This window comes from Afipia sp. OHSU_II-C1, from assembly GCF_000497575.1.
Taxonomy (GTDB): domain Bacteria; phylum Pseudomonadota; class Alphaproteobacteria; order Rhizobiales; family Xanthobacteraceae; genus Afipia.
This window is the reverse complement of the sequence record NZ_APJI01000013.1, coordinates 401,276-457,259: the sequence shown is the minus strand read 5'-3', so window position 1 is coordinate 457,259 and position 55,984 is coordinate 401,276. Positions and strand designations below refer to the sequence as shown.

The following is a 55,984-nucleotide window of genomic DNA, read 5'->3' as shown; positions in this document are numbered from 1 at the left end:
AGACACTCGAAGATCGCGTTCGCAAAATTATCGGTGACGAGACACTGAGCGCCGCCGCAAAAGATGAGGCGCTTTCGAATCTCATAGACATACGAATCGATCAGTTCGGGAATTTCATCTTCGTGCGCAAAGGCGCACCGCTCGACGCCAGAGACCTGACGTCCTTCGACCGGGTCAATGTCACCGAACTCAGGGATCGCAAGCGTCCTGCAAAGAGGACGCGGTTTCTCAACAAACTGAACTCGCCCTACAAGGGTCCGATCATCCTGGCGGAAGGAGATTCCTGGTTCGAGTATCCATGGCCCAACATCCCGGACCTGATCGACCGCGCCGGAGACAAATACGCGGTTCTGAGTCTGGCAAGGGCCGGAGACACCTGGAGCGACATCCTCGATCAGGACAGCAATGTGGGCCTCCCGAAAAGATATCCGGACGGAACATTGATGGGCCTCTTTCACATACTGAATGAGGCGACCCCGAAGCCCTTCCAATACGTGATGATCAGCGCGGGAGGTAACGACCTCATCGGCAACCTGAAAGACTGCGTTTATGATTTCGACCCGAACCGTCCCGGAGACGAGTACATCAGGCACAAAGGGGACATCGAGAGACCGGGATTCGACGACGTATTAGGCGCGGCCATCCACCGTTACCGCGAAGCGACCAGCAAGGTGGTGGCCGGTGGCAGGCCAGTTATCCTGCATACCTACGACTATCCAAATCCGAAACTGAACGGCCAGTACATCGGCTACCAGCTCAAAAAATTTCACAAGATCGAAGGCGAAGGGCTGATGAGGCAAATCCTCAACCAGATGATCGACCTGTTTTACTGCGGGCTGAAGCAGATCGCAGATGCGTCGAACGGGAAGATTCATTTGATCGATTTCCGCAACACGATCGGAACGGACGATTACGTCGCGGGCCCGGACGACAGCCTCTGGAACGACGAAATGCACGGCAACTGGGCCGGGTTCGAAAAACTCTGGAAGAAGATGGACAGTGAGCTGACGCCGATCTTCGCCAAGGCATGACGCAGCAGCCGCAAGAGCGGCAAGGTTTTCTAACCGGAGCCAGCACCATGCCCTCCTCCGAAATCGATGCCATCCGCGCGCTGCTGACGGCGAAGGCCCGGCCGGTCGGCTGGGCCGCACGCCGCGAGCGGCTGGACGAGATCGGTTCGGTGTGGCCAGTGGCCGACGACATCACCCTGACAAGCGTCGATCTCGGCGGCGTGCCCGGCGAATGGTCGCTGGCGCCCGGCAGCGATGCCTCGCGCGTGCTGATATTCTTCCACGGCGGCGGCTACTGCTCCGGCTCGATCAAAAGCCACCGCCGCATGGTGACCGAGGCCGGACGCGCGGCGCGCATGAGAACCCTCGCGGTCGGCTATCGCCTTGCGCCGGAGCATCCGTTCCCCGCGGCGCTGGATGATGCGATGACGACGTGGCGATACCTGCGCAGGCAGGCCTATTTGCCGTCGCAAATCGCCATCGGCGGCGACAGCGCAGGCGGCAATCTCACCGCCGTACTCATCAACACGCTGCGCCAACAGAGCGAACACCCGGCCTGTGCATGGCTCACCTCGCCCTGGACCGACCTCACCATGTCAGGCAAGTCGCTCGCGACCAAGGATGCGGTCGATCCGATCATCCACAAGGGCTATCTCGGCGAACTCGCCGACGCGTTCGTGCCATCGGGAATCGCCCGCAACGATCCGCGCATCTCGCCGCTGTTCGCGGATTTACGGGGTTTCCCGCCGACGCTGGTTCAGGTCGGTTCGCACGAAACGCTGCTCGACGATGCAGTGCGCCTTGCGGCGGCGCTGGGCGCGGCCGATGTCGACGTGACGCTGGAAGTGTGGCCGGAGATGATCCACGCCTGGCCGCTGTGGAACGCGCATCTCGAACCCGGCCGCCGCGCGCTGGCGCAAGCCGGCGCGTTTATCCGCCGTCACATGTGACGGTCCTCGCGCGCCGATTGCGCTACGGCGTTTTTTGCCCGCGCAGGGCCCAGCGCACCAGCCCCCATGCGCTGCCGCCCGTCACCATGCCGACGACATAGATAATCAGGGCATGCACCGCCATCGGCGCACTGAACCTGATGCCGAGGAAGGACACCGTGACGCTCTGAAGATTCTGAAATGCAAAGATCAGGGTTCCCGCGACAAGAACAACAATCACAGCTGTGTTTAACCAGCGCATGGTTCGCCCCGCTTGAAATGAACTTGCTTGAAACTACCCCAAGTCGACCCCAAGTCGAACCGGCTGCAACCGGCCCGCCAAATTTAATCAAATCCCTACTTCTGCAACACCACGTTGGCCGCGCCCTTCTCGACCATATCGATGACCAGCAGCTTCACCGGCTCCGTGCCCTTGTTGGCGCCGAAATGCCACTGGCCGACGGCCTCCACAATGAAGTCGCCGGTCTTGAAGATCTCGGTCTTGCCGGTGTCGAGGTTGGTGACCTCGATGGTCCCCGCCTGCACATAACCGTAGCGCGGAAACGGATGCTTGTGCTTCGGCAGCACCGCGCCCGGCGGAATCTCATAGGTCGAGACGATGACCTGCGCGTCCTTCTGCGGCAGCACGATCGGCTGGCCGCTCGATGTCGTGGTGGCGGACATCACCGGCTTCACCACGACCTTGCTCGCCGCAGGTTGCGTGTCGGCATACAGCGGCGATGCGGCCAGCAGCAGGCCGAGCGCGAACGTGAGGGACTTCATCGGGGATTCCTTATGTCGCGGCGCGCTCACTCATACACCATCACGCCGTCATCGACCTTGCCGAGACGCAGCGTCACAATGTCCAGCGCGTAGTTCTGATAAAGCTTCCACGGCCGCTTCGAGCCCTGCTTGGGCATCTTCGCCACCGCGCGCTGCACATAGCCCGAGGTGAAATCGAGCCAGTTCTCGCGCTGCACCTCGGGATCGGTGTTGCGCGGCGTGCACTGTTTGTAGCCGTTCTTGTCCATGTAATTGATCAGGCGGCAGACATACTCGCAGGTGAGATCGCACTTCAGCGTCCACGAGGCGTTGGTGTAGCCGAACGATGAGGCCAGGTTCGGCACGTCGGAATACATCATGCCCTTGTAGTTCAGGGTCTGCGCGAAATCGACCGCACGGCCATCGACGCTGACCTGCATGCCACCGAGCAGCTGAAGATTGAGTCCCGTCGCGGTGACGATCAGGTCGGCTTCAAGTTCGCTGCCATCCGACAGACGAATGCCGTTCGGCGTGAAGGTGTCGATGGTGTTGGTCACCACCGAGGAACGGCCCTCCTTGATCGACTTGAACAGGTCGCCATCCGGCACGAGACACAGCCGCTGCTGCCAGGGATTGTAGCGGGGGGTGAAATGAGTGGCGATGTCGTAATCCGCACCGAGCGCATGGCGCACGCCGCCGAGGATGAGTTGCTTGGCACGCTCCGGCTTGCGGCGGCAGAGCTGGAAGAAATACATGCCCCACAGCACATTGCGCCAGCGGATCGCATGATAGGCGAGCTTGGCCGGCAGCTTCGCGCGCAGCTTGTTGGCGAGCGCGTCCTCGGCGGGCCGCGCCACCACATAGGTCGGCGAACGCTGCAGCATGGTGACGTGGGTAGCGGTCTTGGCCATTTCCGGCACCAGCGTCACGGCGGTGGCGCCCGAGCCGATCACCACCACGCGCTTGCCCGCGTAGTCGATGTCGCTGGTCCACTTCTGCGGATGCACGATGCGGCCCTTGAACTGGTCCGCGCCGGGGAATTCCGGCGAGTAGCCGCCCTCGTAAGAGTAGTAGCCGCTGCACATAAACAAGAAGCCGCAGGTGAAGCGCACGATCTCGCGCGCCTCGCCCCGCTCCGCCTCCACCGTCCAGCGCGAGTCCGCCGAGGACCACGACGCGCTCTTGACCTGATGGCTGAAACGGATCTTTCCGTCGATGCCGTTCTCGCGCGCGGTCTCACGCACGTAATCCAGAATGTGCGGGCCGTCGGCGATGGCCTTGGGCTGGGTCCACGGCTTGAACGAATAGCCGAGCGTATACATGTCGCTGTCGGAGCGGATGCCGGGATAACGAAACAGATCCCAGGTGCCGCCGATGGCCTCGCGGCCCTCGAGGATCGCGTAGCTCTTGCCGGGGCAATTCTGCTGCAGGTGATAGCCCGCGCCGATGCCCGAGAGGCCCGCGCCGACGATCAGCACATCGAAGTGTTCTGTCTTGATATTGGTCTTGTCGAGCATTTCGGTCTCCCTGACCGAGATTTGCGCGCAGGTGAATTGGAAATGCAAGCCGCCATGACCGGTTATCTGTACGTCGATCTTGCCAGTAGGATTTTTATCCTACATCAAGATCAACGAATGCAACGCGGTCGTTAAATGAGCGGATTGAAAGAGGTTCTCTGCTGGCGGCAGGCGATGGCCAGGCGGGCTGCATGTATTTCCGGTTATCCTCTTCCGCCGCTTAACTTCTGAGGACGTCCCATGATTGTCGCCGAAAGAACACTGACATTGAACCAATCCGGCAAAGATGTGCCGGTCGCTGTTCGTATTTTCCTGCCGTCAAAGGATGACAACGCTTGGGGTTGTCGCTGGGAAATTCAGTGGCCAGACCGGCTCAGAACGAGCGAAATCTTCGGGTATGATTCCGCGCAGGCGCTTTTGCATGCGTTCCAGTCGGTTGGATCGGAATTGTACGCAAGCGATGCCCACACGTCCGGAAGCCTGCGATGGACGGACCAGGGTTCCGGCTATGGTTTCCCCGTGCCTGGAATTATTCGTGATCGCTTGACCGGTGACGACGCAGAATATTTCTGACCTTCCTCCGCGCCCAGACAGCAAAAAGCCCCATCATTTCTGACGGGGCCTCGTGGGCCGATTCTAACATTCGCACCATATTGCGGCGGGCTTCCTTGCGAATGTTGGAATCAAAGGCCCACCGGCAGATATATTTCTAGTGGAGCTTTGGATTTGACATTCGCTTTGGGAAGCAGTCGCAAAAATGGAGCGAATGTCAAATCCGCTCCACTCGTGACGTCCGTTTCATTACATCCGTGAAACGGGCGAAAAGCTGGCTGCTGCAACCAGTACATCCGTGGATGCAGCGCCTGGCTCTTTTTCTTGTTCAGGCTTGCGCGACAACCGGTGTCCGGCTGCCGCGATCGGCCTTACAGAATCTGTAGGTTTTCTGCGCTGGTCTTGCCGCGCATCTTGTCAACCTTGGCTTCGTACGAAACCTTCTGTCCTTCGGCGAGGCCGGTCAGGCCAGCACGCTCGACAGCGCTGATGTGAACGAACACATCGGTGCCGCCATCGTTCGGCTGAATGAAACCAAAGCCCTTTTGGCCGTTGAACCACTTCACAGTACCAGTCGTCATAACAAACAATCCTTAGAGGCGCGTACATGCGCAGTCCCGCACGACGTCGCGCGGAGCATAATCCAATCTAGCGATGTCTTAGGGTAAGGAGCCGAAGGGGACCGAAAAGGTCCAAAGGGCGCTTTAACAAAAGCTGTGCCGCAGGTCGAATGCGAGGCTTGTAGCAGTTGCCGGCCTTAAAGCAACAACTCAATTGTGTTCGCGCGGCGGCGCAGGCGTTTAAGCGAGCAATGCCAGAGGCTTGGGCGCTGAAAATAACCCGCAGGTACTGCGGCATTTCCAGCTTAACGTGGGGAATGAGCTTTGAAGCTCTCCAGGATTCACTTTAACCAGCGCGGCAACCACGCCGTCCTGTCACTGCGCCGCGCCCGCAGGCCTGCGCGACGCCGCGTGGGTCCGGCTTCGCCGGCCCGAATGACAGGCTCCAGCTGGGACCCATTGATCGCTAACGTAGCGATGTCGCGTCATCCTGAGGTGTGAGCCGCGCATAGCGCGCGAACCTCGAAGGATGCGCGGTTGTCTGCTGCCGTCGTCCTTCGAGGCTCGCAAGTGCTCACCTCTGGACGACGCTGACATGGTGTTCGATAACTATGGGTCCCCGCGTTCGCGGGGACGACACCGAACCTGAGTACGATTTTACAGATTCGCAATTAACTATCGCTGCAACGGTCGTATTTTTGTTTGGCCTTGAGTCCCTACATAGAGTTGATGCAGCGGTTCATTCAGATCGTCCAAATCATCTGGGCTGTCGTGCTCGTCATTTTGGCCGGCACCATCGGGGCAGTCGTCGGGTATGGCAATGGCGGCTGGATTGGAGGCGTGTGCCTAGGTGCAGCAGGCATTTTCATCGGCGCTGCTATAGGCGCCGTCGGAGTAGCAAACGGATTGTCATTCGTGCTGCAAATGCTCAGAATTTTCTAAGCGGAAACGCCAATACAAAGTACCGATTTCTTTTCACACCCTTACACCACCGCGTTGCTCGGCGTCGGGCGATCATGGATCTGCTGGCCGAACAGCGAGCCGACGAGTTCGACCACGGTGCGCGCGGTGAGGCCGCGGTTGTCCAGAAACGGATTAAGCTCGACCAGATCGAGCGAGCGCACCAGCCCTGAATCCTGCAGCATCTCCATGACGAGATGCGCCTCGCGATAGGTCGCCCCGCCCGAGACGGTGGTGCCGACGCCGGGGGCCGACACCGGATCGAGGAAATCCACATCCAGGCTGACATGGAGGACACCGCTGCGCGCCCTCACCCGCTCGATGAATTCGCGCATCAAGACGCTGACGCCGAATTCGTCGATCCGGCGCATGTCGGCGATCCAGACATCGCGCTGCCCGAGCAATTCCTTTTCCTTCTTGTCCACCGAGCGCAGGCCGAACAGGCCAAGCTGGCGCGGCGCGATGGAGGATCGCTCGCTCTGCGGCAGCAGATCGTCCAGTCCAGGCTCGCCGCACAGGAACGCGCCGGACATGCCGTGCATGTTGCCGGTGATCGTGGTCGCGGGCGTGTTGTAATCGGCATGGGCATCGAGCCAGAGCACGAACAGCTCGCGCTTCTGCGCGTGCCAGTGCCGCGCGACGCCGCTCACCGAACCCATCGACAGCGAATGATCGCCGCCGAGAAATACCGGAATCGCGCCGGACTTCGCCATGGCGTAGGCACGCCTTGAGGTCTCGCCGATCCAGGCCTTGATCTCGCGGTAGTGCTTCGCGTTCGGCGGCGGCGCTTCATCGCTGAACGAGAGTTCGCGCGGCGCGATGTCGCCGTGATCCTCGACCTTGAAATCGAGACTCTCCAAAAGCTGTGCGATGCCCGCCGTGCGCAGCGCCGCCGGGCCCATCAGCGCGCCCTTCTGCGACGCGCCGACTTCGATCGGCACGCCAAGCAGCGAGACTGTCGTCGGATAGTCGTTTGATCTGGCGGTCACGAGCAACCTCGCATCAGCGAATGAACCGGAAACCTGCGCATCTTATCGGGATTCGCCCCGTGCGATATGCGCATGCCGGATTGTGCGGGCGGGAACATAACAGCTTCGTGACCGTTGCCGTTCTTTATGAGGAGGACAAGATGGCTGAAGGTGGAAGTGGTGGAATTGGAATATTGGGCGTGATCGTGGGTGCCATAATTGTTGTCGGCATCGGTTTCTTTTTCCTGCAGGGCGGAATGAAGGGCAAAAGCTCCGGGCCCAGCGTGACCATTACGGCGCCCGCAGCGCCCGGCAGCAAATAGCAAAAAAGCCCCGGAACAATCCGGGGCTTTTCTGTTTTCCGTCATTCCGGGGCGCGCGCATCGCAAGCGAATCCGGAATCCAGACGTTCTTTTCCAACCCATCGAGATTCCGGATCGGCCTGCTTCGCAGACCGTCCGGAATGACAGGTGGTTTTCAGTAGCGGTAGTGATCGCTCTTGTACGGGCCTTCCTGCTTCACGCCGATGTAGTCGGCCTGATCCTTGCGCAGCTCGGTGAGCTTGACGCCGATCTTGGCAAGGTGGAGCCGCGCGACCTTCTCGTCGAGCGACTTCGGCAGCACATAAACTTCCTTCTTGTACTTGCCGTCCTTGTTGTTGGCGAACAGTTCGATCTGCGCCAGCGTCTGGTTGGTGAACGACGCCGACATCACGAAGGACGGATGGCCCATCGCGTTGCCGAGGTTCACGAGGCGGCCTTCCGACAGCATGATGATGCGGTGGCCGTCCGGGAACGCGATTTCATCGACCTGCGGCTTGATGTTGGTCCACTTCAGGTTCTTCAGCGAGGCGATCTGGATCTCGTTGTCGAAGTGGCCGATGTTGCAGACGATGGCGCGGTCCTTCATCGCGCGCATGTGCTCAAGGGTGATGATGTCCTTGTTGCCGGTCGCGGTGACGAAGATGTCGGCCTGCGGCGCGGCGTCTTCCATCGTGGTGACCTGATAGCCTTCCATCGCCGCCTGCAATGCGCAGATCGGATCGATCTCGGAGACCATCACGCGGCAGCCGGCCTGGCGCAGCGACGCCGCCGAGCCCTTGCCGACGTCGCCGAAGCCCGCAACCATCGCGACCTTGCCCGACATCATCACGTCGGTGCCGCGGCGGATGCCGTCCACCAGCGATTCACGGCAGCCGTAAAGGTTGTCGAACTTCGACTTGGTGACCGAGTCGTTGACGTTGATGGCGGGCCACAGCAGCGTGCCGGCCTTCTGCATGTCGTACAGGCGATGCACGCCCGTGGTGGTCTCTTCCGAGACGCCCTTGATGCTGTCGGCGATCGCCCTGAAGTAGCCCTTCGGCTTCTCCTTGAGCTGCTTCTTGAGCAGCGCGAAGAACACTTCCTCTTCCTCGGAGCCAGGCTTGTCCAGGAACGCGGTATCGCCGTTCTCGGCGCGCAGGCCGAGATGGACGTACATGGTGGCGTCGCCGCCGTCATCGAGGATCATGTTCGGGTGACCGCCGCCGTGCCAGTCGAACAGCTTGGCGGTGTAGTCCCAGTAATCCTTCAGCGTCTCACCCTTGACCGCGAACACCGGAATGCCGGCGGCAGCAATCGCGGCCGCGGCGTGGTCCTGCGTCGAATAGATGTTGCAGGAGACCCAGCGGATGTCGGCGCCCAATGCTTTGAGGGTTTCGATCAGCACGCCGGTCTGGATGGTCATGTGCAGCGAGCCCGCGATGCGCGCGCCCTTCAAAGGCTGCTTCGGGCCGTACTCTTCGCGCGTCGCCATCAGGCCGGGCATTTCGGTTTCGGCGAGCGAGAGTTCCTTGCGGCCGAAATCGGCGAGGCCGATGTCGGCGACGATGTAATCGGTGAAGCCTGCGGGGGCTTTCGCGGTGGCGGTGGTCATGTTGGTTCTATCCTTTGAGTTGCGGCTCTACTCCCTCCCCCTTGTGGGGAGGGTGGCGCATTGAGAGCGAAGCGAGCAATGCGTCGGGTGGGGGAACATTCAGAATGCCATTCACGACACTCCCACCCCGGCCTCCGCTTCGCTCGGCCGACCCTCCCCAAAAGGGGGAGGGAAATAATTGGCATCACACCGCGCGCTTCAGCGCATCGGCGAGATCGGTCTTTTCCCACGAGAAGCCGCCGTCGGCGTCCGGCGTGCGGCCGAAGTGGCCGTAGGCGGACGTGCGTGCGTAGATCGGCTTGTTGAGGTCGAGGTGCTTGCGGATGCCGCGCGGGGTGAGGTCCATCGACTCGGCAACAGCCTTCTCGATCTTGTCGTCGGAGACCTTACCGGTGCCGTGGGTGTCGATGTAGATCGACAGCGGACGCGCAACGCCGATGGCGTAGGCGAGCTGCAGCGTGCACTTGTCGGCGAGACCGGCTGCGACAACGTTCTTGGCGACATAGCGCGCGGCATAAGCCGCCGAGCGGTCGACCTTGGTGGAATCCTTGCCGGAGAACGCGCCGCCGCCGTGCGGAGCCGCACCGCCGTAGGTGTCGACAATGATCTTGCGGCCCGTGAGGCCCGCGTCACCATCGGGACCGCCGATGTAGAACTTGCCGGTCGGGTTGATGTGCCAGATGGTCTTGCCGTTGATCCAGCCTTCCGGCAGCGCCTTGCGGACATACGGCTCGACGCGCTCGCGCACCTGGTTCGAGGTCATGTCCTCGACGAGATGCTGATGCGACACGACGATCTCGCGCACGCCCACCGGCTTGCCGTTTTCGTACTGCACGGTGACCTGGCTCTTGGAGTCCGGGCCGAGCACCTTCTCGACGCCCGAGTGACGGGCTTCCGAGATCAGGCGCAGGATCTTGTGCGCGTAGTGGATCGGCGCCGGCATCAGTTCAGGCGTTTCGTTGGTGGCGTAACCGAACATGATGCCCTGGTCGCCCGCGCCCTCTTCCTTGTTGGTGCCGGGCTGAAGTGCGTCGACGCCCTGCGCGATGTCGGCCGACTGCGGATGCAGCAGGATTTCGATATCGCAGGTCTTCCAGTGGAAGCCTTCCTGCTCGTAACCGATGTCCTTGATCGCGGCGCGCACGGTCGCCTCAATCTGCTCGTTGGTGACGGTGGCCGGGCCGCGCGTCTCGCCGGCGATCACGACCTTGTTGGTGGTGGCGAGCGTTTCACATGCGGCGCGGATCGCCCACGGATCGATGCCGGCCTTGGGGCCCTCACGGAAAAACAGATCGACGATTTCGTCCGAGATCCGGTCGCAGACCTTGTCCGGATGACCTTCGGAAACCGATTCACTGGTGAACAGATAAGACGCGCGCATCAACAATCCCTTTCAGATGGGCCGCGATCGGCCCGTTTGGATTTTCAACAAATTTTTATCAATCGCGACGCCGTGAGATGACGTAGGATTCATCGTAGAACCAGAGCCCGTTGTGCTTGCGCAGAACCTCTCTGGTGGCGTCGAGATAACGTCCGCTTTGCGTGACTTCGTCCAGGCGGTCGTCTTCGACCTGAGCGACATACACCGCCGCGTTCCATGCTGCAAAGGCCGTCGAAGTCCCGATCGGCCCTGTCACTTCGTTGGGCAACGCCTCCATATCGTACCGGAAAATGGAGCGGTTATCCGCATAAGCGTTAAAGTTGAGATCGCGCCCGGCCGATCCCAGTTCGTATTTCACCGCACGCAGCAACTCATGGCGGCTGACGGCGAAAGGATTTTCTCCGGGCCACACCGACTGCACGATCTCCATTCCGGGATCGTGACCGTAGGAGTGAATCCCGATCAGGCGGCCACCTGCGCGCAGCGCGCGCGCCAGTGGCGCCACAATCTTCTTGGCGCGGAAATTGAGCGACGATCTGGCGCGATAAGGCTGCGAGGCGATCACCAGATCGAAATTGGCTTCGACCCGCCCTGCCCGTGGGATCATGGCGTCAAGCAGGAACCGGTGGTCCTCACGATAGATCACCAGCGCGATCGGCCGCTCATAGACCGGCATGCCGGAACGCGAACTGACGGCGGCGCGCCAGTTTTCTTCCAGAAACGGCTGCAAATCGGCGATTTGCGTCTCGAACTCGCCGGAGGACGAGCCGCGCAGCGCGACTTCGCGCCAGATCATCGCCGCCGCAGCGGTCGGCGATTTCGGCGCCAGCCATGGCGCTTCGGCGTAATTCATGTTGGTCAGGACGAAAACGGTGGCCGGATGCTCGAACAGGCGGTCCGGCACCTTGTTCAGGGTCAGCCGCACGTCCTCGAGGCTGATTTCCTTGCCGGCGATATAGAACGGCATGTTCGGGAACCGGCTGTGCATGGAGCGCATCACCCGCGCCAGCACCGTCCCGTCGCCCACGCCTGCGTCGAAAACACGCAAGGCGGGCGGCCGTGGATGGATACTCCCCAACTCCAGCGCCACCCGGTCGGCGATCACCCGCTTTTCGGAGCAGGTGTGGACGAACAGCAGGTACTTCTGCCGGTTTTCGAAAAAACGGAAGTTGCCGGTGGGATCGCGCTTCTCGATCGGAGGTTCCGGCACGCTCACCACCGGAACGCCGTCCCCAAGAAAAGCTCTAATCCGCTCCAAAGTATCGACCGTAATGCGCTTGCCCTCGCGCAGCCGGTGCACCAGCTTGCCGTCGTTTACCGCGCGGCGGCCGAACGTCGATTCCGCCATCCCCGCCTGACGGCAGTATTCGGAGATCTGGGCCAGGAGCTGGTCGTTTTTCATCAGACCGGTGGGCAGGGTTCGGGTGGGCCGAAATTTGTGGGCAGAGCGATTTCGTGCCGAGCTTCCTACCACCATCTGCCCACGATTGAAACCTGGCGGGCCTGCAAATTTGACTGCCCCACGGTTTTATTCGCTAGAGATGCGCGGAAACTCCTCGACCCTCCCGCCCCTGAATCAAACTCCCGGATCGATCGCGCCATGCAACGGACCACCCTCATCAAAGGCGCGTATCTGATTTCCATGACCGAGCACACCGATGCTCGCGGGCGGCTGTCGCTCCTTGAGTATCCCTCAAGCCTGCCGTTCGTCGCCAAGCGGATCTTCACGCTCACCGAATGTCCGGCGGACACCGTGCGCGCCGAGCATTCGAATCCCGCCGATCAGGTGATCGCGGTGTCGAGCGGCGCGGTTCACGTCGAACTCGATAACGGTCACGACACGGCAGAGCACCGGCTGGACCCATCCGGCAAGGCGCTCTGGATCCGCGCCGGCGTATGGCTTCGCCTGCGCCGCTTCGAGCCGCAAACAGTGGTGCTCATTCTGTCTCCGATCGAATACAATGCCAGCGCCCAGTTCGATGGGCCGCAACCTGACAAGATCGTCGAGCCGGAATGATACCTCAGGCTGCTCCAGCATCACGGATCGCGCGTTATCGAAGCGCCGTCGATGCGGCGATTGCCTCCGTCATCGAAAGTCAAAGCTATATCCTCGGATCGGCAGTCGCGAACTTCGAGGCAAGCTTCGCCGCCTATATCGGAGCGGCGCACTGCGTCGGCGTCAATTCCGGAACGGACGCGCTCGCGCTCAGCCTGCGCGCGCTGGGGATCGGCAGCGGCGACGAGGTCATCACCACAGCGCTGACGGCACCGGCGACGGCGCAGGCGATTCTGCAATGCGGAGCAACACCGCGCTTTGCGGATGTGGACAGCCGCACGCGCTGCATCGACCCGGCCGCAGTTGAATCTGCCATCACGCCGCGCACTGCGGCCATCGTTCCGGTGCATCTGTTCGGCATGCCATGTGACATGCAGGCGCTCATGACCATCGCCGAACGCCACAAGCTCGCCGTTGTCGAGGATTGCGCGCAGGCCCACGGCGCGTCCATCGGATCGCGGCGCGTGGGCACCTTCGGTCATGCCGCCGCATTCTCTTATTATCCAACCAAGAACCTCGGCGGCATCGGCGATGGCGGCGCGGTTCTGACCAGCGACGCGAGTCTGGCCCAGCGGATCAGGCGCATGCGCAACTACGATCTCGGTGAAGACCGCATTGCCCGCTCCGTCGGCTTCAACTCGCGTCTCGACGACATGCAGGCCGCGATACTCTCTGCGCTGCTGCCCCATCTCGACGAGGGAAACAGCGAGCGCCGCGCCATCGCCGAGCGCTACCGCGAGCTGTTAGGGGCATCGGATCTGGAACTGCCGCCACAGAATGAAGGCTGCATTTATCATCAATTTGCCGTCGGCCATGAAAACCGGGATGGCCTTCGGCTCCATCTCACGCGCGCCGGCATCCAGACGAATATCCATTACTCTCCCTGCCTGCACAGGCACGAGGCATTTTCGTCCAAAATCACTGAGTCATTTCCCGTGGCGGAACATCTTGCCGGATCGTTGCTGAGCCTTCCGGTGCAGCCCGAGACGACAGCAGGTTCACTGCCCTATATTGCCGAATCCATCCTGGAGTTCATTCGCACGTGACGCGTATCGTCCTTTTCGGCACTGGGTCCCCCGTCGTCGCGGACGTCGAGGAAAGCCTTCATCGTGCCGGTACGATAATTGCGGCCGGCATCAGCAACCGGCCGGCACCTTCCCAACTGTCAAACGGCATACCCGTCACCGAGGCCGACAAGGTTTCCGCCGAACTGCTTTCTCTCCCCTATCTCGTGCCGCTCTTCTCTCCCGGCAACCGGAGAACCGCATTTGAAGAAGCCGCAAGGCTGGGATTGAAGACACCCTTCACGCTGATCGATCCGACCGCGATCCTGCCGCGCGCCCTGGAATTGGGAGATGGAAGCTACGTCAATGCGGGATGCGTCGTGGGAAGCCGCGTGCGTGTCGGAGCGTTCGGCTTTCTCAACCGCGGCGCCCTCATCGGCCATGATCTGGAGGCCGGTACGTTTGTGTCGATCGGACCCGGCGCCGTCATTGGCGGAAACGTGACCCTCGCATCCGGCGTGCTGATCGGCGCGGGCGCAGTCGTTCTGCCGAAAATCGTTATCGGTGAAAATGCCGTGGTCGGCGCGGGTGCGGTGGTCACGTGCGATGTTGCTGCCGGCGCTGTCGTCGCCGGAAATCCCGCACGGCCCATGCCGCAGCAAACCGGAAACTGAACAGCGCATGCCGCGTCCGACCGTTCACCTCTACACCGTGTGCTGGGACGAAGCCGATATGCTCGGCTTTTTCTTCCGGCACTACGATCCGTGGGTGGATCGTTACGTCGTTTACGACGACGGCTCGACCGACGGCTCGCTGGACATTCTGCGCGCGCATCCCAAAGTGGAGTTGCGTTCGTTCACGCGCACGGACCCGGAGTCGTTCGTGGCCTCCCATTCGGCGATGCAGAACGAAGTCTGGAAGGAAAGCCGCGGACAGGCCGACTGGGTCATCATCACCGCCATCGATGAACATCTCTGGGTGCCCGGAATACCGATGCGTTCCTACCTCGCCGCGCAGCAGCAAAGCGGGGTGACGTTTATCCCGGCTTTCGGATTCGACATGATCGCCGCCGAGATGCCGAACGATGAAGGACGGTTGATCGACCGGATCAATCGCGGCCAGCCCTCGGCGCTGTTCAGCAAACTGAGCATCTTCAATCCCGATGCCCTGAATGAAACGAATTTCGGAATGGGCCGCCATTATGCTCGCCCGGCGGGGCGCCTGACATTGCCTGCGCGCGATGAACTGGTTCTGTGGCACTACAAGCGGCTGGGGTTCGACCGCACCGCCACACGCGAGCAGGTTCAGGGCGCGCGGCTGGGCAGCAAGGATGTTTCCAATCGATGGGGACACCAGTACTTCTGGTCGCCGGAAGAATTCCGCGAGGAATGGAACAAGTTCGATCAGGCCGCCGTGAATCTGGACCGGGAAAATCCGGGATCGGCGCGGCCCGCTGATGAAGATCTGTGGTGGAGCTCCTATAGTACGGACATCCGGGCGAAGCCGTTGTGGCAGCGGATACTGAGAAAGCTGCGCAGGGTACTCGTTCCGGGGTGAGAACTGCCAATGATCGGGATCATGATGTCTACACGCTTCACTGCTCTCGCGGTTCTCACGGCTCTGCTGACCGGATTGGTCGCTGCCGGTTCCGCGGCGCCGACGGGCAAGTGGCGGGCCGAAGACATCGATGGCGGCGGCGTGATCGACCGGCTGCAAACCACGCTGGAAATTGGCGACGACGGCATGGTCACAGGCATGGGCGGCTGCAACCGTTACGCAGGCTCGGCAAAGTTCGACGCAACAACGATCAAGTTCCTGCCGATGGCGAGCACGCGGATGGCATGTTCCCCCGCCGTCATGAAGCAGGAATCGAAATTCCACGCCACTCTGGAAAAAGTGCGCGCATGGCGCGTCGATCAGGTGCAGCGAAAACTTGTGCTGCTGGACGGCCAGGGTTTTGAAATGATGCGCCTCAGCCAGATGGACTAAGCGGGTCGCGCCCTTAGCTGAAATGCACGTCGCTGATATCGATGGAGACCATCAGCGGATCGAGCGCAGCCCGATGGTCGGGGCCACGCGTATAAGCGAGCCGCTTTGACGGCAGCTTGATCCCATCCGCCTCGATGTAATTGAACACATGCTGGGCCGCGTCGAAGCCGCCCGCGACATCGACATTGTAATCGTGCCGCCGCAGCAGGAAATCCTCACCGAAGAAAAAGTCCTGAATGTCGCTGTGGGTGGCGATGGATTTCGGAAAGCGCGCACGGACCACACGCCATGTCTCGTTGCCTTCGCGCCATGGCTCAAGCTCGGAGACCTCGACGCCTTTCATCACGAGGTGAAACGGCGTGGTCAGATAAGTCCACAGCGCGTAGCCGTTGAAATAGGCGCGATGCAGCGGTCCCCACGGCGTCAGCTTCTCGTGTCCGTCGAACAGCGCCCGCGGATCGCGGCGCTCGGCCACCACCGTTCCGTCGAGCTTTTCGATGGCGATGCGATCCGGCGTGAAGCTGGTGCGCTGGTCGGCGGCGCCAAACGGCGTGACCGACGCGAACTCCTCGTGCAGCGAGACCGTCATGCGGCGCGGGTTGGGGTCCTGCACCAGACCCTTCATGCCCCACAGTTCACCACCGGACACGATGGTCGCCTCGACCTTCCGGAATGAATTCCAGCGGTCGATGCCGCCATGGGCGTCGAGGATGTTGGTCAGCAGGTCTTTCATGGCTCGCTCCGTCATCAAAAAAGCCGGACCAGACCTACGCGCCAGAGGGGCCGGCCAAAATGACGTATTTGCCTCCTATCAGGCCATCGAACCGAAGCTATTCAAATTACGCCCGTTTCCGCCCTTCCAGAAAAATCTTTCGGGCGATGTCACATCCGGCCCCTGCTGCCTCGTCTTGATGGCGAAGGTGCAGAAAGAACCTGACGGCCACGGCGACAAACCCGCCGGAACCCGAGGATTTTCATGCAGTTCCGTCATCAACCGCCGCTTATCGCGGCAAACAGGAGGCCATCATGAAGATTGTCGTTATCGGAGGTTCCGGCCTGATCGGATCGCGAGTGGTTAGCCAGTTGCGACAGCGCGGCCATGACGTTCTGGCAGCATCGCCCTCGACCGGCGTGAATACCGTCACCGGCGAGGGACTGAAGGACGCATTCGCGGGTGCGGATGTCGTTGTCGACGTGGCGAACTCTCCCTCGTTCGAAACCGATGCAGCGATGGCCTTTTTTGAGGCGGCAGGACGCAACATCTTCGCAGCGGAAAAGGCTGCGGGCGTGAAGCTTCATGTCGCGCTGTCGGTGGTCGGCACCGAGCGCCTGACCGAGTTTGGATACTTCGGCGCCAAGCTGGCGCAGGAGCGCGCCATCGAAAATTCGGGCGTTCCCTACACCATCGTGCGCGCCACGCAGTTCTTCGAATTTGTCGGCGGCATCGCACAGTCCGCAACGCAGGGAGAGACCCTCCACGTTCCGCCCGCGCGCATCCAGCCGATGGCGGCCGACGATGTCGCCGCCGCCGTCGTCGACGCAGCGCTCTCTCCCGGCAAGGGAATGATCGAGGTCGCGGGTCCGGAGTCCTTTCCGATGGATCAGCTGATCCGGACGTACCTCGCCGCGAAGAAAGACCGGAAAGAAGTCATCACCGATCCCGCCGCACGCTATTTCGGAATCGCGGTCGATGACCGCTCGCTGACGCCGGATGCCGGCGCGCGTCTCGGCAAGATCACATTCGATGAATGGCTGCGCCGCGACCAGACCGCCGCTGCGTAACCGAAATACCAACCCCAACAGGAGACAAAATGTTCAAGTCACTTCTCTGCTCCGCAGCGTTCGGGCTGTTGCTCGTCAGCGGAGCGTCGGCCCATGACGCCGGCAAAGACGCCAAAATCACGGTGGTTTTCGATCACGTGCTTCCGAATGTGAAAGGCAAGAGCATGAAAGGCGTGCTGGTCGAGTACCAGCCCGGCGGCTCGTCAGCCGCCCACACCCATCCGTCCTCCGCCTTCATTTACGCCACCGTGCTGAAGGGAGCGATCCGCAGCAAGGTGAACGACGGACCGGAAAAGACCTATCGCGCGGGCGAGAACTTCGCCGAGATGCCGGGCGACCGTCACGCCGTCAGCGCAAATGCAAGCAATACCGAGCCGGCAAGCCTGCTCGCGGTGTTTGTCGTCGATACCAGCGAGACAAACCTCGTTCTGCCTTACACCAAGTAACGCCAACAGCTAATCTCATATCCATCCCACAGGAGACTTCCATGACCGCACGACTGAAGGAATTGCCGTTCAAGCTGGCCCCCGATGCCTACAAGGCGATGACGGCGCTCGAAGCCGCCATCAAAGCCAGCGGCCTCGAGCACAGCCTGATCGAACTGGTGAAGATGCGTGCCTCGCAAATCAACGGCTGCGCCTACTGCATCCACATGCATTCGACCGACGCGCGCAAGGCTGGCGAAACTGAAATGCGGCTCTACATGCTCAATGCCTGGCGTGAATCCACGTTGTACACGCCGCGCGAACAGGCTGCGCTTGCCTGGACCGAAAGCCTGACGATGGTTGCGGCCACCGGCGCACCGGACAAGGATTATGAACTCGTGAAGGCCGAATTCAGCGACGCCGAACAGGTCAATCTCACCATGCTGATCGGCGCGATCAATGCATGGAACCGGCTCGCCATCGCCTTCCGCCTCGCACACCCGAAGGAAGGCAGCCGTGTCGCGGCCTGAGGCCAGCACAACGATCTTCGAGACGCATCGGCCCCGGCTGGTGCGTCTCGCCTATCGCATGCTCGGCTCGATGGCCGAGGCCGAAGACGTTGTCCAGGACGCGTGGCTGCGCTGGCAGCAGATCGACCTCGCCACGGTCGATGCACCGCCAGCCTTTCTCTCCCGCATTGTCACGCGGCTCTGCCTCGATGTCATGAAGTCCGCGCGGTCGCGCCGCGAAACCTATGTCGGTTCGTGGCTCCCTGAACCGATGATCGAGGAGCCAGACACCGTGGATGAAGACGATCTCACATTGACGCTGATGCTGGCGCTGGAGCGGCTGTCGCCGCTGGAGCGCGCCGCCTTCCTGCTGCACGACGTGTTCGGCGTTCCGCTGGATGAAGTCGCCATCACGGTCGAGCGCGAACCCGCCGCCGTCCGCCAGCTCGCCGCGCGGGCGCGCAAGCACGTGCAGGAATCGCGGCCGCGCTACACTGTGGCCCGCGACGAAGGCAGCCGGATCGCCGAAGCCTTCTTCATCGCCTCGCGCAGCGGCGACACCAACGCCCTGCGCGCGATCCTCGCCCAGAACGTGGTGGTGCGCTCCGACGGCGGCGGCAAGGTTCTCGCCTTCATCAATCCGATTCTCGGGCTGGAGCGCGTGCTTCGTGCGTATCAGGGTCTCTCGCGCAAACTCGCCAGACGTCCCTCGCGCGATCTGTTCCGCCCGATGCGTATCAACGGCCTGCCGGGCTATGTCAGCTATGAGCGCGATGACATTTTCCAGACCACAGCGTTTGCCATCGAGGACGGAAAGATCACCGAGATCTACATCACCCGCAATCCCGACAAGCTGCGCCATGTCGTTGAACTGTTGAATATCTCCGGATCGGACGCGACGCATCACTGACGATCGCGCCGCAAAGGCGAGATGGTGGCGAACCTCCGCGCAAAAGGCGGGATGGTGACGGCAATCGGGCGCATGGCCCATGTCGAAATGGCACGAGCGGCAACGCATCACCGATGCCCACTCTCTGTGAAGATGAACAAGCTTCGCGCGGTGGGATGACAGCGCACGTCTTCCCTCGACCATGACCCAGATCAACATCACGCACTTTGCTCTTGCGAAGTTCCATGCCTGTGCAAGGATGGAACTTTCGGCATGCCGATAGTTAAGATTGATCTCTGCATATGTTGACCCCAATGTTCGCAAGCGGAGCCTGCCTTGAGTGAGTCCCTTCATCCAGCCGCGCCGCACCATCTCCCGTCCTTCATCACCGCGCCCGGCGAAACCGACGTCCTGATGGTGGTCGTCGGGATCATCCTGCTCGCCTCCATTCTGTTCGTCGGCAACATCTATCTGCAAATCCATTCGCTGCCGGAGCGGATGGCGCACAAGTCACAGAAGCTGCAGTTCGAGATCGTCGCCGTGCTCTGCCTGCTCGCGCTGTTTACGCACAATCACCTGTTCTGGGTGATCGCGCTGCTGCTTGCCCTGGTCGATCTGCCCGATTTCAGCACGCCGCTGCGCAGCATTGCAGGCTCGGTTCAGAAAATGGCCGGAATTCCGCCCGATCCCGACCCGTCCGAGCCGACGATTGAAAACACCCACACGCCTCCTGCGGACGCATCCGGCAAGAGCGAGGAGCCGCGTCATGCTTGAGCTGATCCTCTGTTCGCTGCTGACGGTCTTCCCTGACTATCTTTATCGCCGTTATGCGCAAGGAAAACGGATCGGCAAGGAGATCACGCTGTTCTCCGTCTGGTACGAACTGCGCTGGGGCATCACCGCGTGCGTGTTGCTGACCGTGGCGCTGATCACCGTCATTTTCTATTTCCATCCGTCCACCACCAGCGCGACCCTTTATTACCGGACAGTCCCGCTCGTTCCCGAGACAATCGGGCGCGTCGCGGATGTGAATGTCGATTTCAGTGCGCCGGTCAAGAAGGGCGACGTCATCTTCAAGCTGGACAGCTCGAAGCAGGAAGCGGCGCTGCAAACGGCACAGCGCAAGATCGCGGAGGTCGACGCCGCGATGATCGCGGCACAGGCGGATGTCCAGAAGGCCGACGCCCAGATTCAGGAAGCCAAGAGCTCGCTGCAGCAGGCAACCGATGAACTCGAGGTCAAGCGCGAGTTGCAAAAGCGCAATCCCGGCATCGTCCCGCAGCGGGACATCGAAAAGCTTGAAGTCATCCAGACCGGGCGGCAGGGCTCGCTCGATGCGGTCATGGCGTCAAAACAATCCGCAGTGATCCGTATCACCTCGCTGCTCCCCGCCGAGAAAGCAAGCGCGGAAGCCGCGCTGGCCGAAGCGCAGGTGGATCTGAACAAGACCAGCATTCGTGCCGGCGTGGATGGCCGCGTCGAGCAGTTCTTCCTGCGGCCGGGCGATGTCGTCAACCCGATGATCCGGTCCGCCGGCGTTCTCATTCCCGAAGGCGCAGGCCAGCGCTCGCTCCAGGCGGGGTTCGGCCAGATCGAAGCCCAGGTGATGAAGGTCGGCATGGTGGCCGAAGCCACCTGCATTTCAAAGCCGTGGGTCGTCATCCCGATGGTCGTCACCAGCGTGCAGAACTTCATCGCCGCCGGCCAGTTCCGCGGCGGTGAGCAACTGCTCGAGGCGCAGCAGACGCAACGGCCGGGGTCGATCCTCGTCTTCATGGAGCCGATCTACAAGGGCGGCCTCGACGGCGTGACGCCCGGCAGCAGCTGCATCGCCAATGCCTACACCAGCAATCACGATGTGATCTCAGCCAAGGGCACCAGCACGGGCCAGCGCATCTGGCTGCACGCGGTCGACGCTGTGGGCATCGTACATGCCATGCTGCTGCGGATTCAGGCGCTGCTGCTTCCGGTCAAGACGCTGGTGCTGAGCGGGCACTGAGGAAGCTGGAATCGCGAATGATCGCCGAGAGTCATTCGCGAACTACCTGCCCCAGACCTCGTTCGCGACATCGACGACCAGGCGCAGCTTCGCCCACTGCTCGTCTTCAGTGAGGATGTTGCCCTCCTCCGTCGAGGCGAAGCCGCATTGCGGCGACAGCGCCAGCTGATCGAGCGGAACCAGCTTCGCCGCCTCCATCACGCGCTGCCGGATGTCATTTTTCGTCTCAAGCGCGCCGGTCTTCGACGTCACGAGGCCGAGCACCACGATCTTGCTGCCCGTGGGCAGGAAGCGCAGCGGCTCGAAGCCGCCCGCGCGCTCGGAATCGTATTCGAGGAAGTAGCCGTCGTAGTTGACCCGCGACAGCAGCGTCTCCGCCACCGGCTCGTAGCCGCCGGATGAAATCCAGGTCGAGCGGAAATTACCGCGGCAGACATGCGTGGTGATGGTCATGTCGGCGGGCCGCTCGGCAATCGCATAGTTGATGACGCGCGCATAGACCGCCGGAAGCGCATCAGGGTCCTCGCCGCGTCCGCGCAGCTTCGTCCTCTGATCCTCTGAGCAGAGATAGGCCCACACCGTGTCGTCGAACTGCAGATAGCGGCAGCCGGCATCGTAGAATGCCTGCACGGCCTTGCGATAGGTCTTCGCCAGATCGACGAAAAAGTCATCGATCTCCGGATAGGCGTCCTGGGAGATGGCACTGCGGCCGCCGCGGTAATGCAGCAGCGACGGCGAGGGAATCGTCATCTTCGGAACGACGCCTGCCAGATCGCATTTGTCCTTGAGCAGCTTGAAATGCTCGATCATCGGATGGCTGGCGGGAAAGTCCAGTTTGCCGGTGACGCGGATGCTTTCGCCGCGCGTGGTCATCCCGTTGAACTGGATACCGTCGGTCTTGTGTAGCGCGCAGCCGTCGAGATGTTTCAGAAAATCGAAATGCCACCATGAGCGGCGAAACTCGCCGTCGGTGGCGAGCCGCAGGCCATTCTGTTTCTGCTTCTGGACGATCTTGCCGATTTCAAGCGATTCAAGACGTTGCAATTCGGCGGCCGCGATCTCGCCCTTGGCGAAACGCGCGCGCGCCTCTTTGATGCGTTGCGGCCGCAGCAGGCTGCCGACATGGTCAGCGCGAAACGGCGGCTTCGGCCTCTGCATCATGTTCTCCGGATCGACTCATGCGCCCTGTTTTGCAGCGCTCACTACCACAAACCGGTTAGCAGAACCGAGCAAGTTTTCCGCATTGCGGCGTATGGTCGTCCCGATGAGACCGCGGGGACCGCCCGCAGGAACGAAACCGGGATGGATTGGTTGGTTTCCCAGGCATGGGAGACTTCCACATGACCAAATCCGATTTCCTTCGCATTCCCCACAACGCGTACGTCATTGTCGGCGATGGCCGAAAAGCCCTTTTCCTGCGCAACGAAGGCAACGGAGCCGCGCCCCGCCTGAAAACCGAGCAGGTTTTTCAGAACGACAATCCGCCGACGCGCGACCAGGGATCGGGCCCGCCGGGGCGCAGTTTCCAGAGCGTCGGCAGCAGCCGCAGCTCGGTCGAACAGACCGACTGGCACGAGATCGGGGAGCAGCGATTTGCCCGAACCATCGCGGACGCGCTGGAGGCTCTGGCGCGGGATCGCGACATCCCGGGCTTCGTCATCGTTGCCCCGCCGCGCGCACTTGCGGATTTGCGCCGCGCATTCGACGCCCATGTGAGAGCCCGCATCATCGCCGAAATCGACAAGGATCTGACCAGCCATCCGGTCGAGGACATCGAACGGCGCCTGACGGCGGCATAGCGCCATTCCAGCAGTAAAGTTTCCGTTTCCGGAAACTATCTGTTGCCAACAGGACCGGCCGTGATAGTTTCCGATACAAGAAACTATTTGCGAGAGCCGATGGCACTGATCCTTTATATCCACCCGCTGGCGTCGTTCTGTCACAAGGTGCTCATCGCGCTTTACGAGAACGCCATCCCGTTCCGTTCAGAGACCGTCGATTTCAGCAATCCCGCGTCGGCGTCCGCGCTGCTGGAGCGCTGGCCGGTAGGCAATATCCCGGTCCTGCATGACGGAGCGGCCGGGCGCATCATCCCGGAAACCAGCATCATCATCGAATATCTCCAGCAGAACTATCCCGGCCCCGCACCGCTTTTGCCGTCCGATACCGAGGCGCGTTTGCAGGTGCGGCTGTGGGATCGCTTCTTCGATCTCTACGTCAGCACGCCAATGCAGAAGATCGTGACGGATCGCATCCGGCCCAGCGGTCAAAACGATCCGCATGGAGTCGCCAGTGCCCGCGCGACGCTCGACACGGCCTATGCAATGATCGAGCGGCAACTGTCCGGTCAGCCATGGGCCACCGGAGAGACTTTCACGATGGCGGACTGTTCGGCGGCCTCCGCGCTGTTCTTCGCGTTCATCGTGCATCCATTCACCGCCGGTCAGACCAATCTTCAGACTTATCTGGACCAGCTTCTGGCGCGGCCTTCGATCAGACGAACGATCGGCGAGGCACGGCCTTTCTTTGAAATGTTTCCCTACAGGGACGCCATGCCTGCACGCTATCTTGCAATCTGACCGTGGGGATTCGCATGCCGGCATCGCAACAGCTCGATCACATGTTCCATGCCCTCGCCGATCCGTATCGCAGAAGCATGGTTGAGCGGCTGAGCCGCGGCCCCGCTTCGGTGAAGCAACTGGCAGACCCGATGGAGATGGCGCTGCCATCCGCGGTGAAGCACCTCAGGATACTGGAGGAAGGCGGCCTCGTGGCCTCAAAAAAGGCCGGGCGCGTCCGCACCTACACCATCAAGCCGCAGGCGCTCGCCTCGATCGGGCGATGGGTGAAGCAACGTGAGACGGCAATGAACCAGGCTTTCGACCGACTGGCGCAGGCGATAGCCGATTTTCCCGAACAGGACGGCAAATGAAGAACCAGCCCGTGGACCACGCGACTTTTGTTGTCGAGCGCATGTTGCCGGGACGCCCGCCCCATGCCTTTCGCTTCTGGTCCGAATTCGATCTGAAGCGCAAATGGACGTCATGCCACCCCGACTGGACGGTGCTCGAAGACAGTTTCGATTTCCACATCGGCGGATCGGAAGTTGTTCGCTGGCGCACCGCCGAGGGCGAGACGCGCGGATTCCGCGCGCACTATTTCGATATCGTGCCCGGCGAGCGGATCGTCTACGCGTATGAGATGACGCTCAACACGCAGCGGCTGTCGGTGTCGCTGGCGACGGTGGTGTTCGCCGCAGACGGCGCACAGACCCGGATGACTTTCACCGAGCAGGCTGCCGCGCTGGATGCCGCTGCCGGACTCGAGATGCGGGCCTCCGGGACCAGCAGCGGGTTCGACCGGCTGGCGGCGATCATGGAGCGGGAGCAGTCCCCGCTGCACTAATGAACGTCAGTCCGTGAACACCACGGTCTTGCGACCGTTGAGGATCACGCGGTCCTCGAGATGATAGCGGATCGCGCGGGCGAGCACCCGGCGCTCGATGTCCGCGCCCTTGCGCACGAGCCCTTCCGGCGAGTCGCGATGGCTGATGCGCTCGATATCCTGCTCGATGATCGGGCCTTCGTCGAGATCGCTGGTGACATAATGCGCGGTCGCGCCGATCAGCTTGACGCCGCGCTCATGCGCCTGATGGTACGGCTTGGCGCCCTTGAACCCCGGCAGGAACGAGTGGTGGATATTGATGCAGCGGCCCGACAGCTTGCCTGCGAAGTCCTCCGACAGCACCTGCATGTAGCGCGCCAGCACGACGAGATCGGTCTTCGTCTCCTGGATGATTTTCCAGACCGCGCCTTCCTGCTCGTCCTTGGTCGCGCGCGTCACCGGCAGATGATGAAACGGGATGCCTGCGAAATCGAGCCCGGCGTAAGTCTCCAGCGGATGGTTGGAGACGATCGCAGTCGGGGTCATCGGCAGTTCGCCGCGCCGCCAGCGATAAAGAATGTCGGCAAGGCAGTGATCGAATTTCGACACCATCAGCAGCACGCGCTGCTGCACGGCGCGGTCGCGCAACTGCCAGACCATGTCGAACGGCTTCGCCATCACGCCGAACCCGGCCTGAAGCGCGGCGAGGTCCGCCTTCGCGGCAGGCGAATCGAAGCTCACCCGCATGAAAAACCTGCCGGTCTCGGTGTCGCTGTATTGCTGCGCGTCGAGAATGTTCTGACCGTTGGCGAACAGGAAGGTGGAGACCGCCGACACGATGCCGGGGCGGTCCGGGCAGGACAGGGTCAGGACGAATTGCTGTGCGGACATGGGGGATTTTTTCGGTTTGGGACAGCGGACGGCGGGCGGAGCCCTCCTCTAACATCCGCGCAACAATTTCGCCAATCCCGCATGCAAAACAGGCTGGCATGGGGGTCATGGGAGCAATAGGCTGCGCCTCATCACATTCGCCGCAAACGGGTCCATATGGCTGGCAGGCTTGAAGGTTATCGCATTCTGATTCTGGAAACGCGCGAGGAAGCGCAGTTTTCGCGCCTGCTGCAGGAACAGGGCGCCAATGTGCTGCAATGTCCGATGTTCACCATCCGCGATGCACCGGACCCCGCCCCGGTTGACGCCTGGATCAGGCTGTTCATCGCCAAACCGTTCGACGATCTGGTGCTGATGACCGGCGAAGGCCTGCGGCGCATGATGAAGGTCGCGCAGCGCATCGGCCTTGATCAGGATTTCATTGCCGCCATTGCCAAAGCGAAGCGGTACGCGCGCGGTCCCAAGCCGGTGCGCGCGCTGCGCGAGATCGGCCTCGAGGCCAATGTGCAGACCGAGACGCCGACGTCCGAGGGCGTCGCCGCCATGCTGGCGCAGCAGGACCTGAAAGGCCACCGCGTCGGGCTGCAGCTTTATCCCGACAAGGACCACAGCAAACTGATCGGCGCGATCACCTCGTATGGCGCGACGGTCGAAACCGTGCTGCCCTACATCTATGACGGACAGGCGGCGGACACCAATATCGTTGCCGCAATTGACGAGATGGCGCAGCGCCGCGTCGATGCCATCGCGCTGACGAGTTCCGGCCAGGTGCGGCGTCTGGTCGACGTCGCGCGAGCGCACAATTGCGAAGACAAACTGCGCGCGGGGCTCGCACAGACGCCGGTGGCGTCGGTCGGCCCCGTAGTGTCCGACGAACTGAAAGCCTATGGCCTGCGCACCGACATTTATCCCGCCAACGAATCCTTTTTCATGAAGCCGCTGATCAGCGCGATGGCAACAGTTCTGAATGCATCGCCGCCACGTCTGCAAAACGCAGCACGGTCCCGCTGAATAGAGCATGGCTCCCGGCTTTGCCGAACGCGGCCACCCTTGCTAAGACAACCGGAAAAGATGCGCGCACGATTGTTGTGCGCCGCAAATAGACCGGGGTGGATATGCCGAACTTGCCACTGTCAGGGGTGCGCGTTGTTGAACTCGGATCGGGCGATACGCTCGGCTATTGTGGCAAGCTGTTTTCGGATTTCGGCGCAGAGGTCATCAAGATCGAACCGCAGGGCGGCGATCCCGGCCGCCGCATTCCGCCGCTGACCGATGCAGGCGGCGGACAGCGCGAGAGCCTCACCTTCGCCTGGCTTAACACCAACAAGCAGAGCATCATCGCCGATCCCGAAACGCCGGACGGCGCGAGCCGGATTCTCGACCTGCTCGCCGGCGCTGATCTGCTGCTGGATGCGCGGCATCCAGATGAGATCAAGGCGTCGCAGATTTCGCACGACCGCCTGCGCAAGGCCGATCCCGGCCTCGCGATCACCGCGATCTCATGGTTCGGCGAGCATGGCCCCTATCGCAACTATCTCGCCACCGACTCGGTGTGCCGCAGTCTCGCGGGCCTCGTGAAACTCGTCGGCCCTGTCGAAGGCCCGCCGGTGCTGCCGCGCGACGGCCAGATCGGCGTGGTCGGCGGACTGACCGCGTTCATTCCGAGCCTTGCAGGTCTTTACGGACACGAACACGGCGCGCGCCGCTTCGCCGTCAACAATCTCGAAGCAATGCTTCATATCAGCGAGTTCGACACCGGACTGGCGCTGGAATCCGGCTTCACCCGCCCGCGCCCCGGCATCAATCGCTTCGGCCGCGGCTATCCGTCCGGCAACTTCGTCACCAAGCATGGCTGGCTCGGCGTCACGGTGGTCACGCCTGCACAGTGGGTCGCGTTCTGCAAGATGCTCGACATGCCTGAGCTTGGCGCCGATCCGAAATATTCGGCGACCATCGGCCGCTTCATGCATGCGGACGAACTGAAGGCGATCATCACACCGGCGCTCTTGAAGAAGACTGCGCTGGAATGGTTCGAGATGGGCATCGAGCTGCGGCTGCCGCTTGCGGTGGTGCCCGACATGAAAGAACTGCTGGAACAGGACGTGCACCGCGAACGCGGCGCGTTCGGCACGGTCGAGATAGGCACCGCGTCGTTCGAAGGTCCGGTGCTGCCGCAATATCTGACCCGCTCACGGCCCAAGCCCAACGGACGCGCGCCGCTCCTTGGCGCAGACGACAACACGACCCTGCCCGCGCATCAGCGCAAGGCCACGCGCGCGGCAACCACGCAGGATGCGCTGCCGCTGAAAGGCCTGCGCATCATCGATCTCACCATGGGCTGGGCTGGGCCGACCGCGACGCGCCAGATGGGCGATCTCGGCGCGGACATTATTAAAGTGGAGTCGTGCCAGTATCCGGACTGGTTCCGCGGCACCGACACGCGCCCGCCCTATCATGAGGAGCGGACCTACGAGAAGACCTACTGGTTCCAGATGAACAACCGCAACAAGCGCGGCATCACGCTGGACCTCACCACCGAGACCGGCCTTTCGCTGCTCAAGCGGCTGATGAAGGACGCCGATGCGGTGATCGACAATTACGCCGCCGACGTGATGCCGCGTCTCGGCCTCAGTGTCGAAAACATTCTAAAGATCAATCCGCGGCTCATCGTGGTCACCATGCCCGCTTTCGGCATGACAGGGAAATGGAGCGGCGTACGCGCCTATGGCTCGACGCTGGAACAAGCCTCCGGTTTGCCGTCAGTGACCGGTGGCCCGGACGATCCGCCGGTGATGCTGCATGCGGCGATCGGCGATCCGATCGGCGGACTGAACGGCGCCGCCGCCCTACTGCTCGGCTTCATGCAACAGCGCAAGACGGGCGAAGGCCAGCACATCGATCTCAGCCAGGTCGAATGCATGCTGCCGATGGTTGCGCCGTCGATCCTCGAACAATCGGCCACCGGCGCGACAAGCCCGCGCATCGGCAACCGCCATCCGCAGTATGTGCCGAACGGATGTTTCCCGACGCTCGGCATCGATCAGTGGCTGACGCTCGCAGTCCGTAACAATGACGAGTGGAAGGCGCTCTGCGGCGTGATGCGGCGCGCGGACCTCGCCAACGATCCCGCGCTCGCCAGCGTGGAAGGTCGGCGCGAACATGAAGATTCGATCGAAGTCGCGATCCGTCACTGGCTTGCCGATGTGCGCCCCGACATTGCGATGGTGACATTGCAGAAGGCCGGCATTCCCGCGGGCATCGCGAAACTGCCGCAGGATCTCGCCAGCGATCCGCATCTGCTCAAGACCGGACACTGGCAGCCGAGCGACCGGCCGTTTATGGGTCCGCATCTGTTGCCGTCGGTCGCCTATCGCGAGGGCGATTCAGAATTGCCCTATCCGATCACCCATCTCGCGCCGACGCTGGGCCAGCACAATCACGAAGTGCTGCGTGAGGTGCTTGGTCTCAGCGATGCCGAGATCGCCGAGCTTGCGCGCAACGAAATCATCGGCACCGAGGCGACCTTGCCGAAACCGAAGAAGAAAAAGACCGAGGGCAAGACCGCGAGTGCGGCGAGTTAGGAGCTTCGTCGCTCCCCTGTCGTCATTGCGAGCGAAGCGAAGCAATCCATTCTTCGAAAAGGCTGGATTGCTTCGTCGCTTACGCTCCTCGCAATGACGGATGAGTTTCGTTCACCGCCCCATAAACTGCATCACCACCTCGCGGCTGTGCGGACGCGCGCGGTGCTCGATCAGATAGATCGCCTGCCAGGTGCCGAGCGCGAGCGCGCCGTTGATCACCGGGATTTGCAGGCTGACCGAGGTCAGCATGGTCTTGATATGCGCCGGCATGTCGTCCGGGCCTTCGACGGTGTGACGCCAGCCGCCATCGGCGGGCGCGAGACGCCGCAGCGAGGTGAGCAAATCCGCCAGCACATCTGGATCGGCATTCTCCTGAATGGTCAGGGATGCGGACGTATGCCGGATGAACAATGTCACGGTCCCTGTCGCACCGCCGCTCTGCGCCAGAAACCGCGCGACCTCGTGCGTGATGTCGATGAAGCCTTCGCCCCGCGTCGGCACTGTCAGCGTCGCGCTGGCGATGGTTTCAACCTCGGTGACAACAACCGGCGTCTGCTTCATGTCTGCTTTCCCGGCCTCATTGTTGCTCAAAGCCGTGCGATTGTCGCCGCATCGAATTCGCCGCCGTAGTATTTGTCGAGAGCTGCGGCGAAGTCTGCATTGTCGGCAGCAGCCCTGGCGAACAGTGTCATCGACGATTTGAATTTCATGTCGTCGGGCGACCCCAGGATCGCATGGATATCCTTGCCGGCAACCGCGTTCACCAGCCGCGTGCATTCGCGCAGCCTCGGCCCGAGCAGCGGATGTTCCAGGTAAGCCACCGCCTCCGCGCGCGAACCGATGGCATACCTTTGCGCCATTGCGCTATGCCCGAGACCTTCGATCTGCGGAAAGATGAACCACATCCAGTGGCTCTGCTTGCGGCCCGCGCGCAGCTCCGACACCACGCGCGGATAGACCGGCTGCTGTGCCTCGACAAAACGCTGAAGATCGTAGGTATCGCTCATCGCCATTCCAGAACGACAGGTAAGCAACCAACGAGCGATGTCATCGGCCGTTCCGTTTCGCTCTGCGGAATCGGACTACGGAGACCGCTCGTCCAGGTACGCCTGGTAGGCGAGCTTCATCCCGTCATCGAGGGAGGTCGAGGCCCGCCATCCAAGCCTGGCGAGTTTGCCAACATCGAGCAGCTTGCGCGGCGTGCCGTCGGGCTTCGAAGTGTCGAACACGATCTTACCGGTGTAGCCGACGGTCCGGGCGACGACATGCGCGAAATCGGCGATGGAAATATCTTCTCCGGAGCCGACGTTGATCAGGCCGCCCTCGGAATAATTTTTCATCAGGTGGATCGACGCGTCGGCCATGTCGTCGACATAGAGAAACTCGCGGCGCGGCGTGCCGGTGCCCCATACCACCACTTCCGGCGCGCCGGTTTCCTTCGCTTCATGAAAGCGGCGGATCAGCGCTGCGACAACATGGCTGTATTCGGGATGATAGTTGTCGCCGGGGCCGTAGAGATTGGTCGGCATGATGCTGATGAAGTCGCTGCCGTACTGATCGCGATAGGCTTCCGCCATCTTGACGCCGGCGATCTTGGCGATCGCATAGGGCTCATTGGTCGGCTCGAGCGTATCCGTCAGCAGCGAATCCTCGCGCAGCGGCTGCGGCGCCAGTTTCGGATAGATGCAGGAAGAGCCGAGAAACAGTAGCTTTTCGACACCCTGCACATGAGCTGCGTGGATGACGTTGGTCGCGATCAGCAGATTCTCGTAGATGAATTCCGCGCGCAGGGTGTTGTTGGCGACGATACCGCCGACCTTTGCCGCCGCATGGAATACAACCTGCGGACGCATCGCCGCAAACCAGCGGTTGGTCGCCGCCTGATCCAGCAGATCGAGTTCTTTGCGGGAAACGGTGAGGATTTCGACGTTTTCGCGCGCAAGCCGGCGCACCAAGGCGCTGCCGACCATCCCGCGATGGCCTGCCACAAAAACGCGCTTGCCTTTCAGATCAAACGGAAGGGCAGCCACGGGCAACCCCAAACCGCGGCCGCGCCGGCCGCAACTCTTCCATCAACGCTGGCATACAAAATCCCCGCTCGCGAAATCACCAAAGAGCAGTTCGGAGAAAAATACAACTGTCACCCAGCGCAATTTTGCGCGGGCTGACTGCGGGTGCGGGACGGTTCGGCGCCCTATCACGTGCGCGCCGGGACAGGCAAATTAAGCATTCTCCATCCTGCCCAAGACCGGGGCTTGCAGCCTGCGGGCCCTTGGACCACAATCCGCCGCACGAAATGGCCGCGGACGGCACAAGATCAAAATCCTCAGATCAGGATCTTGTCCGCCCACTCAAACAGGCTGTTCTCAAAGAGAATTTAGGGAGATGAGAATGCGTAAATTGATGATGGCTGCGGCGTTCGCACTGCCCATGCTAGGCGGAGCGGCGATGGCGCAGGACACCGTGAAAATCGGCTATATCGACCCGCTCTCGGGCGGCGGCGCCAGCGTCGGCGAAGTCGGCCTCAAGACCTTTCAGTATCTGGCCGATGAACTGAACGCCAAGGGCGGCATTCTCGGCAAGAAGGTCGAAATCGTTCCGCTCGACAACAAGACCAACCCGCAGGAAAGCTTGATCCAGGCCCAGAAGGCCATCGACTCCGGCGTGCGTTACCTCACCCAGGGCAACGGCTCTTCCGTGGCCGGCGCGCTGAGTGACTTCGTCACCAAGTACAATGAACGCAACCCCGGCAAGGAAGTGCTTTACTTCAACTACGCCGCGGTAGACCCCATCCTCACCAACGACAAGTGCAGCTTTGCGCACTTCCGCTGGGACGCGAATTCCGACATCAAGATGGAAGCCCTCACCAACTACATGAAGGGCGTTCCCTCCATCAAGAAGCTGTACCTCATCAATCAGGATTATTCGTTCGGCGAATCCGTGCGCACCACGGCGCGTGCGATGCTGAAAGAAAAGCGTCCTGACATCGAGATCGTCGGCGACGAAAAGCACCCGCTGCTGAAGATCACCGACTTCGCGCCTTACATTGCGAAGATCAAGGCGTCGGGCGCCGACACCGTGATCACCGGCAACTGGGGCCAGGACTTCGCACTGCTGCTGAAGGCCGCGGCTGACGCCGGGCTCAAGGTGGGCTGGTACACCTACTACGCAGGCGGCGCCGGTGGCCCGACCGCGATCAAGCAGGGCAACCTCAACGATCAGGTGTTCACGATCGTCGAAGGCTACGCCAACATCGACCACAAGGAATCGATCGAGTTCGAGAAGGCCTTCCGCGCCAAGTACGCCGGCCAGACCTTCTGGTACCCGCGCGCAGCGAACGAAATGCGGATGTTCGCGGCGGCGGCCGAGAAGGCCAAATCGCTTGAGCCCGTAAAGGTCGCTGCAGCCCTCGAAGGCCTGGAATTCGAGGTCTTCACCGGCGGCAAGGGCGTCATGCGCAAGGACGACCACCAGTTCTTCCAGCCGATGTATGTCGCCCAGTTCGGCGAGCTGAAGAACAAGGAGCCCTTCGACGAAGAGAAGACCGGCTGGGGCTGGAAGGGTGTCGCCAAGATCGATACCGACAAGACCATCCTGCCGACCACCTGCAAGATGACCCGCCCATAAGAGGTCACTGCAAGCTGGCTTCTTTCGCCAACTAGTTGTGTTCGCCCCGGCGCCTGCCGGGGTGAACACGAGACCTTCACGTATCCGGGGGGAGTGCTGGGGTCGTGCTCGAGCTCATCGTCATATCCACGTTGAACAGCGTCCTGTTCGGGATGCTGCTGTTCCTGATGGCCAGCGGCCTGACGGTCATCTTCAGCATGCTCGGCGTGCTGAACTTCGCGCATGCGAGCTTCTATATGCTCGGCGCATTCTTCGGATTTCAGATCAGCCGGTGGTTCGGGTTCTGGCCTGCCCTGCTGATCGCACCGATCCTCGCGGGCATCATCGGCGCGGGCGTCGAGCGCTACGGCCTGCGCCAGGTTCACCGCAACGGCCATGTCGCCGAACTGCTGTTCACCTTCGGTCTCGCCTTCGCGATCGAGGAGGTGGTGCAGATCATCTGGGGCAAGAGCCCGGTCGATTTCCGCGTGCCGCCGCTGCTCGATTTCCCGGCCTTCACGATCTTCTCGACCAACTACCCCGCCTACAAGATGTTCATGCTGCTGGTGTCGATCGCCATCTTCATCGCGCTGCTGGTCGTGCTGAAGCGGACGCGGGTCGGCATGATCGTTCAGGCCGCCCTCACCCATCCGCACATGGTCGGCCATCTCGGCCACAACGTCGGACGCATCTTCATGATGGTGTTCGGCGTCGGCACCGCGCTCGCCGCAGTCGCCGGCGTGATCGCAGGCCCCGCGCTGGTCACCCAGTCGAACATGGCCGGTCTTCTCGGACCCATCCTGTTCGTGGTCGTGGTGGTTGGCGGGCTCGGCTCGCTGCCGGGCGCATTCATCGCCTCGCTTCTGATCGGCTTCGTGCAGACCTTCGCGGTGTCGATGAACGGCTCGCTCTCGGAAGTGTTCGGGCCGCTCAGCCCGGCATGGTCGTCAACATGGGTGGCTGATATCTGGAACGTCACTGTGGCGCAGATCGCGCCGATCATGCCCTATGTGCTGCTGGTGCTGATCCTCGCGCTCCGTCCGATGGGTCTTTTGGGGACGCGTGAAACATGAGCAACATCACCTCACGCGCCGCGCCGCCGCCACCGACCGCTGCCGACAATCTCAAGTTCTACGGACTGTGGGCTGCCGTCGCCATTTTCCTGCTGGTGCTGCCGAAGGTCTTCGGCTCGGGCGGCGCCCTGACGACATTCAGCCTGATCGGCATCTCGATCATCTTTGCGCTGTCCTACAACATCCTGCTCGGCCAGACCGGCATGCTGTCGTTCGGCCACGCGGTCTATTACGGCCTCGGCGGCTTCCTCGTCATTCACGCCATCAACATCATCGGCGCCAACAAGTGGGCGATCCCGCTGCCGCTGGTGCCGCTGATCGGCGGACTCACGGGTCTTGTGTTCGCGATCCTGCTCGGCTGGGTGTCGACACAGCGCTCAGGCACTGCATTCGCCATGATCTCCCTCGGCGTCGCCGAACTGGTCGCCTCCTCCGCGCTGATCCTGCGGACGTTCTTCGGAGGCGAAGCCGGCATCTCGGCCAACCGCACCAAGCTGCTGAGCTTCTTCGGCTGGAACTTCGGCCCGCAAATCCAGATCTACTATCTGGTCGCGGCCTGGACGCTGATCTGCATGATCGCGATGTATGCGCTGACCCGCACGCCGCTGGGACGGATGTGCAACGCGGTTCGCGACAACCCGGAACGCGTGCAGTTCGTCGGCTACGATCCGCATGTGGTCCGCTATATCGCGTTCTGCTTCTCGGGCTTCTTTGCCGGCATCGCAGGGTCGCTCGCCGCCATCAACTTCGAGATCGCGAACTCTGCCTATCTCGGCGCGGTGCAGTCCGGCACGGTGCTGTTCGCGGCCTATATCGGCGGCATCGGGTTCTTCATCGGCCCGATCGTCGGCGCGATCTTCGTCACGATTCTCTCGCTCGGCCTGAGCGACCTGACGACGGTCTGGCAGCTCTACTTCGGCCTGTTCTTCATCGCGGTGGTGATGTACGCGCCCGGCGGCATCACCGGCCTTTTGATGATGCATCGCCCGCTCATCAGGGGCGGCACACTCGGCAGCGTGCTGCCGTCCTATGCCGTGGCGCTGGTCCCCACGCTTGCGCTGATGATCGGACTGATGCTCGGGATCGAATCTATCGTGCACTACACGATGAATCCGATGGAAGATCCGAACATCAAGGCGTTCGGCATTCCGTTCAATGCCGCAAGCCCGATCACATGGGCCGTGTCGCTGATCCTGATCGTCGGCGGCTTCATCGTCTCGCGGATGACATGGAAGCGGGTCGCCGTGGCCTGGGACGAGGCGCTGACCGTAGCACGTGCGAAGGAGTTGGCGGCATGACCTCGGACGTGAAACCCAACGCCATCGAAATCCGCGACGTTCAGAAGAGCTTCGGCATCACCAAGGTGATCCGTGACCTCAACCTGAAAGTGGCGCAGGGCGAACGCCATGCCCTGATCGGCCCGAACGGCGCCGGCAAATCGACCACGTTCAATCTCATCAGCGGCTACATGGCGCCGACCAGCGGCGAAGTCCTGATGCGCGGCGAGCGCATCGACGGCCTCGCGCCCTACCAGATCAACCGGCGCGGCCTGTCGCGCAGCTTCCAGGTCACCAACGTCTTCGCCAACATGACGGTGTGGGAAAACCTGCGCTGCGCCGTGCTGTGGGCGACGGGACATAAATACGCGTTCTGGAAAAGCGTCGACAAGCTGCCGGAAGTGCGCGAGCGCACCGCGCAGATTCTGGAAGACATCAACCTCACCTCGCGGCGCGACATCCCGGCCGGTCTTCTGACCTATGCGGAACAGCGCGCGCTGGAAATCGGCATCACGATCGCGGGCGGCGCCGACGTCATCCTGCTGGATGAACCGACCGCCGGCATGAGCCATGCCGAGACCGAGCGCGCGGTGGATCTGATTCGCCGCCTCACCGTCGGCAAGACGCTGCTGATCGTCGAGCATGACATGAGCGTGGTGTTCGGCCTCGCCGACCGCATCTCCGTGCTGGTCTACGGCCATATCATCGCGTCGGGAACGCCCGAGGAAATCCGTAACAGCCCGAAGGTCAAGGAAGCCTATCTCGGCGAGGAGGCTGCCTGATGTTGGAAGTCCAGGATCTGCACGCCTATTACGGCAAAAGCCACATCCTCCAGGGCGTCGATATGCATATCGGCGCCGGCGAGGTCGTCAGTCTGCTCGGGCGCAACGGCGTCGGACGCTCGACCACGGTCAAGGCGATCATGGGCGAGGTGCCGCCGCACGGCGTCATCAAGTTCAAGGGCCAGGAGATTGCCGGCCTGCCGAGCTACAGGATCGCGCATCTCGGGCTTGGCTACGTTCCCGAACATCGCGACATCTTCCCCGGCCTCACCGTGCGGCAGAACCTGCTGCTCGGGATCAAGGACACCAAGCGTCCGGGCAAGTGGAAGCTCGAGGACATGCTCGAGATGTTCCCCAACCTCAAGGCGCGCGCCGATACGGCCGCAGGCGTGCTGTCCGGCGGCGAAAAGCAGATGCTGACCATCTGCCGGACGCTGATGGGCGATCCCGAACTCATCATGATCGACGAGCCGACCGAAGGTCTGGCGCCGCTGATCGTGCAGCAGGTCGGCGACCTGATCGCGGAAATCGCCAAGCGCGGCGTGGCGATCCTTCTCGTCGAGCAGAAGCTCTCCATCGCCATGCGCATCTCCCATCGGCTTTACGTCATGGGCCATGGACGGATCGTGTTCGAGGGCACCCCGGCCGAGCTCAAGGCCAATCAGGCCATCCGCAAGGAATGGCTCGAGGTGTGATATCGTCCGCCCCGCGGCGTAGAAATTACGCCGCGGAATTGCGGATGCATTCGCATGAGGACTGAACAAAGCGTTCTGCGCCTGTCGATCGCCGTGACCCTGGCTCTCGCCGGGATGGGGATTCTGTTCGGCCTTCTGTCGGGCTCCTACGCGATTGTTTTCGACGGCGTCTATGCGCTGATCGACGCTGTGATGACGATCCTCGCGCTGCTGGTGTCCAACCTGATCGCGGCATCCACGCGCGAAGGCGGCTCCAAATCCCGGTTCATCGCGCAGTTCACCATGGGCTTCTGGCATCTGGAGCCGATGGTTCTCGGCCTGAACGGCATCCTGCTGATCGGCGCAGCGATCTATGCGCTGATCACCGCCATCGGCAGCCTGCTGGCGGGAGGGCGCGAACTCGCCTTCGATCAGGCGATTATCTACGCCATCGTGATAACGCTCGCCGCAATCGGCATGGCGATCTTCGACCTCAGGGCCAACCGGACCATCCGGTCCAACTTCGTCGCCCTCGACGCCAAAGCATGGATGATGTCGGCGGCGCTGACGGCCGCCCTGCTCGCGGCTTTTGTCTTCGGCTACATGATTCAGGGCACCAGCCTGAAATGGATGTCGCCCTATATCGACCCCGCCGCGCTGGCGATCGTCTGTCTGATTGTCATTCCAATCCCGATCGGCACCGTGCGTCAGGCGCTGGCGGACGCCCTGCTGGTCACGCCGCCCGATCTGATGCAGCACGTCGAAGAGATCGCCCGGCAGATCGTGCTGCGCTATCAGTTCCTGTCCTACCGGGCCTATGTCGCGCGCGTCGGCCGTGGCCGGCAGATCGAGTTGTACTTCATCGTTCCGGCCGGCCTGCCGCCCAAGCGTCTCGAGGAATGGGACAAGATCCGCGACGAGATCGGCGAGGCCATCGGCAACGACACGCCCGACCGCTGGCTGTCGATTGTGTTCACAACTGATCTGGAATGGGCGGAGTGAAGCCGTGCCGCTTCGCCCTACTCCCCATATCCGCGCAGCCGCTCCAGATCGACCACCGTCACGCCGCCGTATTCGAGCCGGAGCAGCCCTTCCTTCTCCAGCGTCTTGAGGCACTGGTTGGCGTTCTGCCGCGAGATGCCGGAGATGGCGCCGAGCTCTTCCTGCGTGATGTCGAGATGGCGCGAATGATCCGGATACAGGATCGGATTGAACAGCGACGCGATCGAGCGCGCGAGGCGCGCCTTCGCATCCAGCATCCGGCCGTATTCGACCAGGCCCATGAACTGCCCGAGGCGCTCGTTCAACAGCCCCACCAGAAAGCGGTTGAACGCCACGCTGTTCTCGAACAGCCAGAAGAAGGTGGCGCGGTCCATCAGCGCCAGGCGCGTGTCGCGCAGGGCCACCGCGTCATAACGCCTCGCCTCGTTCTTGAGCACGGTTCCTTCGCCGAACCAGGCGCCGTTGGTCATGCCGGTGAAGCTGACCGCCTTGCCGTCGCGCGAACCGGTGCCGATCCGCACCAGCCCAGTGACCACGCCCATCCAGTATTCGAAATGATCCCCGCGCATGCAGATGAATTCGTTCGCGCCGAAGGATTTCTCGATCACGCCAGCACGCGCGACTTCGATTTCCCGCTCGTTCAGGCCGCGCGACCAGACCGCAATGCGCTTGAGGTATTCCGCAGAAACCATGCTGTCTCGATCGTCCCCTCGCGTCATGCTGCGACGCAGTAAACCGTCCTTTGGTATACCGCGCACGCTGTGAAATTGCCCAATGAATTGTCAGGCACAAGACATTTCAATGTCGCGGATTGCCGTAAGGACGGCTACGGCAAATGCGTCCTGCGGCGCAAAACATCAATAGTAGAATGGCTTGCCAGGGCCCCCCGGTATAGGATCGGGCCCGTGGTTATCGGACCATAGATAAAGAGCGCGCCAAGCGCCGTATCTGGGAGGAATTGAGTGGCTTACGCATTGGAGGTGCGGGGGGTCTCACTACGGTTCGGCGGCGTGCGCGCCCTGACCGATGTGAGTTTCGGCGTCAACGAAGGCGAACTGTTTTCGATCATCGGCCCCAACGGCGCCGGCAAGACCTCGATCGTCAACTGCGTCTCCGGCCGCTACACCCCGACGGAAGGACAGCTTTTCTATCAGGGCCGCGATATCACGGGGCTGAAGCCGAATGCGCGTGCCGCGCTCGGCATCGGCCGCACGTTCCAGAATCTCGCGCTGTTCCACCATATGACCGTGCTCGACAACATCATGGTCGGGCGGCATCACCTCCTGAAAAACAATTTCATCACCGGCTCGCTCTACTGGCTGACCGGCGCGCGGCGCGAAGAACTCGAACACCGCCGCAAGGTGGAAGAGATCATCGACTTCCTCGACCTGCAGTCCGTGCGCAAGGCGACCGCAGGCACCCTCTCCTACGGCCTGCGCAAGCGCGTCGAACTCGCGCGCGCGATGGCGCTGGAGCCGAAACTCATTCTTCTCGACGAGCCGATGGCCGGCATGAACTTCGAAGAGAAGGAAGACATGGCCCGCTACATCGTCGATCTCAATGAAGAGTACGGGATGACGGTGATGATGATCGAGCACGACATGGGCGTCGTGATGGATATTTCCCACCGCGTCACCGTGCTGGATTTCGGCCGCAAGATCGCCGAGGGCCTGCCCGCCGACGTGCTGGACGATCCGCATGTGCGCAAGGCCTATCTCGGCGAGGAAGACGAAGTGCTCGATGCGCTCGACGACACCAATCCTGTCGCGGAGGCCACGGCATGATGGACTATGCAGGCCGCGTCGCACAGGCCGACACCTACCCCAAGATGCTGCGGCTCAATGCGGCGGAGCACGGCAACGAGATTGCGCTGCGCGAAAAGGACTTCGGTCTCTGGCGCGTGTTCACCTGGAACGACTATCAGAACCGCGTGCGTGATTTCACGCTGGGCATGGTTGAACTCGGCATCAAGCGCGGCGACGTGATCGGCATTATCGGCGACAACCGGCCGGACTGGGTCGCCGCTGAAATCGCGGCCCATGCCGTCGGCGGCATGTCGCTCGGCATGTACCGCGAGTCGCTGCCCGAGGAAGTGCTGTATCTCCTGACCTACGGCGAGACCAAGATCGTGTTCGCCGAGGACGAAGAGCAGGTCGACAAGCTGCTCGAACTCGGCGACCGCGCGCCGCATCTCAAGCACATCGTCTATTCCGATCCGCGCGGCATGCGCAAATACAACGATCCGCGCCTGCTCGACGCCGACAAGCTGGCGAAGATGGGCCGCGACCGCGCCGCGCGCGAGCCGCAGCTTTACGATCAACTGGTGGACGCGACCAAAGGCGATGACGTCGCCATTCTCTGCACGACGTCCGGCACCACATCGAACCCCAAGCTCGCCATGCTGGCGGCGGGCCGCGTGCTCCGCCACTGCGCGAACTATCTCGCCTTCGATCCCAAAGGCCCGGACGACGAGTACGTCTCGGTGCTGCCCCTGCCCTGGATCATGGAGCAGGTGTACGCGCTCGGCAAAGGTCTGCTCTCGCGGATGAAGGTCAACTTCGTCGAAGAGCCGGACACGATGATGAACGACTTCCGCGAGATCGCGCCGACCTTCGTGCTGTTTGCACCGCGCATCTGGGAAGCCATTGCCGCCGATGTCCGCGCCCGCGTGATGGATGCCTCGCCGCTCAAGCAGCGGCTTTACGATATCGGCATGAAATCGGGCCTTGCCGCGCTGGCCGAAGGCAAGCATTCGGCGCTGGCCGACACCCTGCTGTTCCGCGCCCTGCGCGACCGCCTCGGCTTTTCGCGGCTGCGTTCCGCGGCCACCGGCGGCGCGGCGCTGGGTCCTGACACCTTCAAGTTCTTCCGCGCCATGGGCGTGCCGCTGCGCACGCTTTACGGCCAGACCGAAACGCTGGGCGCGTTCACGCTGCACAAGCCCGACGAGGTCGATCCCGACACCACCGGCGTGTCGATGGCTGACAGTATCGAGATCGAAATCCGCGATCCCGACATCAACGGCGTCGGCGAGATCGTGGTGCGCCATCCGAACATGTTCTCCGGCTACTACAAGAACGAGGCGGCCACCGCCGTCGATATGCGCGACGGCTGGATGCATTCCGGCGACGCCGGCTACTTCAACAAGGCGAAGCAGCTTGTGGTCATCGACCGCATCAAGGATCTGGCGCAGACCTCGCGCGGCGACCGTTTCTCGCCGCAATACATCGAGAACAAGCTGAAGTTCTCGCCCTATGTCGCCGAAGCCGTGGTGCTGGGCGACGGGCGCGACTATCTCGCGGCCATGCTCTGCATCCGCTTCTCCATCGTCTCGAAGTGGGCGGAGAAGAACCGGCTGTCCTTCACGACGTATACCGACCTCTCCTCGCGGCCCGAGACCTATGAGCTGCTGCGCAAGGAAGTCGAGGCGGTCAACGCCACGCTGCCGCCGGCGCAGCGCATCTCCAAGTTCCTGCTGCTCTACAAGGAACTCGATGCCGACGACGGCGAACTGACACGCACCCGCAAGGTCCGCCGCACCGTCATCAACGAGAAGTATGGCGACATCATCAACGCCATCTATGGCGACAGACCCGACATCGACATCGACACCGTGATCCGCTTCCAGGACGGCACCACCCAGCGCATCCGCTGCACCCTGCCGGTGATCGACCTTGAAGCCCGAAACAAGACGGCGGAGGCCGCCGAGTGAACACCCAGCTTCTGATCCAACTCCTCATCAACGGCCTTGTCGTCGGCACCCTCTATGGCGTCGTCGCCATGTCGTTCGTGCTGATCTACAAGGCCACGCAGGTGGTCAACTTCGCGCAGGGCGAACTGCTGCTGATCGGCGCATGGGTGTGCTGGTGGCTGCTGACCAAATATCAGGTGCCGTTCTATCTCGGCATGCCGATCACGCTGGTGTTCATGTTCTTGTTCGGCATCGCGATCCAGCTCGTGATCCTGCGCCCGATGATCGGCGAGCCGATCATTTCGGTGATCATGGTGACCATCGCGCTGTCCACGGTGTTCTCGGCGCTGATGAAGTGGATGTTCGGCGTCAACCTGCAGCCGTTCCCGCGCATCTTCAACACCCAGCTCGTCAACATCTTCGGGCTTCAGGTGCAGACCGTCTACCTTCTCAGCCTCGCGGTCTCGGTGGCGATGATGGGCGGCATGGCGTGGTTCTTCAAGGTCTCGAAATACGGCCTTGCGATGCGCGCCACCGCGTTCAACCAGCAGGTCGCTCAGTCGCTCGGCATTTCGGTGAAGAGCGTGTTCGCGATGGCCTGGGCGATTTCCGCAACCGTGTCGGCGGTCGCCGGCGTCGTTGTCGCCGTGGTCAACGGCGTCTCGGCCGGCCTTGCCGCCTACGGCATCAAGGTGTTTCCGGCGGCGATCCTCGGCGGCCTCGACAGCGTCGGCGGCGCGGTGATCGGCGGCATCATCATCGGACTGCTTGAGAACCTCGCGCACTTCGTCGACAGCGAGTACCTGCACTGGGGCAATCTGTTCGAGATCGCGCCGTTCTACGCCCTCATCATCATCCTGATGATCAAGCCTTACGGCCTGTTCGGCACCAAAGACATCGAGCGTATCTGATCATGGCAGGCCAGACCCTTCTCCCCGCAGGCGACTACCGCACCACGTACGCGGCCGACACCACCGTGTTTCCGACCACAACCAGCCGGAACATGATGATCCTCGGCATCGTGCTGATCTGTTTCGCGCCCTATGTGCTGAACGAATACAGCCTCAGCCTGCTGATCCAGATCGGCATCTTCGGCATCGCCGCCCTCGGCCTCAACATCGTGGTGGGCTTTACCGGACAGATCTCCATTGGCCATGCCGCCTTCTTCGGCTTCGGCGCGTTCACCTCGGCCTATGTGTCGAGCAAGCTGCACGTTCCGGTGTTCTTCGCCATTCCGCTGTCAGGCCTCGTGACCGCGCTGGTCGGGCTGATCTTCGGCCTCCCCGCCGCGCGGCTGAAGGGGCTTTACCTCGCGATCGCGACATTGGCCGCGCAGTTCATCCTGCTCGACTTCTTCTCGCGCGCCGAGTGGTTCACCGGTGGCAGCGTTCCGGCCCATGCCGATGCGTTCTCGATCTTCGGCAAGACCCTGCGCGGCGACCGGCAGTATTTCTATGTCGTGCTGGCCTATGTGATCGTCTGTTATCTGCTCGTCACAAACCTGATGCGGACCCGTGACGGGCGCGCGCTGGTCGCGGTGCGCGACCATTACCTGTCAGCCGAAATCATGGGCATCAACCTCACCAAATACCGAACACTTTCGTTCGGATTGGCTGCATTCTTCGCCGGCGTCGGCGGCGCGCTTTACGCGCATTATAATCAAGTCGTCTCCAACGAAGGTTTCGGCATCGACCGCTCGATCATCTTCCTCGCCATGATCATCATCGGCGGCATCGGTTCGATCATGGGCACGCTGCTCGGCACCGCCTTCATGGTGCTGCTGCCGGAATCGATGGAATGGATCAGCGCGGCGCTGAGCGGAAGCTCGATCGATCACGCGCTCGGACTCAAGAACAACATCGCTTTCTTGCGCGAGATGGCCATCGGCGTCATCATCATCATCTTTTTGATCTTCGAGCCGGATGGGCTTGCTCACCGGTGGCGGCAAATCAAGGCTTACTGGAAACTCTACCCGTTCTCGCATTGAGGTCGGAACGGGACAGACAATAAGAAGACCTCGAGAGGAAACCGGAGGATTACGCTTATGACCATGACGAAATTATTGAGTACAGCGTCACTCGCCCTGCTGCTCGGCGGCACCGCCGGCGTGGCTCAGGCGCAGGTTTCGCTGGGCCATCTCGCCGATTATTCCGGCGCGACATCCGATGTCGGAACACCGTACGGACAAGGCGTCGCCGACGCATACGCATGGATCAACAAGAACGGCGGCATCGGCGGAAAACCGGTGAAGATCGACACCGTCGATTACGGCTATCAGGTGCCGCGCGCGATCGCGCAGTACAAGAAGTGGTCGGGCGGCGACAAGGTCGCAGCGATCATCGGATGGGGAACGGCCGATACTGAAGCCCTCACCGGCTTCCTCGCCGAGGACAAGATCCCCGACATGTCGGCGTCGTATTCGGCGGCGTTGTCCGATCCGACAGGCGCAGGCGGCAAGGGCAAGGCAGCGCCCTACAATCTGTTCTACGGCCCGAGCTATTCCGACGCGCTGCGCGGCATGCTGACCTGGGCTGCGGACGACTGGAAGGCCAAGGGAAAATCCGGCAAGCCGAAGTACGTTCACATGGGTGCTAACCATCCATATCCGAACGCGCCGAAGGCCGCAGGTGAAGCGCTCGCCGCCGAACTCGGCTTCGAGGTGCTGCCGGCGATCGTGTTCGCACTCACACCGGGCGACTACAGCGCACAGTGTCTGACGCTGAAGAGCTCGGGTGCGAACTACGCCTATCTCGGCAACACCGCGGGCTCCAACATCTCCGTGCTGAACGCCTGCAAGGCCGCCGGCGTCGACGTGCAGTTCATGGGCAACGTCTGGGGCATGGACGAGAACGCCGCAAAGGCCGCGGGCGCGGCTGCTGACGGCGTCGTATTCCCGTTGCGCACGGCCGTTGCCTGGGGCGGCAACGCACCCGGCATGAAGACCGTGATGGAAATCTCCAAGATGTCCGATGCGGCCGGCACGACCTATCGGCCGGTGCACTACATCGCTGGCGTCTGCACCGCGCTGTACATGAAGGAAGCTGTCGAGTGGGCTGCCAAGAACGGCGGCGCGACCGGCGAGAACGTTCTCAAGGCCTTCCATCAGAAGAAGGATTGGGTGCCGGCCGGAATGGAAGGCGTCTGCAATCCCTCGACCTGGACCGATAAGGACCATCGCCCGACGCTGAAGGTCGACATCTATCGCATGAAGGTCTCCGGCGCGACCGACGCTTCGGTTGCCGACCTCGTCAAGGCCGGCACCATCAAGCTCGACAAGGTCAAGACCGTCGACCTGCCGCGCAAGAACGAATGGCTCGGCTGGTAAGCACTGCTCCCTCTCCCCGCTTTGCGGGGAGAGGGTTGGGGTGAGGGGCAGGACTTCGGTTCGGAACATGGCCCCTCACCCGAACCCTTCGCTACGCTCAGGCTTCGACCTCTCCCCGTAAACGGGGAGAGGTTCAGAAAACCCAGGACGACCGACGTGCAAACAGCCGCTGAACATAACGCCAGGCCAGCCCCGCTCACGACAGCCGCACCGCTGCTGGCCGTACGCAACATCGAAGTCGTTTACGACAACGTCATCCTCGTGTTGCGCGGACTGAGCCTCGACGTGCCGAAGGGTGCGATCGTTGCGCTGCTTGGCGCCAACGGCGCCGGCAAGTCGACCACGCTGAAGGCGATCTCGGGTCTGCTCAAGACCGAGGACGGCGAAGTCACCCGCGGCGAAATCGTGTTCGACGGCGAGCGGGTCGACGGCATCGATCCCGACAAGATCGTGCGCCGCGGAATTTTCCAGGTGATGGAAGGCCGCCGCATCATCGCCGACATGACCTCGCTGGAAAACCTGCGGCTCGGCGCGTTCACCCGCAGCGACAAGAACGTCGATGACGACATCGACATGGTCTACAAGTATTTCCCGCGCCTCAAGGAGCGCACAGGCCTCGCCGGTTATCTCTCCGGCGGCGAACAGCAGATGCTGGCAATCGGCCGCGCGATGATGGCGCGCCCGAAGATGATCCTGATGGACGAGCCGTCGATGGGCCTGTCGCCGCTGCTGGTCAAGGAAGTGTTCGGCATCATCAAGCAGATCAACCGCGACCTCGGCGTCACCATTCTCCTTGTCGAGCAGAACGCGCGCGCGGCCCTCTCGGTCGCGAGCCACGGCTACATCATGGAACAGGGCAAGGTGGTGCTCGACGGCACCGCCGATGAGCTGCGCAACAACGAAGACGTCAAGGAATTCTACCTCGGCGGCGCGGGCGACCAGCGCAAGAGTTTCAAGAACCTGAAGAGCTTCAAGCGCCGCAAGCGCTGGCTGTAACCACATCCGTCATTGCGAGCGGAGCGAAGCAATCCATAGGCAGCAGCGCCAGGCAAGGCTGGATTGCTTCGTCGCTTCGCTCCTCGCAATGACGAACAAATGGACTACCGATGACCAACTATTACGACGCCCTCGAAACACGTTCGCAGTCCGAGCGCGAGGCCGACATGTTCGCGCGGCTGCCCGGCGTGCTGGCCGCGGCGGCAAAGGCGCCCGCCTATGCGGCACACTTCGGGGGCATCGACCTGAAATCCATCACCAGCCGCGACGCACTGGCGAAACTTCCGGTGCTGCGCAAGTCCGAGCTGCCTGCCCTGCACAGGGCCGCGCCGCCGTTCGGCGGCTTCGTGGCCTCAAATGCGGGATCGTTCGGCCGGCTGTTCACTTCGCCCGGACCGATCTTCGAGCCGGAAACTGCCGCTGACGATCCGTGGCGCGGCGCGCGCGCGATCTTCGCTGCGGGTTTTCGTCCGGGCGACATCGTGCTCAATACTTTCAGCTATCACCTCACGCCTGGCGGCTTCATCTTCGACACGTCGGCCCGCGCGCTCGGCTGCGCCGTGATTCCGGCGGGACCCGGCAACACCGAGCAGCAGTTCGAACTGATCGAAGCCTATCGGCCGGTCGGCTACTCCGGCACACCCGACTTCCTGAAGATCCTGCTCGATGCGGCGGACAAGACCGGACGCGACGCGTCCTCGATCAAGCGCGCGGTGGTGTCCGGCGCGGCGTTCCCGAAATCCCTGCAGGAAGAAATGAAGGCGCGCGGCATCGATGCCTATCAGAACTTCGGCACCGCCGATCTCGGCATCATCGCCTATGAGACCAAGGCGCGCGAAGGCCTCGTGGTCAATGAGAACATCATCGTTGAAATCGTGCGCCCCGGAACCGGCGATCCGGTGGCCGAGGGCGACGTCGGCGAGATTGTCGTGACCACGCTGGATACACATCACCCGGTCGTTCGCCTGGCGCTCGGCGATCTCAGCGCCGTGCTGAGCGGACCGAGCCCCTGCGGGCGGACCAGCATGCGCATCAAGGGCTGGATGGGCCGCGCCGACCAGACCACCAAGGTCAAGGGGATGTTCGTGCGCCCGGAACAGATCGCCGAAATCGGCAAGCGGCACCCGGAACTGGGCCGCCTCCGCCTGATTGTGACCCGCGACAGCGAGACCGACGCGATGACGCTTTCGGCCGAAACTGCAACCCCCGCTGACGCATTGCGGGATGCGGTTGCGTCGACCCTGCGTGCCGTGACAAAGCTGTCCGGCAATGTCACTTTCGTCAGCCCGGGGTCTCTGCCCAACGACGGCAAGGCGATTTCGGACGAACGCAAAAACGATTGACGGGCCGCCTACCCCACCGGCGGCCCTGACAGAAACACAGGGAACACGCCGAAATGGGAATTTTCGAAGGTCTCAAGGTCATCGACTGCGCGAGTTTCATCGCGGCACCATCCTCCGCCACCGCGCTGTCCGACTTCGGGGCCGACGTCATCAAGATCGAGCCGCCGGGTGCCGGCGATCCGGTCCGCAACCTGCCCCACCTGCCGGGATATCCGATCAGCCCCCACAACTATGCGTGGATGCTGGAGGGCCGTAACAAGAAGAGCCTCGCGCTCGATCTGAGCAAACCCGAGGGTCAGGCCGTGCTGCGCAAGCTCGCCACCGAATGCGACGTGTTCATCACCAACTTCCCGCCGCCGGTGCGCAAGAAGCTCGGCGTCACCTACAAGGATCTCGCGCCGCTCAACAGCCGCCTGATCTACGCCTCGTTCACCGGCTACGGCGAGACCGGCGCGGAGGCCGACAAGCCGGGCTTCGACAGCAATGCCTGGTGGGCGCGTTCCGGCCTGATGGACCTCGTTCGCGAAACCGACGAGACCACGCCTGCCCGTTCGATGCCCGGCATGGGCGATCATCCCTGCGCCATGTCGCTGTTCGCCGGCATCGTCACCGCCCTCTATCAGCGAGAGAAGACCGGCAAGGGCACGCAGGTGATGTCGAATCTCATGGTGAACGGCATCTGGTCGAACGGCATCTACGCGCAGGCTGCGCTGTGCGGCGCGACCTTCCAGAAGCGCCCGCCGCGTGACCGCGCGCTGAACGCCGTGACCTGCCACTACAAGTGCGCCGACGACCGCTGGATCATCCTGTCGCTGCTCAACGAAGAGAAGCAGTTCCCGGTGTTCGCCAAGGTAATCGAGCGCGAGGACCTGCTGGCCGATCCGCGCTTCGAAACCAAGCCCGCACGCCACAAGCATGCGCCGGAACTGATCGCGATCCTCGATAAGGTGTTCGCGACCAAGCCGCTGGCGCACTGGCGCAAGGCACTCGACGGCAACGGACTCATTTTCGGCGTGGTCGGCATTCCGCAGGACATTCCGGACGACGAGCAGATGCGCGTGACCGAGGCTGTCGTGCCGTTCGCCGACAGCGACCTGCGCACCATCAACACGCCGATCTTCATCGAGGGTGCGAAGAAGGTACAGCCGCGCATGGCGCCGAACGTCGGACAACACAGCGACGAGGTGCTGGCGGCGGCGGGCTTCAACGCCGCCGAAATCGCCAAGATGCGCGCCGCGGGAATCGTGGCTTAACCCCCTCTCCCCGCATGCGGGGAGAGGGTTGGGGTGAGGGGCATTCTGTGCACCAACGGGGTTTATGGCCCCTCACCCGGCTCGCTTCGCGATCCGACCTCTCCCCGTCAACGGGGAGAGGTGAAAGACGCCGCCCGCTCCTTCACTTCTCCTTCGGAAAACAAAACCCCGTGCGCGCATCCTTCGCGCCAGCCGCCTGACACGTCAGGCCGTCAGCACAGGTCCATGACGTAAAGCTCTTGTCGGACGCAACATTCTCGCCCGCGACAGCGCACGTCGCGCCCCAGCCGTTCAGATAGGTCGTCCCGGTCAATTCATTGGCGCGGCGGGCCTGTGGCCGCGCAGAGAAACCGCGCGAGAAATCCGGGCTACGGCCATCGCGAAATGCGCCGAGAACATCGCGGCGGCGCTCTTGATCGCCGAAGAAATGCGGCGACGCTGCCGCCACCACCGCACCTGCCGCCCATTCGGGACGCTCCCTGCCCGGAAAATGAAAACCCCCGACCGCGCGGGTCTGATGGCAGCCGCTGCAGGTCATGTCATCGAGACGGCGCGCGAAGCCTGCCGGAGATTGCAGATTTTCGAGCGGCGCGTTTGCAGATGCCTTCGCTAAAGCCGCAACAATCTCGTCGTCGGCCAACAACTCGCGAGCTCTGTCGTCAGGATTTGTCTGCGCAGGCGTCACGTTGATGACGCTCGTTGCAAGAAAGCGGTCAGGCAGCACGATGGCCCCGCGGTCAAGCTCCGCGATGCGCACCGGATCGAGCAGCCATCCCTTGAAATCCGCAAGCAGCTTTTCATCGCCGCGGATGCGCGCCGCGTCGATCTGGTTCTCCATCGGAGATTCCACAAAATTCAGTCCGTCGAAGCGAAACACCTTCATCAGATAGTCCGCCCGGCCCTCGAAGTCATTCGCATCAGCCGAGGCGCGCGCGATCTGCACATTGATTTCGATCCGGTCGATGGCGTCGCGCGTGATCCATTCCAGCGCACCGCCTTTTGCAGTGAGCATCTCCGTCTGTTCGGATGCGGGCGGCTGATCGGCCAGCGCCAGCCAGCGCCGGGCGAGTTCGGCGCATGTGGTATCCGCGCCTGCAGGCTTCGCCTTCATGACGAGATTGAGCGTCATCGGCAGCCGCGCGGGCGGATCGTCCTTGTTCCTGGAATCGTGATTGGTGATCGGCCGATAGATCAGACGGATTTCGCCGCACGTCTCAGGCGAAACAAATGCGCGGTCCATCCGGTTGACAATGCCTGCCAGATCGAAGCGCGTGCCCGGCGCGTTCAGTGCATCGCGGTCGAACAGAAACAGCGTGTCGAGATCGTCGTGGTGATCGAGGACATACTTGTTGAAATCGCGATCCGCCGTTTCCTGAGCCTGCGTCATCGATGGCAGCGCGAACAGATCGGCGGCTGCGGCGCTAGCTTCCGCACCCAGCAGCCTGCCAAGGCTCAGTCCCGTCTCGTCAAGCTGACGCAGCAGGACGGGGTCAGTGATGGCAGCACCCCGTTCCATCGGCGGAGCAGCGCCCGCCGCGACCGGCAGCAGGCATATGAGACAAAGCATCTGGAGAATTGCGCGCGTTCGCATGGCATTGTTCTGCGACGTCATCGGCGCTTTGCCAAGTCAAAGGTTGGCGAGCAACCGACGATAAAAAGTGCAAGCCTTCCGGAATAAACGCGTGTTCTAGACCGGTGCATCGGCGGGGTCCGCGCCGTCCCGCCATTTGCGCAGCCGCGCCACCGCGATGAACAGCAGCGCTGCGCCTGCCAGCGCCCAGCACAGGATCGGCGTCCATTGCAGCAGCGCCTCGTAAGCGGCATTTTTCGTCAGGCCGCCGCTGACGGCTGCGATGCGCGCGAATGTCGCCAATGCCAATGCGGAGAACATCAGGCCGAGGACCTTGCCCTCAGCACCGCCGCTGACCGCGATGGCGGCTGCGACCGCGCTCATCAGGATGCAGCCCCATGCCGCACCGGCGAGGAACTGCATGGCGATCATGGTGTTCAGCCCGGCCGCGTTCTCCATACCGAACACCGCGCCGGCGCCCAATAGTCCTGCGCAGCCGATCACCAGCAGTCCGCCGAGCCGCCGCGTGATGAAGCTTGCCGGAAACATCGCGATGTTGAAGCCGATCCAGTACACCGGCATCAGCCATTGCAGGTCGGGCTGCTTGGCGAAGCGCAGAAACAATTGCGCACTGTTGACGCTGAAATGCAGCTGATAGCCGAGCGCGAGAACAAGCATCGCGGCAATAAAGACGAGCGCGAGAACGCCCCATGATTTCGGCACCGCGAGCGGCGTGCGTTCCGGCGCGCTCAGCTTCCCCTCGCGCAGCCGGCGCTCGATCCACGACATCGAGAGCGCGGTGAGCAGCAGCACCACCGTGGAGATCACAAACGGGATGCGCGGATCGTGATTGCGCAGCACGACGCCAAGATACGGCGAGATCGCACCGGCGATGCCGTAGCCCAGCATCGTGAGGCACGACAGGATCGGAATCGATGGCTTCGCGGCAAACTTCCCGAGCAAGGCGAGCGGCGGCGCACGCAGCGCCGACGACGTCACCACCCAGGTCATGGTAAGCGCGATCAGCACGATCTTCGCATCCGGTCCGAGTTCGGCGACGAACGGCAGCGCGAGGAACGCAGCGCACGAGACCACCGTCAGCCAGATCACGACACGGCTGAGCCGTCCGACAATCGGTGTCATGCGGTCTGCCGCGATACCCATCAGCGTGTCGGTGATGGTGAAGACGGCCTGATCGACCAGAAGGATGACAACCACCGCGCCGGGCGGCAGTCCGACCTTTGCAGCGAGCTGCGGCAGGTAGACGACATAAACGGTCCAGCCCAGCGTGAAGAACAGTTGCAGCAGCGCGAGATAGACGCCGACCTTGCCGTTGCCGCCGGCGACGGCAGTCTCACGCGTATTTGCTGGATCGCTCCGCTCCGCCGTTTTGACCACGCTCATGTCCGCCCCAGCCAAACACCTGTTAAACAATAGGACCGGCGCTTGCGCCGTCGCAAGCGGCGGCGGATCGGCCGTTTTGGTTGGACGCCCCGGCAGCAAGCCCGGTTCAACGCCGAATTGCCTCGTTGCGCCAAGGGATTGCCCGGCGAATCACGTTTTGGTGGAAAGTTCGGCGGTCTGCGGGACTCGCCCTGAACGATTCGCTAACATCGGCGTTGGTGACTGCAGGCCAGACGCAGACACAGGAGCCGCACCATGACGACGGCCAAAGCAGCGACAGAGGCTGTCTCGTTCGACGAGCAAATCAAACATGCCCGTGAACTCGTCATCGAAGGGCACCGCCTGCTTTATGTCGCCAACCGCGATCTTAAGGCCGGACGCAGCGTCGTCCGGCGCACGCAGCAGCTTCTCGCCGACACGGAAAGCGTCTTCAACGCCAAGCGCCGCTTTCAGGCCGATACCGGATCAATCGGGCTTGGCGGCACACCGCCCGCCTCGATGGCCTCGCCCGCCGCAAGGCAAAGGTCCTCTCTGTAACGTCCCGCCACGATCTGCACACCGACTGGCACGCGGCCGACCAGACCGGTCGAGACCGTCAGGCCCGGCATACCGATGAACGGCAGCGCAATCTGCGGCATCTGCGCCCGAAGCACACGGTGCAGCGAGGCATCGCCCTTGAGATCGAGCTGCCATTCAAAGGGCAGTTCGCCGCAGGGCGGCATCACGATCACGGCATAGGTCTCGAAGAACATCTCCCACGCACGCACCAGCGTCGCGCGCCGGGTCAGCAGTTTTGAGAACGCCGCGAGATCGAGCGCGCGCGCTACCGATTCCTGGTCGCGCAGAACGGCCAGCGCGCCGGGATCGCCCTCGCGCTCGGCCATGTCCCGCAACGCGTCATAGCCGTCCGACAGCCAGAGCTTCATCTGCAGGTCGGCCGCCTCGGCGAACGGCGGGATCTCCGTGATCTCCTCGACAATCCAGCCCGCCCGCTCCAGCCGCCTGCCCGCATCGGCGACGGCGTCGCTGACCTCTTTCACGGTGTCCAGGCCATCCGGGCGCAGGCAGATCGCCGCGCGCTTCTCCCGGCTCGGCCCTTCCAGCGGCGCGGGCACCCACCACGGATCGCGCGGATCGCGCTGCGACATGGCATGGAACGCCAGCCGCACATCGCCGACGGTTCGCGCGAGCGGACCGGAGACCGCCGTGATCTGCGGGCCGATCGGGCGCTCCGGCGACGACGCGTTAAAAGCCGGGATACGCCCGACGGTCGGCCGCAGGCCGTGCACCCCGCAGGCATAGGCCGGGTAGCGGATCGAACCCGCGATGTCGGTGCCATGAGCGATATGACCGATCCCTGCGGTCACGGCCGAAGCCGCCCCGCCCGACGAACCGCCGGGGGTGATGGACGGGTCGCGAGGGTTGCGCGTTTCGCCATGCAACAAATTTGTCGTAAACCAGCGGGAGGAGAAAGCCGGTGTGTTGGTCCGCCCGACAATGACCGCGCCCGCCTTGCGCAAATTGTCCACCACAGGACTGTTGGTCTGCGCCACAAGGTCACGCTGCAGCTTCAATCCGTTCGTGGTAGCGAATCCGGCCTGATCGACGTTGACCTTGATGGTGATCGGCACACCGGCGAGCGTCCCGGGATCCGAGCCCTTCGCAATCGCGGTATCGACCGCGTCGGCCTGCGCCAGTACCTCAACCGGCCGGTGGTCGATCACTGCATTGAGTACCGGGTTGACTGCGTTCAGCCGGTCAAGGGCGGCCTGAGCGGCTTCCCTGGCGGATATTTTTCGGGAACGGATGTGCGACGCAAGTTTAGTAGCCGAGAGACGCCAGATGTCGTTCATTGCAATTCCTGACCATAGACCGTTGCTGCATTATTCTTGCGGCCACTATAGTAGCGGCGAAATGCTCCTGCTCAATGGCCCTGACCTGATTTCCGGATTCCTGGGCAATGACGCTTCGGCAATCCGTCCATGACTTGAACTTTCGGGATTTCGACCATGAAGACGATCATCGCCGCCGCCATCACCGGAGTCTTTCTCAGCACAACCGGCATCGCCTTTGCCGCCGAACCCGGAGACAAGGTCAAGATCTCGATCGAGAAATGGCGCAAGCCCGGCTCCAACAACGCCGGCACCGCCGACATCACCGTCACCAACGACAATGACTTCGCCGTGAAGGACATCCGCGTGAAATGCGATTACATGTCCAAGACCGGCGGCCGGAAGATCGAGACCGACCAGAGGTTGGCTGTGACCGTCAAGGCGAAGACCACCAAGCTGTTTAAGAAAACGAAATTCCCGTTCATCGATCAGGAAGCCGCCGAAGGCTCCTGCAAGGTCACCGGCGCGACGCAGGTGTAACTCCTCACGTCATTGCGAACCAACGGGTCCGGCTTCGCCGGCCCGATGATAAACTACGCGAAGCAATACAGCCTTGGACTCAGCTGGATTGCTTCGCCGCTGACGCTCCTCGCAATGACGAATGCTACGCCCTTACCGGGCTTTCCTTGCGTCCGAAGCTCGCGAAGATTCGATCGATCACCGGCCAGAACAGCAGCACGATCGCGAGTGTCGTAATCGAGCCGACAAGGCCGTTCGACCAGAACACCTTCACGCTGCCGCCCGAGCCGATCATCGCGAGACGGAATGCATCTTCCGCGCGGCTGCCGAGCACCAGCGCGAGCGTGAACGGCGCCAGCGGAATGCCGATCTTCTTGAAGACGTAGCCGACCACGCCGAACAGCAGCATCAGCCAGATGTCGAACATCGCGTTCTGGATCGCGTAGGCGCCGATGGCGCAGGACACCACGATCATCGGCGCAATGGCCGCGAACGGCACGCGCAGGATCGAGGCGAAGATCGGAACGGTAGTCAGCACCAGCACGAGGCCGACGACGTTTCCGAGATACATCGAGGCGATCAGGCCCCAGACGAAATCCTTGTGCTCCACGAACAAGAGCGGACCGGGATTGAGGCCCCACACCATCAGGCCGCCGAGCAGGATCGCTGCGGTGCCGGAGCCGGGAATGCCGAGCGCAAGCATCGGCAGCAGCGCGGCGGTGCCCGACGCATGCGCGGCGGTTTCCGGCGCGAACACGCCTTCGATGCGGCCCTTGCCGAAGGATTCCTTCTCCTTGGAAAAACGCTTCGCGAGATTGTAGCCCATGAACGACGCGGCGATCGCGCCACCCGGTGTGATGCCGAGCCAGCAGCCGATGAACGATGAGCGGATCAGCGTGGCCCAGTACTTCGGCAGATCCATCCAGACGCCGAGCACGGTGCGCAGGCTGATGCGGGCCGCATGGCCGCGCAGCGCCAGCCGCTCTTCCATGGTGAGCAGAATTTCGCTGATGCCGAACAGGCCGATCACGGCCACGAGGAAGTTCACACCACGCAGCAGATCGTTCGAGCCGAACGTCATGCGCAGCTGACCCGATACGGTGTCGAGACCGACACCCGCGAGCAGAAGTCCCAGCGCCATGGAGATGACGGTCTTGTGCTTGGCTTCGCGGCCAAGGCCGACGAACGAGCAGAAGGTCAGAAGGTAGACCGCGAAGAATTCAGGCGGGCCGAACTTCAACGCAAAACCGGCAATGCTCGGCGCGAGGAATGTGATCAGCATCACTGCGACCAGCGAGCCGATGAAGGATGACGTGAAGGCAGCCGTCAGTGCTTCCGCGGCCTTGCCCTGCTGGGCCATCGGATAGCCGTCGAAGGTGGTCGCGACCGACCAGGCTTCGCCGGGAATGTTGAACAGGATCGAGGTGATCGCGCCGCCGAACAGCGCGCCCCAATAGATGCATGACAGCATCACGATCGCCGATGTGGGGTCCATCGAGAATGTGAGCGGCAGCAGGATCGCGACGCCATTGGGGCCGCCAAGCCCCGGCAGCACGCCGACGAAAATGCCGAGTACCAGCCCGACCATCATCAGCGCGAGAATCTTCCACGTGAAGAGAACCGCGAAACCGTGAAACAAGAGGCCAAGTGCTTCCATGATCCTGTCCCGGTTCTGGCTTAGCGTCCGAAGGCCGCTTCAAGCGGACCCTTCGGCATGATGACGTCGAAAGCGATATCGAAGGTCACGAACATGATCGCGACGAAGATGAAGGCTGTGAGCAGCGACTTCCACCACGTGATCTTGCCGATGATTCCCATGAAACCCGCGATCAGCAGGAAGCTCGCCACGTAGAGGCCGAGCCACTGCATCGCCAAACAAAACAGCAGTGTCGGCACGAAGACCTGAAGCACGCGGCGGAATTGCGCACGGGTCACGAATGTCTCCAATCCCTCGCTGCGCTTGAGCGCCACGCTGACGAACCCATAGAGCGCTGCGCCGCCAAGAATGATCGAAAGGTAGAACGGAAAGTAACCGGCCTGCGGACCGGTGTCGTCCCACGATGCGCCGGTGCGCCAGTTGTCAAAACCGAGCAGCACAGCAAGCCCGAGCAGCAGCGCCATGACCGCCATTTCGACGGTGCGCGTATTGGTGATCGCAGGCGAATTCTCATCCGGCGCAGTGGGATCCTCAACGACGATTTCGATGTCTTGAGCCATGAGTCCGCCCCGGCTGATGTAAGAGAAAAATGGCGCCGCCGCTTGGACGACGGCGCCAGGGCCCCGATTGGCGGGGCTATTTTGCGACGAAGCCTGCTTCGGTCATGAGCGACTTGTTCAGGGCATCGTCTTCTTCAAGGAATTTGAGCATGTCCTTGCCGTTGAGATAAACGGGCTTCAAGGCCTGCTTCTCCATATATTCCTTGTATTCCGGGGTCTGGGTCACCTTCTTGAACAGATCGTCATAGAAGGCGACCTGCTCGGGCGTGACCTTGCCGGGAAGGAACATCGCGCGCAGCATCAGGTACTGCATGTCGAGGCCTTCTTCCTTGCAGGTCGGAATGTCATTCCACGACTG

General features: G+C 62.2%; 59 protein-coding genes (2 of these 59 cut by a window edge). 38 read left to right on the top strand and 21 right to left on the bottom strand.

Going from position 1 to position 55,984, the window contains the following annotated elements:
* Positions 1-1,031: the 3' portion of a hypothetical protein gene (locus I554_RS0115420; protein WP_024574728.1), read on the top strand. Its footprint begins 10 nt before the window's first position; only the last 1,031 of its 1,041 coding nucleotides appear in the window; its start codon lies beyond the left edge, outside the window; the stop codon is at positions 1,029-1,031.
* A 47-nt stretch (positions 1,032-1,078) separates the two neighbouring features.
* Positions 1,079-1,960 (top strand): alpha/beta hydrolase, encoded by an 882-nt coding sequence (locus I554_RS0115415; RefSeq protein ID WP_024574727.1) that lies wholly within the window; start codon positions 1,079-1,081, stop codon positions 1,958-1,960.
* Between the two features lie 22 nt (positions 1,961-1,982).
* On the opposite strand, the gene I554_RS0115410 is transcribed toward I554_RS0115415, so the two are convergent.
* The 3 genes from I554_RS0115410 to I554_RS0115400 all read right to left on the bottom strand — a co-directional run bounded on the left by I554_RS0115410 (position 1,983) and on the right by I554_RS0115400 (position 4,218).
* Complete coding sequence (locus tag I554_RS0115410; protein ID WP_024574726.1) at positions 1,983-2,201, bottom strand: hypothetical protein; 219 nt, start codon at positions 2,199-2,201, stop codon at positions 1,983-1,985.
* Positions 2,202-2,296: 95 nt separating this feature from the next.
* Complete coding sequence (locus I554_RS0115405; protein WP_024574725.1) at positions 2,297-2,722, bottom strand: cupin domain-containing protein; 426 nt, start codon at positions 2,720-2,722, stop codon at positions 2,297-2,299.
* 26 nt (positions 2,723-2,748) lie between these two features.
* The gene (locus I554_RS0115400; protein ID WP_029659526.1) at positions 2,749-4,218 is read right to left on the bottom strand and encodes an NAD(P)/FAD-dependent oxidoreductase; all 1,470 of its coding nucleotides are present in this window, start codon (positions 4,216-4,218) and stop codon (positions 2,749-2,751) included.
* A 240-nt stretch (positions 4,219-4,458) separates the two neighbouring features.
* Here I554_RS0115400 and I554_RS0115395 point away from each other — a divergent pair, with 240 nt between their 5' ends.
* Positions 4,459-4,791 carry a hypothetical protein gene (locus I554_RS0115395; RefSeq protein WP_024574723.1) on the top strand — a complete coding sequence of 111 codons (333 nt, stop codon included), beginning with the start codon at positions 4,459-4,461 and terminating at the stop codon, positions 4,789-4,791.
* Between the two features lie 350 nt (positions 4,792-5,141).
* Here I554_RS0115395 and I554_RS0115390 read toward each other — a convergent pair whose 3' ends face one another.
* On the bottom strand, positions 5,142-5,351 hold the full coding sequence (locus tag I554_RS0115390) for a cold-shock protein (RefSeq protein WP_006021548.1): 210 nt from the start codon (positions 5,349-5,351) through the stop codon (positions 5,142-5,144).
* Between the two features lie 708 nt (positions 5,352-6,059).
* Here I554_RS0115390 and I554_RS0115385 point away from each other — a divergent pair.
* Positions 6,060-6,272 carry a hypothetical protein gene (locus I554_RS0115385; protein ID WP_034473467.1) on the top strand — a complete coding sequence of 71 codons (213 nt, stop codon included), beginning with the start codon at positions 6,060-6,062 and terminating at the stop codon, positions 6,270-6,272.
* Between the two features lie 41 nt (positions 6,273-6,313).
* Here I554_RS0115385 and rocF read toward each other — a convergent pair whose 3' ends face one another.
* Entirely contained in the window at positions 6,314-7,279 is a 966-nt protein-coding gene (gene rocF, locus I554_RS0115380) for an arginase (protein WP_024574721.1), read from the bottom strand.
* Between the two features lie 107 nt (positions 7,280-7,386).
* Here rocF and I554_RS0115375 point away from each other — a divergent pair, with 107 nt between their 5' ends.
* The gene (locus tag I554_RS0115375; RefSeq protein WP_152528596.1) at positions 7,387-7,581 is read left to right on the top strand and encodes a hypothetical protein; all 195 of its coding nucleotides are present in this window, start codon (positions 7,387-7,389) and stop codon (positions 7,579-7,581) included.
* Between the two features lie 154 nt (positions 7,582-7,735).
* Here the strand turns inward: I554_RS0115375 and ahcY are convergent, their stop codons facing one another.
* The 3 genes from ahcY to I554_RS0115360 form a co-directional block, all read right to left on the bottom strand.
* A complete protein-coding gene (gene ahcY, locus I554_RS0115370) occupies positions 7,736-9,172 on the bottom strand; it encodes an adenosylhomocysteinase (RefSeq protein WP_024574719.1) in 1,437 nt (478 codons plus the stop codon).
* A gap of 184 nt (positions 9,173-9,356) precedes the next feature.
* Positions 9,357-10,553: a methionine adenosyltransferase gene (gene metK / locus I554_RS0115365; protein WP_024574718.1), complete on the bottom strand. Its 1,197-nt coding sequence runs from the start codon at positions 10,551-10,553 to the stop codon at positions 9,357-9,359.
* 58 nt (positions 10,554-10,611) lie between these two features.
* Positions 10,612-11,955 carry a hypothetical protein gene (locus I554_RS0115360; protein ID WP_024574717.1) on the bottom strand — a complete coding sequence of 448 codons (1,344 nt, stop codon included), beginning with the start codon at positions 11,953-11,955 and terminating at the stop codon, positions 10,612-10,614.
* A 198-nt stretch (positions 11,956-12,153) separates the two neighbouring features.
* On the opposite strand from I554_RS0115360, the gene I554_RS0115355 reads away from it, so the two are divergent.
* The 5 genes from I554_RS0115355 to I554_RS0115335 are packed head-to-tail and all read left to right on the top strand — an operon-like array spanning position 12,154 to position 15,602.
* Positions 12,154-12,570, top strand: a complete 417-nt coding sequence (locus tag I554_RS0115355) for an FdtA/QdtA family cupin domain-containing protein (RefSeq protein ID WP_024574716.1) — start codon at positions 12,154-12,156, stop codon at positions 12,568-12,570.
* Positions 12,567-13,655 carry a DegT/DnrJ/EryC1/StrS family aminotransferase gene (locus I554_RS0115350; RefSeq protein ID WP_024574715.1) on the top strand — a complete coding sequence of 363 codons (1,089 nt, stop codon included), beginning with the start codon at positions 12,567-12,569 and terminating at the stop codon, positions 13,653-13,655. Before I554_RS0115355 ends, I554_RS0115350 begins: the two co-directional genes overlap by 4 nt.
* Positions 13,652-14,287, top strand: coding sequence for an acetyltransferase (locus I554_RS25640; RefSeq protein WP_024574714.1), 636 nt, complete (start codon positions 13,652-13,654; stop codon positions 14,285-14,287). Before I554_RS0115350 ends, I554_RS25640 begins: the two co-directional genes overlap by 4 nt.
* Before the next feature lie 7 nt (positions 14,288-14,294).
* On the top strand, positions 14,295-15,170 hold the full coding sequence (locus tag I554_RS0115340; RefSeq protein WP_051373151.1) for a glycosyltransferase family 2 protein: 876 nt from the start codon (positions 14,295-14,297) through the stop codon (positions 15,168-15,170).
* 21 nt (positions 15,171-15,191) lie between these two features.
* Positions 15,192-15,602 (top strand): META domain-containing protein, encoded by a 411-nt coding sequence (locus I554_RS0115335; RefSeq protein ID WP_244432758.1) that lies wholly within the window; start codon positions 15,192-15,194, stop codon positions 15,600-15,602.
* A gap of 13 nt (positions 15,603-15,615) precedes the next feature.
* On the opposite strand, the gene I554_RS0115330 is transcribed toward I554_RS0115335, so the two are convergent.
* Positions 15,616-16,335, bottom strand: a complete 720-nt coding sequence (locus I554_RS0115330) for a hypothetical protein (protein WP_024574711.1) — start codon at positions 16,333-16,335, stop codon at positions 15,616-15,618.
* 293 nt (positions 16,336-16,628) lie between these two features.
* Here I554_RS0115330 and I554_RS0115325 point away from each other — a divergent pair, with 293 nt between their 5' ends.
* The 6 genes from I554_RS0115325 to I554_RS0115300 all read left to right on the top strand — a co-directional run bounded on the left by I554_RS0115325 (position 16,629) and on the right by I554_RS0115300 (position 21,206).
* A complete protein-coding gene (locus I554_RS0115325; protein ID WP_024574710.1) occupies positions 16,629-17,384 on the top strand; it encodes an SDR family oxidoreductase in 756 nt (251 codons plus the stop codon).
* Between the two features lie 29 nt (positions 17,385-17,413).
* The gene (locus I554_RS0115320; protein WP_024574709.1) at positions 17,414-17,830 is read left to right on the top strand and encodes a cupin domain-containing protein; all 417 of its coding nucleotides are present in this window, start codon (positions 17,414-17,416) and stop codon (positions 17,828-17,830) included.
* 41 nt (positions 17,831-17,871) lie between these two features.
* On the top strand, positions 17,872-18,339 hold the full coding sequence (locus I554_RS0115315; RefSeq protein WP_024574708.1) for a carboxymuconolactone decarboxylase family protein: 468 nt from the start codon (positions 17,872-17,874) through the stop codon (positions 18,337-18,339).
* A complete protein-coding gene (locus tag I554_RS0115310) occupies positions 18,326-19,228 on the top strand; it encodes a sigma-70 family RNA polymerase sigma factor (RefSeq protein ID WP_024574707.1) in 903 nt (300 codons plus the stop codon). The genes I554_RS0115315 and I554_RS0115310 overlap by 14 nt, the downstream gene beginning before the upstream one ends.
* 315 nt (positions 19,229-19,543) lie before the next feature.
* On the top strand, positions 19,544-19,981 hold the full coding sequence (locus I554_RS0115305; protein ID WP_024574706.1) for a hypothetical protein: 438 nt from the start codon (positions 19,544-19,546) through the stop codon (positions 19,979-19,981).
* The gene (locus I554_RS0115300; protein ID WP_024574705.1) at positions 19,974-21,206 is read left to right on the top strand and encodes a biotin/lipoyl-binding protein; all 1,233 of its coding nucleotides are present in this window, start codon (positions 19,974-19,976) and stop codon (positions 21,204-21,206) included. The genes I554_RS0115305 and I554_RS0115300 overlap by 8 nt, the downstream gene beginning before the upstream one ends.
* Before the next feature lie 42 nt (positions 21,207-21,248).
* On the opposite strand, the gene I554_RS0115295 is transcribed toward I554_RS0115300, so the two are convergent.
* Positions 21,249-22,364 carry a cobalamin-independent methionine synthase II family protein gene (locus I554_RS0115295; RefSeq protein WP_024574704.1) on the bottom strand — a complete coding sequence of 372 codons (1,116 nt, stop codon included), beginning with the start codon at positions 22,362-22,364 and terminating at the stop codon, positions 21,249-21,251.
* Positions 22,365-22,546: 182 nt separating this feature from the next.
* Here I554_RS0115295 and I554_RS0115290 point away from each other — a divergent pair, with 182 nt between their 5' ends.
* From I554_RS0115290 to I554_RS0115275, 4 genes are all read left to right on the top strand, one after another.
* Positions 22,547-23,005 (top strand): host attachment family protein, encoded by a 459-nt coding sequence (locus tag I554_RS0115290; RefSeq protein WP_024574703.1) that lies wholly within the window; start codon positions 22,547-22,549, stop codon positions 23,003-23,005.
* Between the two features lie 99 nt (positions 23,006-23,104).
* Positions 23,105-23,785: a glutathione S-transferase family protein gene (locus I554_RS0115285; RefSeq protein ID WP_024574702.1), complete on the top strand. Its 681-nt coding sequence runs from the start codon at positions 23,105-23,107 to the stop codon at positions 23,783-23,785.
* A gap of 14 nt (positions 23,786-23,799) precedes the next feature.
* On the top strand, positions 23,800-24,138 hold the full coding sequence (locus I554_RS0115280; RefSeq protein WP_024574701.1) for a metalloregulator ArsR/SmtB family transcription factor: 339 nt from the start codon (positions 23,800-23,802) through the stop codon (positions 24,136-24,138).
* Positions 24,135-24,611: an SRPBCC domain-containing protein gene (locus I554_RS0115275; protein ID WP_024574700.1), complete on the top strand. Its 477-nt coding sequence runs from the start codon at positions 24,135-24,137 to the stop codon at positions 24,609-24,611. The genes I554_RS0115280 and I554_RS0115275 overlap by 4 nt, the downstream gene beginning before the upstream one ends.
* A gap of 6 nt (positions 24,612-24,617) precedes the next feature.
* Here I554_RS0115275 and purU read toward each other — a convergent pair whose 3' ends face one another.
* Positions 24,618-25,481: a formyltetrahydrofolate deformylase gene (gene purU / locus I554_RS0115270; protein WP_024574699.1), complete on the bottom strand. Its 864-nt coding sequence runs from the start codon at positions 25,479-25,481 to the stop codon at positions 24,618-24,620.
* A 156-nt stretch (positions 25,482-25,637) separates the two neighbouring features.
* Between purU and I554_RS0115265 the strand changes: the two genes are divergently transcribed.
* Positions 25,638-26,492 (top strand): uroporphyrinogen-III synthase, encoded by an 855-nt coding sequence (locus I554_RS0115265; RefSeq protein ID WP_024574698.1) that lies wholly within the window; start codon positions 25,638-25,640, stop codon positions 26,490-26,492.
* Between the two features lie 104 nt (positions 26,493-26,596).
* Complete coding sequence (locus I554_RS0115260; protein ID WP_024574697.1) at positions 26,597-29,062, top strand: CoA transferase; 2,466 nt, start codon at positions 26,597-26,599, stop codon at positions 29,060-29,062.
* Between the two features lie 111 nt (positions 29,063-29,173).
* Here I554_RS0115260 and I554_RS0115255 read toward each other — a convergent pair whose 3' ends face one another.
* The 3 genes from I554_RS0115255 to I554_RS0115245 form a co-directional block, all read right to left on the bottom strand.
* Positions 29,174-29,623 carry a secondary thiamine-phosphate synthase enzyme YjbQ gene (locus tag I554_RS0115255; protein WP_024574696.1) on the bottom strand — a complete coding sequence of 150 codons (450 nt, stop codon included), beginning with the start codon at positions 29,621-29,623 and terminating at the stop codon, positions 29,174-29,176.
* 26 nt (positions 29,624-29,649) lie between these two features.
* A complete protein-coding gene (locus I554_RS0115250) occupies positions 29,650-30,069 on the bottom strand; it encodes a DUF1810 domain-containing protein (protein ID WP_024574695.1) in 420 nt (139 codons plus the stop codon).
* Between the two features lie 75 nt (positions 30,070-30,144).
* Positions 30,145-31,092 carry a GDP-L-fucose synthase gene (locus tag I554_RS0115245; RefSeq protein ID WP_024574694.1) on the bottom strand — a complete coding sequence of 316 codons (948 nt, stop codon included), beginning with the start codon at positions 31,090-31,092 and terminating at the stop codon, positions 30,145-30,147.
* Positions 31,093-31,453: 361 nt separating this feature from the next.
* Here I554_RS0115245 and I554_RS0115240 point away from each other — a divergent pair, with 361 nt between their 5' ends.
* From I554_RS0115240 to I554_RS0115215, 6 genes are all read left to right on the top strand, one after another.
* Entirely contained in the window at positions 31,454-32,689 is a 1,236-nt protein-coding gene (locus I554_RS0115240) for a branched-chain amino acid ABC transporter substrate-binding protein (RefSeq protein WP_024574693.1), read from the top strand.
* Positions 32,690-32,793: 104 nt separating this feature from the next.
* Entirely contained in the window at positions 32,794-33,741 is a 948-nt protein-coding gene (locus tag I554_RS0115235) for a branched-chain amino acid ABC transporter permease (protein WP_024574692.1), read from the top strand.
* Entirely contained in the window at positions 33,738-35,039 is a 1,302-nt protein-coding gene (locus tag I554_RS0115230; protein ID WP_024574691.1) for a branched-chain amino acid ABC transporter permease, read from the top strand. The genes I554_RS0115235 and I554_RS0115230 overlap by 4 nt, the downstream gene beginning before the upstream one ends.
* On the top strand, positions 35,036-35,800 hold the full coding sequence (locus I554_RS0115225; RefSeq protein ID WP_024574690.1) for an ABC transporter ATP-binding protein: 765 nt from the start codon (positions 35,036-35,038) through the stop codon (positions 35,798-35,800). Before I554_RS0115230 ends, I554_RS0115225 begins: the two co-directional genes overlap by 4 nt.
* A complete protein-coding gene (locus I554_RS0115220) occupies positions 35,800-36,495 on the top strand; it encodes an ABC transporter ATP-binding protein (RefSeq protein WP_024574689.1) in 696 nt (231 codons plus the stop codon). Before I554_RS0115225 ends, I554_RS0115220 begins: the two co-directional genes overlap by 1 nt.
* A 54-nt stretch (positions 36,496-36,549) precedes the next feature.
* Complete coding sequence (locus I554_RS0115215) at positions 36,550-37,476, top strand: cation transporter (protein ID WP_024574688.1); 927 nt, start codon at positions 36,550-36,552, stop codon at positions 37,474-37,476.
* Positions 37,477-37,493: 17 nt separating this feature from the next.
* Here I554_RS0115215 and I554_RS0115210 read toward each other — a convergent pair whose 3' ends face one another.
* Entirely contained in the window at positions 37,494-38,168 is a 675-nt protein-coding gene (locus tag I554_RS0115210; protein WP_024574687.1) for a Crp/Fnr family transcriptional regulator, read from the bottom strand.
* Positions 38,169-38,438: 270 nt separating this feature from the next.
* Here I554_RS0115210 and I554_RS0115205 point away from each other — a divergent pair, with 270 nt between their 5' ends.
* The 8 genes from I554_RS0115205 to I554_RS0115170 all read left to right on the top strand — a co-directional run bounded on the left by I554_RS0115205 (position 38,439) and on the right by I554_RS0115170 (position 48,084).
* Positions 38,439-39,260 carry an ABC transporter ATP-binding protein gene (locus I554_RS0115205; protein WP_024574686.1) on the top strand — a complete coding sequence of 274 codons (822 nt, stop codon included), beginning with the start codon at positions 38,439-38,441 and terminating at the stop codon, positions 39,258-39,260.
* A complete protein-coding gene (locus I554_RS0115200) occupies positions 39,257-41,188 on the top strand; it encodes a long-chain fatty acid--CoA ligase (RefSeq protein ID WP_024574685.1) in 1,932 nt (643 codons plus the stop codon). Before I554_RS0115205 ends, I554_RS0115200 begins: the two co-directional genes overlap by 4 nt.
* The gene (locus I554_RS0115195; protein ID WP_024574684.1) at positions 41,185-42,078 is read left to right on the top strand and encodes a branched-chain amino acid ABC transporter permease; all 894 of its coding nucleotides are present in this window, start codon (positions 41,185-41,187) and stop codon (positions 42,076-42,078) included. Before I554_RS0115200 ends, I554_RS0115195 begins: the two co-directional genes overlap by 4 nt.
* 2 nt (positions 42,079-42,080) lie before the next feature.
* Positions 42,081-43,154 carry a branched-chain amino acid ABC transporter permease gene (locus tag I554_RS0115190; RefSeq protein WP_024574683.1) on the top strand — a complete coding sequence of 358 codons (1,074 nt, stop codon included), beginning with the start codon at positions 42,081-42,083 and terminating at the stop codon, positions 43,152-43,154.
* Positions 43,155-43,211: 57 nt separating this feature from the next.
* Positions 43,212-44,492 (top strand): ABC transporter substrate-binding protein, encoded by a 1,281-nt coding sequence (locus tag I554_RS0115185; RefSeq protein ID WP_024578182.1) that lies wholly within the window; start codon positions 43,212-43,214, stop codon positions 44,490-44,492.
* Between the two features lie 156 nt (positions 44,493-44,648).
* Positions 44,649-45,488 (top strand): ABC transporter ATP-binding protein, encoded by an 840-nt coding sequence (locus I554_RS0115180; protein ID WP_024578181.1) that lies wholly within the window; start codon positions 44,649-44,651, stop codon positions 45,486-45,488.
* 110 nt (positions 45,489-45,598) lie between these two features.
* Positions 45,599-46,831, top strand: coding sequence for an AMP-binding protein (locus I554_RS0115175; protein WP_024576246.1), 1,233 nt, complete (start codon positions 45,599-45,601; stop codon positions 46,829-46,831).
* 53 nt (positions 46,832-46,884) lie between these two features.
* Positions 46,885-48,084 carry a CoA transferase gene (locus tag I554_RS0115170; RefSeq protein ID WP_024576247.1) on the top strand — a complete coding sequence of 400 codons (1,200 nt, stop codon included), beginning with the start codon at positions 46,885-46,887 and terminating at the stop codon, positions 48,082-48,084.
* A gap of 142 nt (positions 48,085-48,226) precedes the next feature.
* On the opposite strand, the gene I554_RS0115165 is transcribed toward I554_RS0115170, so the two are convergent.
* On the bottom strand, positions 48,227-49,675 hold the full coding sequence (locus tag I554_RS0115165) for a hypothetical protein (protein WP_029659528.1): 1,449 nt from the start codon (positions 49,673-49,675) through the stop codon (positions 48,227-48,229).
* A gap of 96 nt (positions 49,676-49,771) precedes the next feature.
* Positions 49,772-51,058 (bottom strand): MFS transporter, encoded by a 1,287-nt coding sequence (locus tag I554_RS0115160; protein ID WP_024576249.1) that lies wholly within the window; start codon positions 51,056-51,058, stop codon positions 49,772-49,774.
* A 255-nt stretch (positions 51,059-51,313) separates the two neighbouring features.
* Between I554_RS0115160 and I554_RS26435 the strand changes: the two genes are divergently transcribed.
* Positions 51,314-51,595, top strand: coding sequence for a hypothetical protein (locus I554_RS26435; protein WP_034473646.1), 282 nt, complete (start codon positions 51,314-51,316; stop codon positions 51,593-51,595).
* On the opposite strand, the gene I554_RS0115155 is transcribed toward I554_RS26435, so the two are convergent.
* Positions 51,508-52,911 carry an amidase family protein gene (locus I554_RS0115155; RefSeq protein WP_024576250.1) on the bottom strand — a complete coding sequence of 468 codons (1,404 nt, stop codon included), beginning with the start codon at positions 52,909-52,911 and terminating at the stop codon, positions 51,508-51,510. The genes I554_RS26435 and I554_RS0115155 overlap by 88 nt on opposite strands.
* Before the next feature lie 156 nt (positions 52,912-53,067).
* Here I554_RS0115155 and I554_RS0115150 point away from each other — a divergent pair, with 156 nt between their 5' ends.
* Complete coding sequence (locus I554_RS0115150) at positions 53,068-53,430, top strand: hypothetical protein (protein WP_024576251.1); 363 nt, start codon at positions 53,068-53,070, stop codon at positions 53,428-53,430.
* A gap of 124 nt (positions 53,431-53,554) precedes the next feature.
* On the opposite strand, the gene I554_RS0115145 is transcribed toward I554_RS0115150, so the two are convergent.
* The 3 genes from I554_RS0115145 to I554_RS0115135 all read right to left on the bottom strand — a co-directional run.
* Positions 53,555-55,066 (bottom strand): tripartite tricarboxylate transporter permease, encoded by a 1,512-nt coding sequence (locus I554_RS0115145; protein WP_024576252.1) that lies wholly within the window; start codon positions 55,064-55,066, stop codon positions 53,555-53,557.
* Positions 55,067-55,086: 20 nt separating this feature from the next.
* On the bottom strand, positions 55,087-55,626 hold the full coding sequence (locus I554_RS0115140; protein WP_024576253.1) for a tripartite tricarboxylate transporter TctB family protein: 540 nt from the start codon (positions 55,624-55,626) through the stop codon (positions 55,087-55,089).
* A 76-nt stretch (positions 55,627-55,702) separates the two neighbouring features.
* Positions 55,703-55,984, bottom strand: partial view of a tripartite tricarboxylate transporter substrate-binding protein gene (locus I554_RS0115135; RefSeq protein WP_024576254.1) — the final stretch only. Its footprint extends 699 nt past the window's final position; the window shows 282 of its 981 coding nt (coding positions 700-981); the start codon falls outside the window, past its right edge; its stop codon occupies positions 55,703-55,705.

Excerpts from the sequence above, each read along its gene's own strand:
- I554_RS0115415 (WP_024574727.1), top strand. The coding sequence starts at position 1,079 with ATGCCCTCCTCCGAAATCGATGCCATCCGCGCGCTGCTGACGGCGAAG.
- I554_RS0115410 (WP_024574726.1), bottom strand. The coding sequence starts at position 2,201 with ATGCGCTGGTTAAACACAGCTGTGATTGTTGTTCTTGTCGCGGGAACC.
- I554_RS0115405 (WP_024574725.1), bottom strand. The coding sequence starts at position 2,722 with ATGAAGTCCCTCACGTTCGCGCTCGGCCTGCTGCTGGCCGCATCGCCG.
- I554_RS0115400 (WP_029659526.1), bottom strand. The coding sequence starts at position 4,218 with ATGCTCGACAAGACCAATATCAAGACAGAACACTTCGATGTGCTGATC.
- I554_RS0115395 (WP_024574723.1), top strand. The coding sequence starts at position 4,459 with ATGATTGTCGCCGAAAGAACACTGACATTGAACCAATCCGGCAAAGAT.
- I554_RS0115390 (WP_006021548.1), bottom strand. The coding sequence starts at position 5,351 with ATGACGACTGGTACTGTGAAGTGGTTCAACGGCCAAAAGGGCTTTGGT.
- I554_RS0115385 (WP_034473467.1), top strand. The coding sequence starts at position 6,060 with ATGCAGCGGTTCATTCAGATCGTCCAAATCATCTGGGCTGTCGTGCTC.
- ahcY (WP_024574719.1), bottom strand. The coding sequence starts at position 9,172 with ATGACCACCGCCACCGCGAAAGCCCCCGCAGGCTTCACCGATTACATC.
- metK (WP_024574718.1), bottom strand. The coding sequence starts at position 10,553 with ATGCGCGCGTCTTATCTGTTCACCAGTGAATCGGTTTCCGAAGGTCAT.
- I554_RS0115360 (WP_024574717.1), bottom strand. The coding sequence starts at position 11,955 with ATGAAAAACGACCAGCTCCTGGCCCAGATCTCCGAATACTGCCGTCAG.
- I554_RS0115355 (WP_024574716.1), top strand. The coding sequence starts at position 12,154 with ATGCAACGGACCACCCTCATCAAAGGCGCGTATCTGATTTCCATGACC.
- I554_RS0115350 (WP_024574715.1), top strand. The coding sequence starts at position 12,567 with ATGATACCTCAGGCTGCTCCAGCATCACGGATCGCGCGTTATCGAAGC.
- I554_RS0115340 (WP_051373151.1), top strand. The coding sequence starts at position 14,295 with ATGCCGCGTCCGACCGTTCACCTCTACACCGTGTGCTGGGACGAAGCC.
- I554_RS0115335 (WP_244432758.1), top strand. The coding sequence starts at position 15,192 with ATGATGTCTACACGCTTCACTGCTCTCGCGGTTCTCACGGCTCTGCTG.
- I554_RS0115330 (WP_024574711.1), bottom strand. The coding sequence starts at position 16,335 with ATGAAAGACCTGCTGACCAACATCCTCGACGCCCATGGCGGCATCGAC.
- I554_RS0115325 (WP_024574710.1), top strand. The coding sequence starts at position 16,629 with ATGAAGATTGTCGTTATCGGAGGTTCCGGCCTGATCGGATCGCGAGTG.
- I554_RS0115320 (WP_024574709.1), top strand. The coding sequence starts at position 17,414 with ATGTTCAAGTCACTTCTCTGCTCCGCAGCGTTCGGGCTGTTGCTCGTC.
- I554_RS0115315 (WP_024574708.1), top strand. The coding sequence starts at position 17,872 with ATGACCGCACGACTGAAGGAATTGCCGTTCAAGCTGGCCCCCGATGCC.
- I554_RS0115300 (WP_024574705.1), top strand. The coding sequence starts at position 19,974 with ATGCTTGAGCTGATCCTCTGTTCGCTGCTGACGGTCTTCCCTGACTAT.
- I554_RS0115295 (WP_024574704.1), bottom strand. The coding sequence starts at position 22,364 with ATGCAGAGGCCGAAGCCGCCGTTTCGCGCTGACCATGTCGGCAGCCTG.
- I554_RS0115290 (WP_024574703.1), top strand. The coding sequence starts at position 22,547 with ATGACCAAATCCGATTTCCTTCGCATTCCCCACAACGCGTACGTCATT.
- I554_RS0115285 (WP_024574702.1), top strand. The coding sequence starts at position 23,105 with ATGGCACTGATCCTTTATATCCACCCGCTGGCGTCGTTCTGTCACAAG.
- I554_RS0115280 (WP_024574701.1), top strand. The coding sequence starts at position 23,800 with ATGCCGGCATCGCAACAGCTCGATCACATGTTCCATGCCCTCGCCGAT.
- I554_RS0115275 (WP_024574700.1), top strand. The coding sequence starts at position 24,135 with ATGAAGAACCAGCCCGTGGACCACGCGACTTTTGTTGTCGAGCGCATG.
- purU (WP_024574699.1), bottom strand. The coding sequence starts at position 25,481 with ATGTCCGCACAGCAATTCGTCCTGACCCTGTCCTGCCCGGACCGCCCC.
- I554_RS0115265 (WP_024574698.1), top strand. The coding sequence starts at position 25,638 with ATGGCTGGCAGGCTTGAAGGTTATCGCATTCTGATTCTGGAAACGCGC.
- I554_RS0115260 (WP_024574697.1), top strand. The coding sequence starts at position 26,597 with ATGCCGAACTTGCCACTGTCAGGGGTGCGCGTTGTTGAACTCGGATCG.
- I554_RS0115255 (WP_024574696.1), bottom strand. The coding sequence starts at position 29,623 with ATGAAGCAGACGCCGGTTGTTGTCACCGAGGTTGAAACCATCGCCAGC.
- I554_RS0115250 (WP_024574695.1), bottom strand. The coding sequence starts at position 30,069 with ATGAGCGATACCTACGATCTTCAGCGTTTTGTCGAGGCACAGCAGCCG.
- I554_RS0115240 (WP_024574693.1), top strand. The coding sequence starts at position 31,454 with ATGCGTAAATTGATGATGGCTGCGGCGTTCGCACTGCCCATGCTAGGC.
- I554_RS0115230 (WP_024574691.1), top strand. The coding sequence starts at position 33,738 with ATGAGCAACATCACCTCACGCGCCGCGCCGCCGCCACCGACCGCTGCC.
- I554_RS0115225 (WP_024574690.1), top strand. The coding sequence starts at position 35,036 with ATGACCTCGGACGTGAAACCCAACGCCATCGAAATCCGCGACGTTCAG.
- I554_RS0115220 (WP_024574689.1), top strand. The coding sequence starts at position 35,800 with ATGTTGGAAGTCCAGGATCTGCACGCCTATTACGGCAAAAGCCACATC.
- I554_RS0115215 (WP_024574688.1), top strand. The coding sequence starts at position 36,550 with ATGAGGACTGAACAAAGCGTTCTGCGCCTGTCGATCGCCGTGACCCTG.
- I554_RS0115210 (WP_024574687.1), bottom strand. The coding sequence starts at position 38,168 with ATGGTTTCTGCGGAATACCTCAAGCGCATTGCGGTCTGGTCGCGCGGC.
- I554_RS0115200 (WP_024574685.1), top strand. The coding sequence starts at position 39,257 with ATGATGGACTATGCAGGCCGCGTCGCACAGGCCGACACCTACCCCAAG.
- I554_RS0115190 (WP_024574683.1), top strand. The coding sequence starts at position 42,081 with ATGGCAGGCCAGACCCTTCTCCCCGCAGGCGACTACCGCACCACGTAC.
- I554_RS0115185 (WP_024578182.1), top strand. The coding sequence starts at position 43,212 with ATGACCATGACGAAATTATTGAGTACAGCGTCACTCGCCCTGCTGCTC.
- I554_RS0115175 (WP_024576246.1), top strand. The coding sequence starts at position 45,599 with ATGACCAACTATTACGACGCCCTCGAAACACGTTCGCAGTCCGAGCGC.
- I554_RS0115170 (WP_024576247.1), top strand. The coding sequence starts at position 46,885 with ATGGGAATTTTCGAAGGTCTCAAGGTCATCGACTGCGCGAGTTTCATC.
- I554_RS0115165 (WP_029659528.1), bottom strand. The coding sequence starts at position 49,675 with ATGCGAACGCGCGCAATTCTCCAGATGCTTTGTCTCATATGCCTGCTG.
- I554_RS0115160 (WP_024576249.1), bottom strand. The coding sequence starts at position 51,058 with ATGAGCGTGGTCAAAACGGCGGAGCGGAGCGATCCAGCAAATACGCGT.
- I554_RS26435 (WP_034473646.1), top strand. The coding sequence starts at position 51,314 with ATGACGACGGCCAAAGCAGCGACAGAGGCTGTCTCGTTCGACGAGCAA.
- I554_RS0115155 (WP_024576250.1), bottom strand. The coding sequence starts at position 52,911 with ATGAACGACATCTGGCGTCTCTCGGCTACTAAACTTGCGTCGCACATC.
- I554_RS0115150 (WP_024576251.1), top strand. The coding sequence starts at position 53,068 with ATGAAGACGATCATCGCCGCCGCCATCACCGGAGTCTTTCTCAGCACA.
- I554_RS0115145 (WP_024576252.1), bottom strand. The coding sequence starts at position 55,066 with ATGGAAGCACTTGGCCTCTTGTTTCACGGTTTCGCGGTTCTCTTCACG.
- I554_RS0115140 (WP_024576253.1), bottom strand. The coding sequence starts at position 55,626 with ATGGCTCAAGACATCGAAATCGTCGTTGAGGATCCCACTGCGCCGGAT.